Source organism: Candidatus Paceibacterota bacterium (assembly GCA_041661265.1).
In the GTDB taxonomy this organism is placed as follows: domain Bacteria; phylum Patescibacteriota; class Minisyncoccia; order JAHIHE01; family JAGLIN01; genus JBAZUT01.
Genome location: JBAZUT010000013.1, coordinates 1 through 46,234, shown reverse-complemented (window position 1 = coordinate 46,234; position 46,234 = coordinate 1). Strand labels below are relative to the sequence as shown.

Sequence of the window (46,234 nt, the reverse complement as noted above, 5' to 3'; positions counted from 1 at the left end):
GTGTCACTTTCTATATTTATCATATGCAATCATTATACAACATGCCTATCGCAAGTGGTACGGGCGGCAATTCATCCCTGTGGGTCTTTAAGGACACCACAGGGAGTTCTTGCCGGAAGTCTTAAAATTTAAAATTACCAAATGTCAACGCTCTCCTCCTCATATCCCTCATCCCGATAGCCGTCATCGGTTGCATCCCGGAGATAACTATATCCCTGATTCTTCATTTCGACAAGGTGCTCGGGTATGTCGGTGATGAAACGGGAAGGATTGTTGATCTGTGTCGAACCGTATATCCTGCGCACCCTGGCATAGACAAGATAGACCCTGCTTTTCGCCCTGGTTATGCCGACATAGCAAAGCCGGCGTTCCTCTTCCATCTCCGCCGGGTCATCAATGCTCCTGGAGTGGGGAAGAAGCCCTTCTTCCATCCCGATCATAAAAACCGTATCATATTCAAGTCCTTTTGCCGAGTGGAGCGTCATCAAAGTGACGGATTTTTCCTCGTCTTTCACATTATCAAGATCCGTCGCGAGCGACACTTCCTCCAAAAACATCCTGATCCCGTCCTTCCAGGGAAATTCATTGTATTTTCCAAGAGCGGTATAAAGCTCTTTCACATTTTCCCATCTCACTTCGCCTTCTTCCGTCCCATCGCAGACATATTTCTGATATTCCGCTTCTTTTATCACTAAATCTAGAAATTCCAAAGTTTTTGTCTTCTCGTTCTTCGCCTCCATCTTCCTGACGGACCGTGCAAAATCCTTCAGCGCTTCCATCTTGTTTTTCGTTATCCCGGCGCCCGAAAAGCTCTCGATCGTTTCAATAAAGCTTTTCCCGCTTTTCCTCGCTTCCATCGCAATTTTGGCTAAAGTGGCTTTTCCGGCGCCCCGCTGAGGAATATTCACGATTCGTTCAAAGCTCATCACATCGAACGGGTTCTGGATAAACCTGAGATAGGCGACAACGTCCTTTATTTCTTTTCGAAGGTAGAACTTGATGCCTCCGACTATTCTATACGGCACGTTATATTTCAGGAATGCTTCTTCAATGGACCGCGATTGGGCATTGGTCCTGTAAAGTATGGCTATATCGCTGAGCTCAACCTTATTTCCATAGCTTCCATTGTATAGCTTTGCGATCTCGCCGATCACAAAGTCCGCCTCGCCCTTCTCATCAGCCGCCTCATAGGCCACAACCTGGCTTCCTCCGCCTCTTTCCGTCCAAAGTTTCTTGTCCTTCCGGTTGATGTTCTTTGAAATGACGCCGTATGCCGCATCAAGAATGAGCTGGGTCGAGCGATAGTTCTGCTCGAGCTTCACGACTTTCGCATCGGGATAGTTCTTCTCAAACTCCAGAATATTGGCGATGTCCGCACCTCTCCACCTATAGATGCTCTGCCAGTCATCTCCGACAACGCAGATGTTCCCGTGAGCCCGGCCCAAAAGATCGATCAGCCTGTATTGGGCGAAGTTCGTGTCCTGATATTCATCCACCATGATATATTTGAAGACCGACTGATATCTCTTCAGAATTTCCGGTTTGGTCTCGAAAAGAATTATTGTTTTCATGATGAGGTCGTCGAAATCAAAAGCGCTGCTCGCGTGTAAGCGGTCCTGATAGATGGCATAGATCTTTGAGAGGTTCTCGCTTATGTAGTCCTCGGCCATATTTTCGCACTCTGAAGGCTTTTTTAGCTCATTTTTCGCGCTGGATATCCAGTTCCGGGCAAAGTTCGGATTCATTTGTTCTTTGCTTATATTCAGCTCTTTCATAGCCGTTTTCACGAGCGCCAGCTGATCATCCTCGTCGAAAATGACAAAATCTTTCTTGAATCCCAGACTTTCAGCCTCGGCCCGGAGTATCCTTACGCAAACGCTATGGAAAGTCCCGATCGTGGGAACGGGCGAAAAAAGCAGGGGCGTATTGAAGCTGAATCTCGGGTATTCGATCTTGAGCATAGGCCTGATCCTGTCCTGCATCTCCCGCGCCGCCTTGTTGGTGAAGGTCACGGCCAGAATATTCCCCGGTTTGGTTATTCCTTTTGCAATGAGATATGCCACGCGATGCGTCAAAACCCTCGTTTTCCCGGATCCCGGCCCGGCAATAACCAAAACCGGACCTTCCGTTGAAGTGATGGCCTCAAGCTGACGAGAATTTAGGTCTCTGAGCAAGTCATTCATAGTTATTCTTTCCTTTAAGTAAATTATTGGATCATAACGGTCAGCTTCCTTTCAAAAGCAACTGTCAGATGCCTCTGACTAAGAGACTAAGAACCTAAAAAGCTGACAAATGTTACAACTTATTCTATCACAATGATCCAAAAAAACAAAAATGGGATAACTTTCCGACGCACGATTTTCTTCTATTTATCAACTTGACATGATCTCCTATATTTTATATAATATAGATGTGACACTAAATTCTATTGACACCAGAACATTCTCATGGTAAATTGGTTAATGTGAGTAACTGGTTAATTTCTAAGCTTTTTGCCGATTGACCCGAGAAAGCCATTCAGCATGGAACTTCAGGATGCAAATTGGGGTTATAAAGCATTAAGTTTGCAGGAAATACACGAATTAATGTTTCTATCAACAACCTAGAGCAGAATGAAAAAACCCTTCAGATTAGCCAAAAAGAAGGTGTTTGGATCATAAGGCCTATTTATAAGCTGCTGTCTTTCTGTAGAAGCCATATTACTGTCGCATCAGTAATTTTTTTGTTGTCTTCTGTTGTTGTCACAAATATCTATACAAACGATAGCGACCTGCAGAACGAAAGCATGCTTTTCAGGTTCCTTGACGGAAAAGGAGGCTCTGATGACAGTGGAAGCATAGTGGTCAAAAGCCTTGAGGTTAATGCCGAGGATCAATCCAGCTTTGTTTCCATGGCAAAGATCGCCAGCGCCGACCCTAATTTTCTGGTAAATATGACCAATTCTACGACCGACCAAGCCGACTTGGATTCAAATACCCTTGCCGTATTGGTCGACGATGAAGAAGATCCCGCTGAAGCCTTGGGAGATCCGATCCCAATTATCCAGGGAAACTATGTTATGGCTCCGGCAAGCTTTTATGACGAATCACAGGCCAATCTCAAATATGGAATTTTCAAGTACACCGTCCAATCGGGAGACACTCCAAGTTCGATCGCAACTTCTTTCGGCGTTTCGACATACACCGTCCTTTGGGCGAACAATATGAAGGTTGGAGACTATATAAGGCCCGGACAGGACCTTGAGATCCTGCCCGTAACCGGCGTGAAACACATAGTAAAAAAAGGTGATACGGTTGAGAAGGTCGCAAACCTATATAAAGCAGATAAGGACGAGGTCATTGCTTTCAACTCTCTTCCCGCAGACGGAATATTCCCCGAAGGATCCGAAGGGAAAATGCTTATAGTTCCGAATGGCGAGACCGCAGCCCCCTTGAAGCCAAGAGTAGTCGCTCCACCGAGGGACTCGAATGAGAGAAAAGTGGTTTCTACGGCAAAATCATCCTCGACATTCAAGAACCCTTTGGGAAGCCACAGATTCGTCTTTGGACAGTGCACGTATTATGTCGCAAGCAAGGTTTATGTTCCATGGAGCGGACATGCGAAATCATGGCTGACAAATGCCCGAGCATTCGGATATGAAACCGGAAAGACCCCGGTCGTAGGCTCGATCATGGTGACGACCGAGAACAAGTGGTATGGCCACGTGGCTTTGGTTGAAGGCGTAAATGGCGACAAGGTGACCATCTCCGAAATGAACTATGTTGGCTGGAACAGAACCAGCGTCCGAGTCCTCGACATCAACAGCCGGGTCATTAGAGGCTATATTTATATGAAATAAAGTCCCCTCTCGAGAGGGGGTTGGGGGTGTGTTATTAGAGTTCTATTGCTATTCGGCCATAAAGGCTGTTTTTTTGTACATGCCGATAGCCCCCTCCTTTGACAAAGGAGAGTTGGGGTGGATTTTGTAATTTATTAATTGCCCTCACCCGGAAATCCCCCTTAATCCCCCTTTTGCAAAGGGGGAAATAGTTATACAATTCAATCAATCACATTATTTACATTTCCCCTCAATAAAAAAATCCCAAGAAGACTCTTGGAATATACAAACCGTATTAAATTCTATTCTTCACTCCAGAAATAATGAGAATTCCTGCTGATACAATTCTCTAACGTTTTTATGTGTTTATTATAATTTAGAGATTTTGGATTAGCGAGAAACTGAAGGGGACAGTATGGATAAATCCCAGTGTGACCGTAACCGATCTCTACTATTACCTCATCTTCTGTGAAAGCTTTTCCTGAATTTCTCCGTAAAAAATCAATATTCTTATCATCCCATTCTTTTTGAATTTTTGTCCATTTTTCACGATTTTTCGATTCCTCTTCTTTTCGTTGCCCAAGGTCTACTGGCATTTTTGTATTCCTCCAAAGTTTTCTTTGTCTCAAATGTAACACGAAATGCGGCAATGTCAAGGATTTGCATTTCAATATAGCGCAATCCTTTTTTTCTGTCACTCTGAGCTTGTCGAAGAGTCCCGTCATATAAGGCATTCTTTTCTTCCACGGGATCCTTTTCCGCCAATCGGCGGATCAGGATGACATTTTCGGACAGTCTGATCCACGTAATAGACTGACCTAAAAAAATGGATCCCGCATTCCTCCTAATGCGCCTGCCGGCAGGGACAGGCAAGTGCGGGATGACAAAGTGAGTATTTTCATGAAATTGCCGTTCTGTAATTCCCTGCACGTTGAATGCTACCCGTAGTGACAAGTCGCGACTTGTCACTACCTTCATACATAATGTTATTCAACGACTTAATGCATAAATGTTATAAGTTATGAGTCATAAGTTATATGTTATTTAACGTCTTGCGCTTTTTGGGATTTCTGATAAGCTATAGAGGTAAAATAAAACTGCAAAATGAAAAAATAAACATCATTAGTTGCTGAGATTTGACACAAATTATCAAATTTTTCCTATTTTACTTTTTCATTTTTAGTTTTCAATTTTTCATTTTCCCAGGGCTCGTAGCTCAGTTGGTTAGAGCGTTACCTCGACACGGTAAAGGTCAGAAGTTCGACTCTTCTCGGGCCCACAAGATTAACTCACGGCATGATAATAATAATAAAACACCCGCATAGGGCGTTTTTTTTAAATCACAAACCACACAATAAACAAATTACAAACAATTTCCAAAGCATTACACTTTATAGTATTATCCCCGAACCAAATCCTGTCATTCTGAATGAAGCAAAGCGAAATGAAGAATCCCGCATTTAAACCAATAAATCCATAAATTCGGGATTAGCGCTCTTAATCAGATCTATCTTTTTCTTTCTTGTCCATCCTTTAATTTTCTTTTCGGCGGCAATTGCTTCTCCTGGAGAATTAAATTCTTCACAATACACTAATTTATCAACATTATATTTTTCTGTAAAACCTTTAACTAATTTGTTTTTATGTTCGAACATTCTTCGATTTATGTTATTTGTAATGCCGGTATATAAAACTGTATTTCTGCTGTTCGAAGCTATATAAACATAGTATTTATTCATACTATATTGTCTTGAGGTATTGTAAAAGCAAATATCCCTTCTATGCAATACTTGTCACTCTGAGCCCGCTCGCCTCGCTGTCAACCTTCGGCGAAGCGGGTCGAAGAGTCCCGTTACATAAGGCGCTATTTTTTTCTACTGGGATTCTTCACTTCGCTCCGCTCTGTTCAGAATGACAATGAGTCCATTTTTTTTGAACGTGATATCCATATTTAAATACGGGATCATCCATTTGTGCTTTGTTTGGAGTTTGTAATTTGGAATTTGTGCTTTTATGTGGGATTATCCCGGAAACACCTCTTTCACAAGAGCGATCACCAGAACGCCGAAGAACAGCGCCAGGGATTGCACGATCATCTTTGCGCTTTTTCTCTCTTTGTGGATCTCGGGGATAAGGTCTGCAGTCGCAATATACACAAAACCTCCGCCTGCGATCGCAAGAATGAATGGTATGGATCCCTTGATCGATGAAGCAAAAATAAAAGTTGCCAGAACTCCCAAAATTGCAGTCAGGGATGAAACAAAATTGAAAAATATCGCCTTTCTCCTCTTCATGCCACCGTGTATCAGAATGGCATATTCTCCGATCTCCTGCGGAATTTCATGCGCCATAATGGCAATCGTCGTGATGATCCCGATCTCTATGCCGGAAAAGAATGCCGCCGCAATGAGCGCGCCATCAATGAAATTGTGGAATACGTCGCCGATTATGTTGAGATATGTTTCCGGATGATAGTGTTTTTCACATTCATCATCATGGCAATGATGCCAGTGTATATATCTCTCAAGAACAAAAAAGATCAGCATTCCGATCAGCACATATGAAAACACTCCCGTTCCTCCGGTTTCAACCGCCTCGGGAAGGACATCGAAAAACGCGGCTCCGAGAAGCGATCCCGCGGCAAAGGAAACCATTGTAGGAATAATACTATTCAAAGTTTTGTCATTGACAAACAAGGTGAAAATTCCGATAAGCGAAATTACGCTTACCGCCGAAACTGCTATGATCGCATAGATTGGTTCATTCATTTTTTTGCGTTAGATTATCTATATTGTATATTTATTGCTGATTATTTGCAATGCATCGCATCCGTTAGACTGCGCATGAATTATGATATATAATCATAATAGTTTATATATTAGAACTTCGCGCTTGATCGTCATTTCGACTGAAGCGAGACGAGATACGAGCGAGCGAAATGGAGAAATCGCTCTAATGTGGATATCGCTTTATATTCCTCTTTGTAGCCGAAAGAGGGATCTCTCGACTTCGTCTTGTCGCTTTCGCTTCAATACCTTGCTCGAGATGACACCTAAGTCCTATATGCATTTATATGGAAGCAAACAGGATAATCAAAATTACTGAGATACAATCCGATCAGAGGATCGACAAATTCCTTGCAGAACAATATCCTGGCAAATCCCGCGTTTTTTGGAAAAACCGCATCGAAAACGGCTGTGTTTTTGTGAATGGAAAAACCGCAAAACCGACATATAAACTTAAGACTGGCAACGAAATTTCTATTGCACCGGAAATTGAATCGGAAACGTCTCCGGCCGCAAAACAGAAATACGAAACGCCGAAAATAAATATCATCTATGAGGACAGCAACGTCGTCGTTCTCGACAAGCCTGCCGGGATCCCGGTTCATGAAGCCTCGTCATACAAGGGGGCGACGGTCGTCGATTTTCTGGTTGAACATTTTCCCGGAATCAAAGATATCGGAGAAGACAAGACCAGGCCGGGCATAGTCCACAGGCTGGACAAAGACACTTCCGGAGTCCTGATCTCTGCAAAGAACAATGATGCTTTTCAATTCCTGAAAAACCAATTCAAGAACAGGCTCGTCCAAAAAACATATACCGCGCTTGTTTATGGAAGCGTTCCGGATGACCATGGCGCCATAGACCTTTCGATCGGAAGATCCAGATCAAACCCGAAAATGCAAACTGCCATCGACTCGAAAAAGAAGACGGACATAAAAGCCAGAGAAGCACTGACAATTTATAACGTAAAGAAAAGATTCAAGGATTACACTCTCCTTGAAGCGATCCCGAAAACCGGCAGAATGCACCAGATAAGAGTTCATCTCAAAGCTCTTGGCTTCCCGATAGCAGGGGATAAGAAATATTTCTCGAAGAAATATGCCAAAATCGAGCCAAAACCCGAGAGACAATTCCTTCATGCCGGCAAACTGGAGATCGAACTTCCCGCTCTGGGAAAAAAGACGTTTACCTCCGAAATTCCTGAAGATCTTGCGGAATTCCTTGATAAAATCTCATGAAATCCCCAATCCTTGACTAATTTATAATTTTCAAGTAACATAAAGTAGTCAAAACGCTAAATATAGCGTAATGTCTTTGAGTTAAAAAAGAGATCATTTTCATATCCAATACTCGAAGAAAAGACAATTTACTAATATCATTATTAATAATATGGCAGTTACACTACAACAGTTCAACCAAAGCCGCACCAGGACAGATATGCCGGATATCAGACCGGGACACATCGTCAAAGTCTACCAGAAGATATTCGAAACCAAGGAAGTCGGCAAGAAAATGGAAACGAAGGAAAGAATTCAGGTCTATGAAGGCCTTGTGATCGCAATGAGAGGCAGAAAAGGAATAAACGCAACTATAACGGTCAGAAAGATCTCTGACGGCGTTGGCGTCGAAAGGATCTATCCCTTGAATTCTCCTGCAATCGAAAAAATAGAACTCATCAAAACGACAAAAGCGAGAAGGGCCAAGCTTTATTATATGCGCGACAGAGTTGGAAAAGCGACTCAACCGAAAGGCGAACTGATCAAGAAGGAAGAGAAGCCCAAAGCAAAAGCTCCGATTGAAGCAAAGAAAGAAGAAAAGGCTGAAGCTCCGGCAGAAACGAAAGCGGAAGTGAAAGCTGAAGCGAAAAAGGATGAAAAAGTTGAAGCAAAGACAGAGAAGAAGGAATAAATATTACACAGTCAAAATGTAAAAGGTAGGTTTTGTTTTGCAGATATCCTAAATTTTACATTTTGATGTTTACATTTTTATTTTGAAACGCCGGGGTGGCGGAATTGGCATACGCAGCAGGTTGAGGGCCTGTGCTCGCAAGGGCGTGAGGGTTCAACTCCCTCTCTCGGCACAAAACTAACGGAAAACTAATAACAAATAACCCATAACGGAATACGAAAGCCCCTGAGCGGTTATTAGTTATGAGTTATAGGTTATAAGTTATTTTGGACGCTTAGCTCAGTTGGCTAGAGCATCTCGTTTACACCGAGAGGGTCGGGGGTTCGAATCCCTCAGCGTCCACAAAATCGACAGAAAACTCATAACTTGTAACCCATAACTGATGGAAGCCTTCAGATTTCTAAGGTGGAAGGTATATCAAGATGCCAGAGAACTTTTTCAGATTGTCATAAAAATCGTTTCCAAACTTCCAAATGGACTAAGACATGAATTAGGAAACCAGCTTACAAGATCAAGTTTCTCAATAGTTCTGAATATAGCCGAAGGCAGTGGTAAAGATTCCGACAAAGAATTAAACAGATATTTCGATATCGCAATAGGATCTACAAATGAAACTTTGGCGGGACTGGATGTTTTGCGACATAATAAAATAATATCTGAAGAAATGTTCGAGAAATTGCTGAAAAAATGCGAAAGTATTTCCAAACAATTGGGAGGATTCAAGAAATATATTAAGAAATGATTTTTGTTATCAGTAATAAGTTTTGTGTTATTAGTCAATTCTGCCGAGGTAGCTCAGTTGGTAGAGCAAAGGACTGAAAATCCTTGTGTCGGCGGTTCAAGTCCGCCTCTCGGCACAAACAAAAAAACGGCCTGTTTCAGGGCTGTTTTTTCATTATCCGTCCGCCAAGTTTGCATTATCCGTCTAGTTCAAAACTTTCGGAGAAATTTTTGAGCGGGTGATGGGATTCGCACCCACGGCCTTCTCCTTGGCAAGGAGACGTTCTACTGCTGAACTACACCCGCAATATCTACCTAGACAGAATATCACATGTATTTAATAATGCAAGGGGAAATAGACGCTAACTGGCGCATAAACTGAAGATAAGGTCACACGAGATATTTGAAAATATAGGCGATCACGGCAAACCTTAAAAGCGTTCCAACATAAGTCATAATCGAAAAAACGAGAAAATTGACCTTAAATATGCCGGCAATCGCCACAAAGGCCTCGCCAATAAAGGGGAGCCAGGCGAAAAAAAGAGCAAGGGATCCGTATTTTTTAAAGAACTTCTCTGCCTTCTCCATCTTGCTTTTCTTTATTTTAACAACCCTATCAAGCAAAACCTCTCTTCCAAAATAACTTACCAGATATATCGAGCAGAATCCCGAATAGCTTCCCAGGGATGCAACCAAAACGACAGTCAACGCATCAAAACCCTTTAAAACTAGATAAATAACGACTCCGTCGGATGTCATTGGAAAAAAAGAGGACGAGAGAAGACTGGAGATGAACAATCCTAAGTATAAATTGAGATCTGGAGGCATATAATTTTTAAAAATTCATTGATAAAAATATTAACAAGGCATTTATATTAAATTATTGCACACTTATTGAAATTTCTCAAATATTTTTGGATATTTCCTGTGCTTTTTAAATACCTTTATGCTCCCTGGCGCCCCTGTCTCACTATTGACAAAATATTATTTATATGATAGAATAAGGCGTAATTCCTATAAAGGAATTTTTTAATTGGCTAATACAATTTATGAGTAAAGGTTGGATCGCCGACCGAGTCAATTTTTCGCTTATTATAGCCATTTTGGCCATAGTAAGCATCACATTGAACTCCACCAGTCAGCAGTACGAAGTGGTAGAAGCCAAAACAAACACCAAAACAAACGACACTAGCCTTGAAAAGAAAAGTACATTAATAAATTCGCCAATATTAGCAGTTCTTGCCGACGCGAATACGATTTTGCCGGCAACAGATATAATTGTTGAAAACTCAAACACGGAGATCGTCCCGAAAGAAGAGATGGCACCCGAAGCCCTTAAGGTTGCAAAGAAGCAATGGGTCACGGTAACCGCATATTCTTCGACCGTGGACCAGACTGATTCCTCTCCCTTTTATACAGCGAGCGGAACACATGTCCACAATGGAACGATCGCGTCAAACTTCCTTAAGTTTGGCACAAAAGTCAGATTTCCTTCCGTATATCCTGACAGGATATTCATTGTTGAAGACAGAATGAATGTCAGATTTAACAGCAGAGTGGACATCTGGTTTCCAACAAGACAAGAAGCGAAAAGTTTCGGCGCAAAGCATCTGGAAATCGAAATACTGCAGTAAGACGCCGGAATATACAAAAACAACTCCTTTAGAATGGGTTGTTTTTTGTTTGCCTTCTTAATCTTTTCTGTGGAATATGTTGAGAATGAATCTGTGAAAATCGCTCAGTTCCTGAGGAGCCTGCTTGAATTTATCCTTTATGTTCTTGACCTCAAAATATACAATTGCGAAAAAGCCTGCGATAACCGTCAGTATGTTCACAAGCCTGAAGATCAGACTGAAAGTGAATCCATTGCCCCCTCCAAGCGTCAGAAGGTCGAATATGAAAGTTATGGAAGCCTCCATACTTCCCAGCGATCCGGGGATCGGAACAAAGCTTGCCAGTGTTATGATGGCAAATATGGAGATGGAACTGAAAACCGTCACTTCTGCCCCCAAATACATTGCAAGCACCCACACCACCACAAGATAGGCAGCCACTTCCGCAACCGCAAGCATAAACACCTGGAATAGCGCCTCTCTCTTATTTCTGAAAAAATCGGAAATTATCCTTTCGGTGTTATTTATGCTCTTTTCCTTGTTTCTTATATACCGGATCTTATTCAGCCTGAAAGTGTTTATTATAAACATGAAAAAGCCTTCCTGGCCCGGAGTTTTGGAGATCACTCTATTATAAAATATATGAAGAACGATTATGCCTATGATAATTATCGCCCAAAATCCATAAGTTATGCCCCTCGGAAGTGAAAAATGGTCCGCTAAAAACAAAAATCCTATTATCATCAATAGGAGAAGCGAGAAGAAATAGATCGTCTGGTCTATGACCGCGGTCGCAAGCGACTTTTCCCAGCTCAGTCCTGCGCTTTCCTTCAACATATAGACCCTTATCGGCTCTCCGCCCACCATAACAGACGGAGTTATATAACTCATGGTAAAACCCGCGAGCTTGGCTATCATTACTTTTGAAAAATCTATCTTGCAATTTTCCTGCGCCTCGATCACGATCTTCCATCGCAAAGTGGAAATCAATATAGCTGCCACAAAGTTGGCGAGGAAAACAATTATGATCGAAGAGGTTGGAAAGAAAGACAGAGATTCCAATATACTTCCAATTCCCGCTTGCTTTATTGAAAAAACAAACAGTATCAAGCCTAAAGACAATGAAACTATGTAGAACGTCGATTTTCGCATCAGCTTATAACTTATAACTCATAACCTGTAACTTGTAACAGAATTGAACTTTTGTTATAAGTTTTGGGTTATCAGCTATCAGATGTTTGCTTAATAAGTATCAGATTAGGATTTTCTCAATAGAGCCATTATCTCTCTGGCATAAAATCTGAATCTTAAGCTTCCTGTATGTTTCGCTAAACGTCCAAAATAACTCATTGACTAATAACAAAATCCCGTCATTAGTTATCAGTTATAGATTAGTAGTTAATTTTGTGCCGGGGGAGGGAATCGAACCCTCATGACCTTGCGATCGACAGATTTTAAGTCTGTTGCGTCTACCAGTTCCGCCACCTCGGCCAAATAAACTTATAACTCATAACTAATGACCTGTGACGCGATAGAAATTTTTTGAATTTTCTCCGGTTTTCAGTTATATGTTATGAGTTTTAAGTTAATTCTTGGAGGCCAGAATGGGAATTGCACCCATGAATAACGGTTTTGCAGACCGTTGCCTTACTGCTTGGCTATCTGGCCATTTCTATGCGCTTCCTGCGATGCTTTTAACATATTATAAGTTAACATAAAATATAGGCGCGGTCAATAAACCGCTTCTACTGTATGTTTGAATTTTGAATTTCCAATTTTTCCCTCCGAGACGAATCAGCCTTGGGCTGAGAATCAACAAATAATTCTTTATGTTTTAAAATTAATTCATTGAGTCATTCATTAGAAATTAGAAATTAGAAATTTTTCGCCTACGTCCCCATCTCATGCTTCTCTATGGCGGATTCTCCTTTATCTTTCGATCTATCGGCATTTTCCGAATCGATAAGTTTCAGGATCTTCGGTATCTTTTTGAAATCCTTCTCAAGATCTTCAATGAGAGACCTTCTATAAAGCGCGGCCGCCGGGTGATACACGGGAAAATAAACCCGCCCACGGTACCTTTTCGGTTTTCCATGATCCTGCGATATCCGGAGTCCGGGAAGGAATCTGTCCATAGAATGCCTTCCGAGAAGAACCAGCATCTTGGGATCGATCAATTTCACCTGCTCGTCCAGCCAGTTCCTGCATGCCTCGACCTCTTCGGGAAGGGGATCGCGATTCTGAGGAGGACGGCATTTCACCACATTTGCGATGAAGACATCCTCTCTCTTGAGCCCGATCGATCCTATCATCTTATCCAGCAGTTTTCCCGCAGCCCCGACAAAAGGACGCCCGAGCTCATCTTCTTTCTGGCCCGGCCCCTCGCCGATGAACATGATCTCAGCCTTCAGGCTCCCTTCTCCCGGAACAACATGAGTTCTGGTCTTTGAAAGTGAACATTTCTCGCATTTCAACAATTGTTCTTCTAATTCTTTGATCATATTTAAACGTAACTATAAACTCAAATTTCCAATTTTGAATTTTGATTCAATTTATCAATGTCCTAATTCACAATTGATAATTGTTTTATTGAAAATTAATGAAAATTGAAAATTGTTAATTGAAAATTATCCCTACCATCTTATCCCCACATCCAATCCGTCTTTCGCTTTTCCTATAAGCGCCGATTCGGACTGTAATTTATAATCGCCAAGCATGGTATCGGCATAAAGAGGATCTTCTGAAATATTATTCTCATCCAAAACACACTCCCCAAAACACAAAAAGTCATTTTTGTTGTTCCATATGTCGTTATAACCTATCAGGACGTTTCGACTGTTTTCATCCGCAATAATTCCCGCGCAAAGTTCGCAGATCCCGTTATCGGTTATAATGTTGTTTGAGATCTCACAGGATGATCCGCTTATATTGATCCCGTAGGTCGCTCCAAGATATGTCTTGTAGTGATTATTGTAGCTGATATCATTATGTTCTATGTCGGCATGAGAATTATAAAGATCTATTCCGATCTTGTTGTCGGTGATCAGATTGTCTATAATGACCGGCTTGGTCTTTGACTCTTCCGGAGGAGCAACCCGCTCGTTGTCCTGCCCGGAATCCAAAACCGCCCTGTCATCCTCCCGGACTGCGTCATCTGTTTCATCAGAAACGACATCCCCGGTCTCCTTCTCTTCAATAAAATTATAAACCTGTACGCCCTTGCTCGAATTCCTGATGATGTTTTTCTGGATCACCGGACGGGATTCTCCGCTAATATAGACTCCAAACTCGTTCTCGGTGATAAAATTGTCATGGATCCAGGGAGATGAATTTTCGATGGAAATGCCGCTCAGGCTTTTCCCGGCATTCTTTATCGTAAAACCGGACAGATATGTCCTCGGATCGCGAACGCTTTTGAATGTAACGGTATTTCCGAGATTATTTCCGTCGATGACGGTCGTTTGCGCCCCCGCGCCCTCCAGGCTCACTCCGTTCTTCATAATGATATTTTCCCCATATTCTCCCTCGGCCACCCTGACAATGTCTCCCCGGTTCGCACTATTGATAGCATCCTGGATCTTCTTATGATCGGCCGGCACGTTTAGCGTTCTGGCCTCCACTTTTTTATATCCGATCATATCCTTCACCCATTTGGTCGCTCCGGCATCTCTGTTTTCGCCATCCACATTGTTTATACCTGCATCGCTATCGATATCTTCAACGACAACAGCGTTTGTGGCAGGAGACACCTTCACTACATCCTCGTCTGTACCGGAGCTTTTTACAGCCACGCTTTCCAAAACGGGGCTGTTTTCTTTTGTCTTTGTGGCAGGACCATCGCTTTTTCCATATGCGAAAAAAGACGCAGCAATAATCACCGGAAACAAAATTATTATTGCATATTTTGCTTTTTTACTGTGAAAGATTTCATTCATGTAATTTTTATCTCAGTTTTTTTATTATGCTCCTTAATTTCCCGATATCCTCTTTCTCTTTGCCATTTGGCGTTTCAATTATAAGATCCATATTCTTGAGCCGTGCATCGTTCAAGATCGCTTCAAATCCGGCTAGTCCAATTTTACCACTTCCGATGTTGTCATGTCTATCGACATGGGAACCGAAATCCGCCAATGAATCGTTGCAATGGATCAACCCCAGCCTTTCCAGTCCGATCATATTGTCAAAGCGGTCAAAAGTTTTTTTCACGGCCTTCTCATTCCTGAGATCATATCCCGAAGCAAAAGCATGAGCCGTATCAAAGCATACGCCCAATTTATTTTTCCTGACCTCTTTTTCCGTTTCTTTTATAAAATTCGAGATCTCTTCAAAACTGTCTCCCATGATCTCGCCGGCACCGGCCGTAATTTCTAGCAGAAGCACCGCTTTGAATTTTGTTTCCTTTTTTGAGGCAGGGGAATGCCGGAATATTTTTACCAGTCCCTGGACAAGTTTCTTGTCCGCCTCAGCCTTTCCAAGCTCTCTGGCGGAACCCAGATGCGTAACGACCGCCTCCGCGCCGATCAGATCCGCAACCTCAAGCTCTTTTCTGATGGCAGATATGGACCCATAATAGATCCGATTGTCCGTTGACGCTAGATTGATATAGTACGGCGTGTGTATGTAGCATCCTTTCAGCTTATATTTCTTGCGCTCTTTTTTGAATTCATCAGCTTTCTCCTTTGAGATGTCTGCCGCCTTCCCTCCGTGAGGAGATCTCGAAAACATTTGAAAACACTCACAGCCAATAGTGTGAGCTCTTTTGGGAGCTTTCCCGATCCCTCCCTCGATGGATATATGCGCTCCAAAATTCATGTCAGCAATTTACTTTGCAATATTTTTTAACAAGTTTGTGCACTTTTTTTGCCATCTCGTCCTTATTCTTTTCCTTGTCGGCGATCTCCATCAGCTCCCTGAAAAACGCGTCCGACTTAGGATAGCTGCCGTTATGGCTTACCATATATTCCAGATGACTGAGCTTGTATGTCCTGACTTTCTTATAGGGAACCTTAGTCGGCTTTGAATTGTAATACAGACAGAGCTTATAGCACCAGAATTCGAAAATATTCCGGTCAAGAAGTCCTTTGCTGAAAAAAAGATATTCATTCGTCATCAGATTCCAGAATCGGAAATACCATGTCGCCACCTTTTTGGATGTAATGCATTCCTCAGACTCCAATATTATACGGTCATATTCCTTGGTGAAGGAATTAAGAACATTGATCGCGTTCGCTTTTTGCCCCACCTCGATGGACTTCGCCGCTTTCCTGATTTGAAAATACGAGAAGAATACTCCCAAAATTATTGATATGCTGGTTATCATATCGATAAGCTCGCTAAGCTCTCTGTTCATTTTGTTTTATGATCTATTGATTATTGGCTATAGGATCTTTTTTTGTTTCCAGGATCATTTTGGTTATCTTTTCAATGCTCTCCTTGATCTGGCCGTCCATCTCAAATCCGGATGCCAGCTTGTGGCCTCCGCCGCCCAGACTTTTCGCTATCCTTGATACATCTATGCCTTTATATTCCTCGCTTCGAAGACTGCCCTTCAGTTTGTTTTCGCCATATTCCGTCAGAAACAGCGAGAACTTGGAATCGCTTATGGTGTTTATGGTGCTCACGAGCCCCGAAAGTTCCTCCTGGCTGACATTGTTTTCTTCAAGGTCTTTCTTTGATAGATACGAAACCGCCATGCCTGTCTCCTTATCGGTCTCGATCCGGCTCAGGGCCTTTCCCCAAAGTTTTATGGCCGGCATTGTCCTGTTCTTGAATATCTGCTTGGCTATTTTTTCGGACCTTGCGCCTTTTTTCATCAGTTCCGCGGCAACCTTCAGTGTCTTCTCGTCGGTATTGCTGTGCTGGAAGCTTCCCGTATCGGCGAATATTCCGGTGAAAATGCAGTTCGCAATATCTTTCGTTATCTCGATCTTCAGTTCTTTCAGAAGGCAGTAGATCATTACAGCCGTTGAAGATGCCGTGGGATCTATCACTTTATGGCAATTTCCTATGCACTCATTATTTTCCGATCTCGGGTGATGGTCAATGATGAGAAGTTTTTTGTAACCTTCGAAAACTTTGCCGGACTCCTTTATTCCGGTCCGGTTCAGATTGTCACAATCAAGCAGCACGATCAGGTCATATTCCTTTGGCTCGATGCTGTTTTTTATCATCGATAACTCCGGAAGGAAACCGAATACTTTCGGAACCGGGTCCTGGGAAAAGCAGGTTATCGTCTTTCCAGGAATATTAAGCGCGATCCCTAATCCCAAAACAGACCCAATAGCATCCCCGTCGGGATTCTTATGGGCCATAATCAAAATATCCTTGCTTTCCTTTATTATTTTTGCCGCTTCATTCATCCTTGAGTTGATTACGATCTAAGAGCCGGACGAACGCGCCGTCAGGTTCTCAAGCCGCGATCACTCTTCCTTGCTTTTTCTGATGAGCCTTTCTATTTTCTCGACATATTCCGCGCTTTCATCAACCCTGAACCTGATCTTCGGAACTGGTTTCATGGAGAGTTTCTTGTTTATGATCTGCTGCATCGCATATATATTTTCATTCAGAGCCTCCAGCGCCGCTTCCCTGTTGCCTGAAGGATAAACGCTGATGATAATATCGGCATATCGAAGATCGACGGACACTTTAGCCGCCACAACCGTGACAAGAGTTCCGGCCGGAAAGTTTATGTCTTCCAGCATGATCTCGGCAACCTCTTGTTTTATCAGTTCATTCACTCTTATGATCCTTGCTTTCATAGATAGATGGTATGATATTATAGTTTTCCTTTTCTTTTTTCTTCTTTATAAGCTTTCAGAACGTCTCCGATCTCAACCAGCACATTTCCTTCATATGTGATTCCCGCATTGTTTCCGGCCTTAACTTCATCTGCCACTTTCTTGTTATACTGGAGCTCCTTTGCCACTCCTTTTCCGATCATTTCTCCTTTACGGAAGACTTCCAGCATGGATGCTTTCTCGATCTTTCCGTTCTCAACTTTTGCGCCAAAGATTATATTGGCGATTTTTGCCGACTTCTTCCCGGACTTGAACATCGCAATGACCTTGAGATTTCCGAGGTCCGTCCTGACGGTCTCCGGTTCGAGAAGTGATGCCAGTTCTTCTTTTGCATCATTTACCAACTCGTAGATTATATTATATATCCTGATCTTAACTTTTTCTTTTTCCGCGAATTTTTTAATATCGGAACTTACATTTATATTGAATCCCGCAATTACCGCCTTTGAAGAACGCGCCAGTTTGATATCGGTCTCGGTTATATTCCCGACTCCAGCCTTCAGCATCTGAATTATGGCATTTTCATTTCCAACCGTTTCGAGTATTCCCGTAATGGCCTCAAGCGAGCCTTTCGTGTCCGCTTTGATTATCAGATTGAGCTTCTTTACCTGGTTGGATTCGATCTTCTCTTTCATCTTTGCGCTCGTGACAGGCCTCGATTCCATTTCTCCTTTGTTCTTTTCCAGGAATTCTTTCACTTTTTTCTCTGCAATAAATCTGCTTTCTTCGGCCATAAGAAGCGATCCCGCCCTTGGAACTCCGTTCAGGCCGATAACCGTGACCGGCGCCGAAGGCAGAGCCTTTGTGATCTTTTTTCCGGCAAAATTGGAGATCTTTTTGATCCTTCCCCACGCGCCGCCTGCGGTCACATAATCTCCTTCTTTCAATGTCCCGTTCTGGATCAGGACCTTTGCGACAGGCCCGATCTTCGGATCAAGGTTCGATTCAAAAACAAATCCCTCCGCCACGGAATTCGGATTTGCTTTCAGCTCTTCCATATCCGCACTGAGTATGATCATATCCAAAAGCTGATCTATTCCTTCTCCGGTCTTTGCGGAAATGTTGACGCAAACCGTCTTTCCTCCCCAATCCTCGCTAAGCAGGTCTATCTCCGCAAGCTGTTTCTTCACCCTGTCTATATTGGCTTCCGATTTGTCGGTCTTGTTCATCGCAATGATGATCGGAACCCCCACGCTTTTTGCAAAATCGATGGCCTCGATGGTCTGCGGTTTGACTCCGTCATCCGCCGCAACGACAATGACCGCAATATCGGTTATATACGCACCCCTCTGGCGCATAGCATGAAATGCCTCATGTCCCGGGGTATCGAGAAAGGTTATCAGTTCTCCTTTTTTCTTCACCTGATATGCGCTGAAATGCTGGGTGATCCCGCCGAACTCGCTGCTTGCAACGTTAGTCTCGAGGATCTTGTCAAGCAAAGTTGTTTTTCCATGATCAACATGACCCATGACAACAACGACGGGCGGCCTCTTTTTTCCTCCCTTTCCGGTTTCCGTCTTGAGTCGCTGCCTTCTTTTGTCCATCTCCGATCTTGCTCTTGCAAGTTCGAAATTGAAATCGTCGGCAATAATAGATGCCGTGTCGAAATCAAGAACCTCGTTTATATTCGCAAATATCTTATTCCTGATCAGCACCGTAATGAGCTCGGTGGGCTTTATGTTCATTTTCAAAGCAAGATCCTTCACTGTTATATTTTCAGGGATCTCAAGAATGGTTTTTTCTTTTTTTTCGTCAAGTTCGGTTTCTTCTTGTTTGATCATTATGGGATTTTATTTGATTTAAGCCTCCAAACTCTCTTATCCGACGTTAGTGCCATTATCACCTTACCGGCAAGATATCAACGACAGACCTGCCGGCAAACCACTTTCTGAAATAACTGAACGAGTAGAATTAAGCTATGTCGGTACTGGCTAATTTAACCGCTTCCTCTTCTTCTTTACTGAGCCTGTATTCGGACTTTCCGTCTTTCAACGCCTTCGAATACACCCTGACGCCATCTCTCGCATAAAGACTAAGTATGATAACACCGCTAAGATGCTTGTCAAGCAGAGCTATCGCAAAGCTCTGGTTTCCTCCGACCTCGGCAAACGGATTGAATCTGACCACTCCCACTTTTTGTATACACAAATCCAGCTTTTTCTTCATGTCGGCATTTTCAATAAACATCTTCTCCATACTCACCTTCGCCTCATTCGCATTCTTTATCTGATTGAATATTATCTCTTCCAGGTCCTTTGCTTCCTTGCTCTCAAAAAAGACCCTGCTGCGCTTCTTTATCTGTGAAAGATTCCTTTGCAGATATATATTCCAGGCCAGAATTACCGCTGAAAACGCCACCAGTCCAGCAACTATGACCCCCTGATTCTCCTTTAGACTATCGATTATTCCTGACATTTATTTTGATTAAAATTTACTTTGGCATAAACAAAAAAAGCTGCCAATTAACTACAACAATAATAACCTTATTGCAGCTTAAAGTCAACCTAAAAAGCGCCTCGGATATGTTTGCTTTGGCCTTTTTCTTCGAAACCCGGCTTCATAGAGCATGCAATGCCCAAAACAAGCCAGAACATGACCGCAAGATCGTTCTTCCAATAGGTCGTATCGATCAGGCCATGGATGAGGACATAGACCATGAGCAGTTTTGAGATATCGGACCTGTTGTCTTTTCCGAAGAACCAAGACAAGAGAAGCAAAAAACCCGCGAAACCGACCAATCCTGTCTGAAGGTAGAAATCCAGAAATATATTATGGGGCTGGGAAACAGCCCACTCCAGATAGGGATCTTTGAACCTGCTTTTTATCGAAAGATATTTCTCCTGGAAGGTGCCGGGCCCGATCCCGACGACCGGACTTTCTTTTATCATTTCCCAGGATGCTTCCCAGATCATAAGCCGGGAATGAAACGATGATCTCCCTCCTGAATTCTCGATTTGAACCATTTTCCCATATACCAAAAAAACACCAAAGGACAGAATGGCCAGAAATACCAGCACATAGCCTGATCTTTTCTTTGCCCGGACCTCTGCAAAAAAGCGTTTGCCGAACATGCAAAACAGACTTGCCGATATTCCCAACAGCGATCCGAACGAATGGGTCAGATATAATGAAATTGATATGACTATTATGGCCAAAGGAGCTAAGCTCCCGATCAGGAGCTTAGCTCCTTTTTCAATGTCTTTTGAAAAACTGCTTTCTTTTTTCAGAAAGAACCAAATTGCGATCAGCAGCGACGGAGCGAGATACATCGCCAAATGGTTCGGCGAAAGATAAAACGCCTTTACTCTTCCGTCAAACGTGAGGTTTCCGGCCAAATAATAACCGATTCCCGCGACCGCGACCGTAAATCCCGACAATGTCCAGCTGAGTAATACTTTTTTTATGTCTTTTTCATTTCTGATACACGATACAAAAATCAAAAAAACAAGAAGCGGATCGAAAAACCATCCCTTCACGATCCCCAGACTGGTCCGAAGATCATCCGAGAAAGCGGCAGATATCAAAAGCCCCGAAAAAAGCAGGACGATGCCATAGGACAACCTTTGTTCGTTTTGTACTAGAGAGGTCATCCGGCCGAAACGGTTTTCTTTTTTGGTTTCGCCCAGAACCCAGACAAGAAAAAGAACATATATCATGGCCTCCAGAAGCGTTGACGGGATGCCGAAAACGGAAAAACGCACCAGATATAGTGGCATGGAAAAAATAACGAGATATAGGCCGTATCGGATATCAAATATGCTTGACTTGCTAAATTTCAAAATTGACATAATTGTTACTATATTTGTTTCAACCGATGGATAATCGCTAATTTAAAATGTAAATATCAAAAATAAAAATAATCGACATTTTTTAATTTTGAATTGTCATTTTACATTTTGATTTTTGCATTTTGCATTTATAGTTGCTGCTACTGCCAAAATCACCATTAATATTGATAGCACCGTCGGAGAATAGATCGCGGTGTCAAAAAAACTATGAGTCAAGAACCAGACCAGGGAACCGACGAGACCGAACGAAAGAGCTCTTTCGCCTATATTGTCAGCATATTTACCCGCCCGGTATAGTCCGTATATCGAAGCGCCAAACAACATGATCCACGCAAAAAGAGCGAAAATTCCCATTTCCGCGCCTATATCCAGATAAGTATTATGCGCATAGATAGGAGTCCTGTAGTCCGCAGTCGGCTTAAGCTCATAAGAATAGTTCCCGATCCCGACTCCGAAAAACAAGTTGTCCGCGAACATTTCATAGCCCTGTCCCCAATTCTTCATTCTTTCGCTATTCGACCCCTCGCCAAGATCGAACGAAGAAACAAAGCGCGCAACAAAGGACTGTCCGTTCGTTGCGCCAAAGAGCGTAAGTATCGCAAAAAAAGAGCCAATTATGAACTTTTTTTTGACGCCGAAATATTTCCAGCCGAGAATAATGAGAATTCCCAGTCCCGCAACCATGCCGATATATCCCCCTCTTGAAAATGTCAGCGCTTCAGACAGGATCATTATAAAAATAATAATACCGACAATGGTTCTGCTGCGGAGGATCAGGCTTCCGCCATCGCCGCAGTCTTTGCCATAAAATAGTCCGAACGAAATGAGTATCGGCAGGATCAGCCCCATATAGAATGAGAACATGTGAGGATCCGGAAAAAGCGAGAACACCCGGAGCAGAGTCGCTCCGCTCACATTCACCAGCCAGCTCGGATTTGAAACGACTTCAGCTCCGAACTCGTTGCCATAAAAAATGGGTGCTATAGTTTCCGACCAGAATTCCATGACCGGATCTATTCCCAGGATGAACTGCGCCGCAAATTGGGCAAGTCCGATAAGAGATATCAGGAAGGCTCCCAAAAAAAGCGCGTCCAAGACCTTGTAAACAAATCTCTTGCCGTCAAAAGAGGAAATCACAAAATATAGGGGAAAAATGGAAAGAAATACGAGTATTTTCCTGGCAGCTCTCTCGTCTTCAAATGCCCAAAGCATTGAGAACCCGGCAACAAATAGAAACAAGGAAAGGAAAACTATCTGCAAGCTGAAATTGATATTGACCTTCTTTTGAGCAAGACCTTTGATGAGCCAGACAGCGAGAAGGATCAGAATGAAGACCCTTCCCGACGCAAGATCTATCCCGCTTGAAATATTGAGCGCAACCTGGAAGGGGAGATAAAAAATCAAAAAAAGAAGGGCTGTATCAAAATATCTATAGACACAAACAGCGGACATGAGCAGTCCGATCAAGATGAGAACCGAAAAACTGTGAAGCGAGATCAGATATCCAGCCGCAATTGAAACTAATAATATGCCCAAACTATATTTCATTTTTGAAAAAATAAGATCCATAATCAATGCTTCTTCTAGGTTACGAAATCGCCCCTGCCATCCCGAACTTGTTTCGAGATCCACCATGTTTTAAGTATAAATATATTTTTATGTAACAGACGAAGATTCTGAAACAAGTTCAGAATGACAGTTTTCTTGCATTCCGTTATTTGAAGCAATTTACAATTATTATGGATTATTATTCGATTTGAGGCAAATAAAAAAGGATGGCCTAGCTGTTGTTTCCGCATCCTTGTATAATTATTTTCCTCAGTTCACCGCCCTGAAGATTCACACAATCTCCCGCTCTGAAACCCAGTTCTTCTTTTGAACTATTAAAGATTTCTGCATGGGGAATAACCGCCTTTGTCGATGGACTCCACTCAATTAGGGCCGTTACATATTTATCATCTAACTTTATCGTGCCTTCTAATAAATATATCTTTCCTGGAACCGGCTTCTCAAAATACGGCCCTTGTACTGGAATATTGTATAAAAGAACCAAAGACACGATTATGATTATTATTCCTAGAACTATTTTAGAGCCTCCTTTTTCTTTAGTCCCTAAAGCCAAAACTCCTCCAACGATAACTGCAAGTCCCGCCATAAGCGTTAGAATGAACGCTATTGCTGGTATTAATGTTTCCATGTTTTCCTCCTATATTTTCAATATACGCTGCTAACAATAATATTTTTTTGTCGACAAGATAAGTCTATTTAGCAGTTGAAACGATCTACAAACAAATTACAGATCAATTGAATGGCTAAATAACAGTACATTATAGCGCATATAATCGAAACGTCAAGGTTCAACGTCTCATTATCAAAAACTACGCCTCTCTTCTTAATATTTTCTTTATCTCCTCATGGGATATCCCGCCGATAAGATAGATTCCGGGAACATACACCAAGCCGCCTATTATAACAAGATAAAATATGTTGAGATAGCTGAATGCATAAAGGAAAACAGCCATAACCAGAGAAACGGCCAGAGCCTTGTATAGCGCCTTAAAAGAAGGAAGATAGCCGATCGATCTATAAATTACAACAAGCATCAACGACGTCACCAAAAATTCCGTTGCGACCGTCGTGTAGGCTGCGCCAAAATATGAATATTTAGGAATGAAAGCCAGGTTTCCTGCGACGTTGAAGACCGATCCCGCAAGATATATCTGGGCAAGCCTGTTCTGCTTATTCGCTACGATTATTATATTGGAGAAAAGCGCTCCGAGAAAAATAAATCCCAATGCGATCATCAATATTCCAAGGATCGCAGGAGAATCTTTGAATCCCGTAGGCGCCAAAAGTCTGATTATTTTTTCACTCGTCATTATAACTCCGAATACTATCGGAATCACCGCGATGATGAGAAAATCCAGCGTTCTCTGGGCGATCGACTTGAATTTTTCCCTGTCTGAAAAAACATATTTGCTCATAATGGGCATCGTAAGCCCGACGATCATGGCCGGAAAAAATATCAGGTTTTCCATTACCTTGAAAGAAAGTCCGTAGACCCCGACCGCCTCGCTTTCTTTCATGATCGAAAGGAAGATCGTGTTCAGTTTGAAATATATCAGGACCAAAATAGCCGCAACCGCAAGGGGAATCGATTCTTTGAGAAGTTTTTTCCAAAAAGAAAAGTCAAAACTTGGACGTATCCTCACATATTTCGATGCATACCACAGGACAAGGATCAGGTTTGCCAGCGACCCAAAAGCTATCGCTGACACAATATAGAGAAATCCGTAATCATATTTCACGAAATACCAGACGAAGGAAAGCTGCACGATCCGGCCCCCGATCTCAGCCAGGGCAAGCTTGTCCACGCGAAGATGTTTCTGAAAAAGCCCTGTCAGGACCTGAAGATTCGAAAGAAGCCAATAACCAACTGCCGCTATGGCGATCCCCGCCTTGGTTTCATCGGAGTAGGGGAATGGAAGCGAGAAAAAATAGGCCGAACCCAAAATAAACAATCCCGCAACCGTCCTCAGGGTAAATGCATTGCTGATGATCCTTCCTTCATCCGCTCCGGGCCTTGAAATATCCCGCGCCACGATCGAATAAAGCCCCAAGTCCGCCAGCACGGAAAAGATATAAACGAAGGTCAGAACGATCGTGTAATCGCCGAAACCCTTCTCCTGGAGATACGCGGCCACTAGCCTGATAATTACTAAAGCAAGGGCCATTTCGACAACGCGGGCCCCTGCTGAAAAAAAAGCATTATATATTATTTTTTGCGTCAGATTAAGACGATCTAATTTCATTATATGGAATTTATCTTGCAAAATAGCTGATACGCGGACTATTCCTTGTTTTCCACATACTTGATTATTATCCTTCTCGTCAGATTCTCCCCGACACTTTCCGTCGTAAGATTCTTTCTGTTCGCGATCTCCATGTGTATCACTTTTCTCTCATAGGAAGACATCGGCCTCAAGGCCACGGAATTTTTGCTGAACATGACCTGATTCGCAATGGTCTCGGCAAGCTTTACCAGGGATTCTCTTTTCTGCTTCTTATAATTATTGACGTCAATATTGAATTTTATTTCTTCCTCGGTCAGATCCGGTTTGCTTTTGCTGAGTATGTTCCTTTTCACGATCACCCCGGTGAGATGCTGGATGCATTGCAGATTGGCGCCATATTGCCCGATCAGGAGGTTCGGATCTTCGGTTTCGAGATTAATGGTGAATATCTCCTTCCCATCACCCATCTCTTCGATCCTCTCTTCGCTGATCTTTGCGCCGACTCCCATTGCCGCAAGCAAGTTATTGACGGTTTCTTTCACATTTCCCTGGATTGTTTCTTCCATATGTATATATTAATCTTATTAGCTATTAATATTTTCAGCCTTGTTCTGTTTTTTCATTATAAGGTATTGCTGAATAATTGCAAATGCCGTGGTCACAGCCCAATAGAGAGCCAATCCGGAAGGAAAACTCTGTGCGAACATAAAGGTCATGACGGGCATAATGTAGATCATCTGCTTATTCATGATCTTGGCGAAATCTTGCGTCTGGTCTGCTGCAGTTTTTTCCTTATTTTTTTCCTTGTTTTCCGCCTTGTCTTCCTTTGTTCCCATAAGCATCTTGGTCTGATAATACTGTAATATCCCGGCAATAAAAGCCAAATACACATTTGGAACGGATAGATTTACAAAATTCAAAGAAATAGGGTTCAGATGTGTGGGATTGTAGACATAGCCCTGATAAAGCATTGAAAGGCTCGCATCTTGGAATCCATTCATAAAAACCTGGTAAAGAGCTATCAAAATGGGAAGTTGAATGAGAAGAGGCAAACATCCCGAAAGGGGATTGATCTTGTTCTTCTGATAAAGCTCCATCAGTTTTTTCGCCTGTGTTTCTTTGTCTTCTTTATACTTCTGCTGAATTTCCTTGATCTTAGGCTGTATCTCCTGGAGCTGTCTCTGGCTCTTAATGGACCTGCTGTTCGTTCCATATAAAAGAAGCCTTACGAATAATGTCAACAGTACTATTGCCACGCCTATATCATGTCCGGGGATGACATTATAGAACCAAACAAGAAGATTGAATAAAGGCCTATATATGATCTCATTGTAAATATATGCTAACATTCTTTTTGTTTTTTAATTTTTAATTTATGCCTTTTAGCTCCGAAATATGGCCTAAAAACCATAAATCAAAAATCATCTGACCGGATCAAATCCTCCCTTTGAATATGGATGGCACCTTAGGATCCTCCTGGCGCCAAGATACCCCCCCCTTAGCAATCCGTGTTTCTCAATAGCCTCATATGCAAACTCGCTGCAGGTAGGAGAAAACCTGCAAACCGCCGGTTTTCCATATCTTAAAAAAGAAAAGAAACCATGGTCAAGAGACAAGGTTTTTTGGTAGATCTTTATTGAATTTAACACGATCTTTTTCAACACAATATATAAATACTAATTTTATTCCTTGTATAATCCAGACTTTCTTAACAGTTTTTCCACAGCCCCATTTATCTCCCCGGATTCCTTTTCCAGAATGCTGTTTTTTGCTATGAACAGGCAGTCATATCCTTCTTTCAGCTTATCCTGCAAAGACCTGGCTGCCTCCCTCAACAATCTTTTTATCCTGTTCCTTTTTGCAGCTACGCCGGATATCTTATTGCTTACAATAAAGCCGAATCTCGTTACTCCCAGTTCATTTCTCATAGCTTTCATCAAAAGACAATGCTCGGAAAAATAAACTCCTTCTTTTGATATCCTGTCAAAATCTTTCTGCTTTCTTAGTCTGAATTTTTTATCTAGCATTTAATTAGAAGAATAATTTCTCAAATCCTCTTGGCAGCTAAAACATTATACAGTGAGTTTTTTCCTGCCTTTTCTTCTTCTTGCGGCCAGAACTTTCCTTCCGCCTGCGGTTTGCATTCTTGATCTGAAACCATGCTTTCGCAATCTTTTCTTCTTCTTGGGCTGATATGTTCTTTTCATATTGTTTAATTCTGATTATTATTTAATTTAAACTATGTTTAGTATAGTATGCTTTGCAAAGCTAGTCAATAACTGAGCCAAAAATGATTAATCACGCATTGCCGAACAGCAGATTGGGTCTTGCCAAATAGCATTCCGCCATTCCCGATTTCAGAAAGATACGCTTCAATAATCACATTACTTGGCAAAAAATCAACGACTACTTTTTGAACAATAACGCCTCCGTATTGACTTATTGTATCATTTGTTTCATATTATTTGATTACATTGTCCATTGCACTTATAAATTCACAAACACCGCGCATTGCCATATCGGATATACGATAAAAAACCACTCCTACTAAATACCGGAAGCTTCTCCCTGGCCCCCACCCAGTTTATACACACCATTGCCACATAATAGGATTTTATCAATAATATAGCCTAAAATAGCTTGTTTATGGCGTTTTTATCCGTATTTTATATCTAAATAACCTTATCCATACATGCTAATTATCCTCAAAATCTTTTCAATAACTATACTCTTCCTGAATAATCCACAGTCTCCCCACACTATCCACATCTTATAAACACCCTGCTCTTGTCTAAGCCATTGTTATGTTGTGGATAAGTGTGCTATAATTTGCCTAGTGCCGTAATAACCTTGATTTAAAACAAAAATCACTGAAGGATCTGACTATACTTTGTTTTATTAACGAGATCGGACTGGCAAAATCAGGTTATAAATGGAGCCATCAGTATTTTTTTGCCGTAAACCAATCATATAATACAATGACAAATGAACAGTTGTGGCAAGCCGTCCTTGGCGAATTGGAGCTTTTTATAAGCAAAGCCAACTTCATCACCTGGTTCAAAAACACGTCAATAATGTCCAGAACCGAAGACGAAATGGTTATAAGCGTACCCAATGGATTCACCAAGGAATGGCTCGAAAATAAATATCACAAGTTTATTTTAAAAGCTGTCACCAGTATTTGTCCCAATATCCGAAAGATCACCTACAAGATCGGGGGCACGCCAAATGCGCCTGGACGAAAGATGGGGGAGTCTGATGCGCCCAGACAGACCGATGAACCGATGGCATATCCCAAAAACGAGAACAATGGCAATTCGGTGCTTAATCCGAAATATACATTTGAAAACTTCATTGTCGGTTCTCATAATGAGCTCGCTCATGCTGCCTGCATGTCTGTCAGCAAGAATCCCGGGATGGTTTATAACCCTCTTTTTATTTACGGGGGAGTGGGGCTCGGCAAGACCCACCTCTTGCAATCCATAGGAAATGAGGTTCTGAAAAAAACACCGGAAAAAAAGATCAAATATGCATCAAGTGAAAAATTCACGAACGAGCTTGTTGAAGCCATCTCCGGAAAGAACACAAAACCTTTCAAAGAGATGTACAGGAAGATCGATGTCCTCATCATAGACGATATCCAGTTCTTGGCCGGCAAAGAAAAAACCCAGGAGGAGTTTTTCCATACTTTCAACACTCTCTACGAAAACAATAAGCAGATCGTCCTTTCAAGCGACAGGCCTCCGAAAGCAATTCCCGCCCTGGAAGAAAGACTGAGATCCCGATTCGAAGGCGGAATGATAGCTGACGTCGGCTTTCCGGACTATGAGACCAGACTTGCGATACTGAAAGCGAAGATCAAGGAAAAGAATTTTGATATGCCGGAAGATTCAATAAACTACATAGCCCTGCACATACAGAAGAATATCCGCGAGCTGCAGGGGGCCTTGAACAGAGTGATGGCGATATGCGAGCTTGATAACAGCCATCCCGACCTGAAGAAAACTACAAATATTCTCGCGAATATCATCTCTCAGCCGATAAAGAAAGCAACAACTCCCAAAGATATCATGAAAACGGTATCGGATTTCTACGGCATAACGGCAGAGGATCTTATTAACAAGAATAGAAAAAAAGAGATCGTAAAACCCAGGCAAGTCGCGATGTATCTTATGAGAACGGAAATAAAGACATCTTTTCCGTCCATTGGAGGCTGGCTGGGCGGACGCGATCACACTACGGCAATGCATGCTTATGACAAAATTTCCAAAGAGATCGAATCTGATAAGGTGATCGAACAGGAGATCAATCTGATAATAGAAAGAATTTATAATGGATAATTTTGGTACTTCTGTGGATAGTCTTGCCGATATCCTGTTGATAAGCGCTTAACAACTCTATAATAGACTGTGGTAAACAGACATGATAATGTTGATAAGAACGGACAATCTACAAAATAATAAATATCGGATATCAAATATTTCACTTATCCCGATTCCACCCACCTACTTCTGAATAGCTTATACACACCTTAACCAAACGAAAAACATTTAATACAAAACCCTTAACGCACATTTCCACAGTTTTCCTCCTTACTACATCTATAACTTATTTAATTAAACTATTATATATAATTAATCATAATAGAAATTCATATGAAACTAACCTGCACGCAAGAAAACTTAAATAAAGCTCTGAATATAGTCGGCAAGGTTGTAAATAAAAACACCACCCTCCCGATATTGAATAATATCCTTTTAAAAACAGAAAAAAAGGGATTGAAATTGAGCTCAACAAATCTGGAATTGGGAGTCAGCCATTGGATCGGTGGAAAAGTGGAAGAAGAAGGGGAAATTACCATTCCAACCAAATTGTTTGCAAATTTTATATCAAATCTTCCGAGCGGAAATGTTGAAATAAGGCTTCGGGAAGATATGCTTAGTGTGAAATGCAACGGATACAAAACGAATATAAAGGGTATGAGCGCAAAAGAATATCCATTGATGCCAAAGATCGACGCCGAACCGATATTTAAGATCGCGAGTCTGGAATTCAAGAATGCTCTTGGCCAGGTTTTGCCTGCCGTTTCAAGCAGTGAATCAAGAATGGAACTTACGGGCGTGCTTATGGATATATCTGAGATAAAAAAGGGAAAGATCGTGCTGGTCGCAACCGATAGCTACAGGCTTGCGGAAAGAACAATAATTTTAGACAAGAAAGATGTAAGCGATGATGCATTAAAAACTCTTGGAGACGTGGGTTCGGTTATAATTCCCAAGAATACGATTCAAGAACTGGCGAGGGATCTGGATGACGAAGAAGAGGTTTTAGAGGTGATGATATCCGAAAAGCAGATCCTTTTCAATTTTGGGCGGTCAAGCATGATATCAAGACTGATCGAAGGAAAATATCCTGATTATAAACAAGTTATACCCGAAACATATCTTGTTAAAACTGAGGTTAATACTAAAGAGCTTCTGAATGCGATCCGTGTGGCAAGCTTGTTCGCAAACACTTCGAGTAATAGCATTGAACTTAAAATATCAACCACGGCCGATAATGTGGAAGTCAGCGCGGAAACCAGTGAAGTGGGAAGCAATACGACAAGGATCGCTTCTGAAATAAACTTCAATCCTTCCAGGGAGGGCAAGGAAAAAAGAGCAGAGCAAGATAAAGTTCAAGGCGGAGACAATTTTAGCGTAGTCTATAATTACAGATATCTTTTGGACGGGCTTAACAGTATAAATGGAGAAAAGGCGGACCTGAAGATCAATGGTGAAAGCGCCCCGACCGTTCTAAGCTCGCCCGGAAAAGAGAGTTTTATTTATGTAATTATGCCGATAAGATCCTAGTTGTACCATATTATGCTTTCAACGATAAACAGCGGTTTAAAAAGATCAATAAACAAAGCTGGCATTGTAAGGCAAGTCGATGCGGCAAGAGCCTGTGAAGCATGGCAGGAGGTGATAAGTGGAATGTTTACAAAGGAAGTTGCGGAAAGATCCCATGCCTTGAGGTGCAAAAACGGAGTCATGACCGTTGCGGTTCTCAGCTCTGTTTTTGCTCAGGAGTTCAAGTTTAAGGAGGATGAAATAATCAACGCGATCAACAAAAAAATGGGCGCAGATGTCGTGAATAAACTGAGGTATGAGATGTAAGCAGCCATTATTAAGAATCTCCAGGATCAACAGTTCAAAGACTTATTGTATGGCTATATCAATATTGGATAGGTGAGTGACGCGTGATATGATTGTTCTATAAATAATGCTATTTCTATGACCCATACCGATAATTTAAAAAAAAGAATATCGTACACTTTGCTTTGCATGCTGTTCGGTTTCAGTCTGGGTGTGATCTTTCTATCTTCGGTCATTAATCTCGGGGATGCCGGATCAAGATTGAAGAATGCCGCAAGTATCGGAAGAGAAGGAAGCGTCCTGAGCGACAGCAAGAACGAAGAAGACTGCGTCATAACTGATAATCAGGCTATCCGGGACAACAGTGAGAATGACACTCTTTTCATAGGCTGTAATGGGTTTTTTTAGAGCAGGTTCGTGGCAGATTTCACTCCACTTTAATGAGCCGATATGCTTGAAATCAAAGATCTTCATGTTAAATATAAGAATACCGGAAAGATAGCTCTTCGCGGTATTTCTTTTTCTGTCAAAAAAGGAGAAATGGTGGCGATACTCGGGCCGTCGGGATCTGGAAAGACCACTCTGCTTAATATTATTTCCGGCCTGCTGGAGAAAAATAAGGAGATCGAAGTTCAAGGATCGATCCTTGTCAGTTCGGCAGGAGGCCGTTCCGACATAAAGACGGTTTTTCAGGAGCCGACTCTCCTTCCCTGGAGAACCGTAGCTAAAAATATTTCTTATGGTCTGGAGATCAAAAAAACTCCGAAACAAGTGATAATAGAAAAAACAAATAAGGCCATGAAAATAGTGAGGCTTGAAGAGTTCAAAAGCTACTATCCGCATCAGCTTTCAATTGGAATGAAACAGAGGGTCAATTTTGCGAGAGCCCTTGTCTGCAATCCCGGAATAATCTTGCTGGATGAGCCCTTTTCCGCGCTGGACATAAAGACGAAAAAGGAGATACAGGATGAATTTCTGAAGATTATGAAAGCCAATGATATCACGAGCATTTTTGTTACTCATGATCCGAACGAGGCATTTCTTTTAGCGGACAAAGTAGTTGTCCTGACAAAAAGCCCGGGATCAATGAAGACTATAATAGATAACCCGGGTAAAAGGGGACTGCTGAACATGAAGGATTGTGCCGGATTATATGAAGAATAACCGATACAGGTGCCGGATTCAACCTACAAGATGCAGATCACAAACAAAATAAAAAACGCGCCGTTTGGGAAATGTTATCCGTCTGTAATTTATCTGTTGGGAGCAGTGATTTAAACAGATCTAGTGACTTGCATATCCATTATTATGATCTATGAACATACTCTCTTGGCTTAAAAAAAATTATATAAGTTTCATATCCATCCTGGTTTTTTTTGTTTTGTGGGAAGCCATAGCAAGGTTTAATTTCATTAATCCGCTTTTTATAAGCAGTCCGTCGAAGATCTATAAATCAGGAAGCATGCTTGTTTTGTCAGGGGAGATATTTCCGCATGTTTGGATAAGCCTGAAAGCGTTTTTTGCGGGCTTTCTTGCCGGTATTGTTCTGGGGGTCTTGGGAGGATTGGCGATAGGATACAATAAATATTTATATAAGATCTTCCTTCCGTACGTTCTTGCTCTCAATTCTCTTCCGACGATCGCGATCATTCCGCTAGTGATCATCTGGTTTGGGATCGGGATAGAGGCAAAAATAATCATAGTGCTTTTAATGGTCATAAAGCCTATACTTATAAATACGATAAATGCGGTCATCAACACTGACAGAAATATAATAAAAATGGCAAAGTCATTCGGAGCTTCTCATTATCAAATACTGAGCAGTATTGTGTTTTTCAGCGCGCTGCCTTTCATTTTTTCCAGCTTGCAGATGGCGATAGGTAGGGGTATTACGGGGCTTGTCGTGGGGGAGATGTTCGGCTATGGGAAAGGGCTTGGCTTCCTTGTGTCTTTCTATGGCAACACTTTCCAGACGCCAAGGCTGATGTTTGTGGTGACAATCCTGCTTGTCATAAGTTTGACCATGAGCAGGGCCGTTCATGCCTTAGAGGGGCAAATAATAAAATGGAAAAATTAATTCACTAAATAAAAAGATATAAAAATTATGTCAAAGATAAAATTGATATTGGTGTCAATATTCGTAATCGCAGGGGTATTGGGAATATATGCGTTTATGAGCAAAGGCGGAGATATTTCCACGGGAAAAGATAAAAGTTTAAATAATCTTTCCGGCGGGTCAATTGATAAAGAGTACCGAAATCTGAAACTGGTCTATTCCGAAGAAGTTGAGGAGGTTGCATTTTTGCTGGATTTCATAAATGAGAAGGGGATATTCAATAAGCACGGTCTTAATGTCGAACAGGTTCCGACAGGGAAAGCGACCGATGCTCTCGCTGCGGGCGAGGCTGATGTGCAGATCTCAGGACCCACGGGTCCCTTGTCGATCTTTTTGGGAGGAGGAGAGTTGAAACTTCTTGCCGATGTTTTTAACAAGTTCAACAATTTCGGGGTCTCGCGTTTCCCAGAAGAAAAGAGGAGCGAGATCAAAAAAGTGGCCATAAAATCTTTCGGAAAAGAACCCCAGATCGCCATGATAGTCGCCCTGAAAAGCCTCGGGATCGATACCGATAAGGTAGAATTCGTCGCAGTCCCGGCAATATCGGCAAGGCTTGATATGATGGAAAAAGGAAATATCGATTTCATGAATATACAGTCCCAAAAAACCATGCTGGAGATCGGAGACAGGGCGAATAGATATTACGTGATTGATCCGCCCGAAATGCAAAAGGGAACATATTCTTCGCATGTGTCGATCATGACGAACAAAAACGCCCTGGATAATAAGTCCGGGGAGCTGAAGGATTTTGTGCTGTCAGTCCAAGAAGCGCTGAGTGCCATGTCAGATAATCCCGAGGAGACGAAAAGCTTCATTCAAAGTAAATACGGTTTTTCACAGGATATTTCAAAGGGATTTTGTGACCGGCTCTGGAAGGCGCTCGAAAACACTCAGTTCATTCCGGATCCGGGCCAGAACAGGAGCCTTTCCGACCTGATAAAAAAAGAATTCAAAATAACCGATTCTGAGGCGAATGCCGACGACTTCATCTATCCCGATTTTGCAAGGGAAGCGGTCAGTTCAGGTGCGAAATGATGTTCTTGGTCTTTTCCGAATTTTCCGGCCAGGCATCGACAAAAATGATCTCCAGCGGATAAAAAATATCCTGATCGGCCAGCTGCTTCAGCGTCCTGTACGCTCCGAGCTGCAGACCGGAGCTGATCATATCTTCCAGTTCTTTTTTGAGCCGGTCAAGATCAGAGCGGTTCCTGAAGTTGTTTTTTAATTTGAGATGAAGCTGCAGTTTCGGTTTGATCTTGCCTGCAGAAGGCTCTTCAAATACGTGCATCTGGAATTGGGGATCGACATATTCCTTTGCGGTATCGGTCGCATTGGCTATGAGTTCCGCGTATAGCGTTACACCCGAGAACTTTAAGACGTCGAAATTCATCCTGCCTCCGAGAGTGAGCAGAAATTTTTCTCCGCAGGCGCATCTCAGATCCGATATCGACCCGATGTCATTCGTTTTGTAGCGGATCAGCGGAAATGCTTTGACCTCTAGGTCGGTGTGGATCAGCTCGCCGCTTTCTCCAAAGCCCAGAATATTTCCCTCCGTGCCGGCAACCTCTGCCATCTTGTTCCTGGCCGGATGGAACACATAAGGCCTTTCATCCCTTGCCAGATGTTCGCACCGATATCCTCTCGACCCTCCCGTTTCCGAAGTTGAGAATCCGAAATCGATCAAGGATTCCGGGAAGATCGATTTGAAATACTGTAATTTTTGAGCGGAGCAGAATTCCGCGCCGAGATGTATCCATTTTATATTCTTTGTTTTGAATCCCGTATCGGCAAGATGTTTTATGAAAAAATAAAGTTTTGTGGGCGTGGTTATGATAGCTTCAATTTGCAGTTCTCTGGCCAGTTTTGCGGTCATCGGCAGATTGTTCGCATCCCCCGGCACGATGACAATGTTCTTTCTCGGCATAGTGAGGTGTTTTATGAAAGCGGGCGAAAGAGGGGAATGGATCGCGAGCACGCGCCGGACTCCCATCGACGATATTTTTGATTCATTGAAATCCATATTTTCATAGCCGAAGGAGCAGTGGGGGACTATTGCCGGGATCTTATTGTTCGTTGTTCCGCTTGAAGAGGAGAAATATTTTATCTCGTCCGCGGCGACAAAAGTTCTTTTTTCCACGGGTATGGCCAAAAACTCATCTTTTTTCAAGAGTGGTATTTTCAGGAAATCGTCATATGATCCAATCTCTTTTATCTCCAGTCCTTCGTATTTTTTCCTGTAAAAATCCGAATAAGTATTTTCCAGGACGAATTTCAATACCCTGTTTATTTTTGCTATAATGTCTTTGTTGAATGTCGTCGCTTTTTCCATAATATGGCGTATATGGCTGTAAAAAAAATAATAATCTATTCTGTTTTGATCATAGTAATTATATCATCGGCTTTGTTTTTATCAAACAGAACATTTCCGGGAGGTACATCGAAGCCTGTCGGAATGTTTCCGGGAGAAGGCGATGTGACGAAAAGCGGTGCGGCAGATAACGGACGCGTTCCTTATTATGCGGATCTCGTCATCGAAGGAATAAATCTCGATAATGATGATTCGTCATATTCCGTGAGGCAAGGAGAATTTTTTCAAAACGGGATCGGGCTGGATCCGGATGAGAACAAAGAAAAAACGGATCGTATCCTGAGGCTCGCCCTTTTCTACCAATGGGCGAAAGAAGATCCGCTCATGGCAAGTTCGACTTTGGATGCGGAAAAGATCGGCCTTTCCGTTAATTCGCTGAAAGCGCATCAGGACGAGTTCATTAAAACATTCGGATACGATGCCGATATTTTCGCGGTCGGTTTTTTCGGAAAATATATTGATTCGTCAATCGCGTATCGTGATCTTTCAAAAAACATATCTGAAAAAAATGCCCGGATCCTTTTGGGCAAGATGGAAGATGCGGACAATGCATATAATAAGGATGAAGAAAATTTAAGCGGGGCGGTTGAGGACCTGAAGAAAAACGGTTTGGGCGAAAAGAGGCTTGTGTTTTTGACCGGCGACACATATACCACGGCGGATATAGTGCTCCGGGACCTCGAAAAGATAAAAGAAAATTCCGCCAGGATCGAAGCCGAAATTGAATTAAGAAAAGAATGCTTGCTTGGCTCTCCGGCTGATTGCATCAGGCCGATGGAAAATTTTGGGGAACCGGAAGCTATGGCGGCGGACAATATTGAACCGGAAATCTTGCCGAAAAAAATCTTGAATCTCCGGGACGATGTCGATTACTCCGGCCCATACGAAGTGAATTCTTCTTGTTGGAAGAGTCCGGCGGGAAGCAGACAGTATCTATATGTTTCGCAGGAATGTGCGGATGCCGATGGTTATTGCCTGGAGTCGTCAAATCTTGGGACCAATATTTATTTCGAAAAAGTTGAAAAGGGGAACCTGCGTTTTGAAAAATATATCAGAGAGCAGGGAGTTCTGCTTATTCCTCAGTCCGCGACGAACCCCTATGAGTGCATGAACCTTGAATTTCAGCCCAGGCTCGCAACGATAAACTATTTCTATAAAAAATATAAGGATAAACGTTTTTATGAAGGGATGAAAGCGGGCGATATCTTCCGGGAATTATCTTCCGAAGCAAAAGGAATAATAGAAAAAGGCGTTGAAGCGGAACAGAAGTTTTTCGATGTAAAATATCCCTCTGAATACGAATTGGAATACTTGGGAAACTATTATGGCTACACTTACTCATATTTTTCTAAAAACAAAATAAATGCCGGGAAGGATGACCTTCTAGAAAGGCATTCGATCATCAAAGAAAAAATGGCTGACATTGATCTTGTGGTGAACAAGATATTGAACATATTTTCGGGATATCGGAAAAAGGCCGGTCCCGATAACCCCCCCCTAAAGGCGTATATATATTTCGTGAGAAGCAATTACTCGATCTTTTTTCTGAATTTTTCTTCCGGAGTCTGGAGAAGCGATGGAGGTCTTGGGTATTTGAACATCAAGGATGATTTGATCGGCAAAGGGGAAGTTCTGCCGGTGTTTGTGATCGACCGCAATGATGCCATCAGGGCATATGGAGAAGAAAAAGTGCAGGAATGGCTGGATGTGTATAATAAAAATGTTCAAAAAAGATATGGAACATATGATTGGAACTTGGATGCGCTGAAGAATATGAGCAATTGAGTTCGTTCTTATACGCTTCCTTGAATTTATGTTGCGTTTGGGATGCATATATTGTATAATAAGTCCAATGGATCTCAACTGAAAACGTAAAGCAAGTTTTTGGGGCAGTATTATATTATTGCCCGTAATGTCGTGAGCGGCTCCAGTGTTGTTTACCGGTATAAAAATACAAAAATGAAACTGCTGGTTTTATATGAAAAAATAGAACTGCTTATAGGAAAAATAAAAAAAGAAATTGTCCAAAGGGGAACGAAAGGCAATTTCATATCCAAGTATTTTGTTTTACTCGAATTATATATTTTGGAAGGCATGAGACTTGTCGTAAGGCTGGTATGCCTTCTTTTTGGAGACAGCGCCGAAAACTTCCTCATTTTTTCAAGGCTTGGGAGGGAGTCTGTGATATTATGCAACAATTCCTTCTGCCAGTATAAAAAAATGGAAAGGAAGATCAGATTCCTTTCCAGGACAGCTTTTATTCTTGTTGCGGTATCGACCATAGTTTCGACCGCGATCCTCTATTTTATACTTCCCGGGAAACCCACTTCATTCGGTATGACATTCACATGGACTCAGACCGATTGGTCCGAGGGTCCGGATCTCGGGACCAATGCTCAGCACCCCGACAATTCGACTGCAAGCTGCGATGTCAACAATCCGGCCGATCCGGACTGCTGGAAAAAATACAACGATAATCCCAAGGGAGCGAATATAGTTACCGGATATAGCGCTGATGGAGGATCTGCGGGCGAAGTGAAACTTTCAAAAATATCTTCTTCGTGGACCCAAACCGATGATGGTTCGACGAATACGGGATTCAATAACGCCGGAGCGTCTACATCGAGCGTGCTGGTGAGCGGGAGCGGGGATAGCGCCTATGTCCAACTGGATGTTCTGCGTCCTGCCGCGCCCGCTACGACCAATCTTATCGATCTTTCGGTTCAGGCGGATTGCACTGCTGCGGGCGGAGGAACGGTTTCCGGAGGGAAATGTCCCATAACTTTCGCTTCCGGAACCTATACGGTGCCTTTTGATAAGAACGCAGATGGCGTTTATGAAGATGGATATTATAATGTGAGCACTTTTACGGTCAATTCCGGAGCGACTCTCAACGTCAGGGCCTATAACGGTACGAGCGGAGGAAAATTCGTTCTTATTGCAGATACGGTCACGGTTAATTCTGGAGGTACGATTAGCGGGAATGCCAAAGGGTATCTGGGTGGAGCGGGAGGGCGCACATGGAATGGCGGGGGAAATGGTTGGTCTTCGTCTTTAGGAGAAGCTGGCAGTTCGGGCACAAATTCAGGATCATACGGAACACCGGGCGGAACCGCTGGAGCAGCTGGAACCGGTGGCGGATACTCAGCAGGCGCGGGAGGGAGCAGTGTTGGCTCACGTCGCGGAACAACAAGTGGCATGGATATTGATATGGGAGGAGGCGGAGCGGGAGGCGGAGGACCAGCCTATGTAAGTGCTTACGGAACGGACGGTCAACTAGGCGGAGCAGGCGGAGGAATGGTGTATTTATATTCTTCCGGGAATATTACGATAAGTGGAAGTGTGACTTCTAATGGAGGAGCGGGTGGAGCAGGCGGCAATGGCGGAGCTGGCGGTTCAGGAACAGCAGGGGGCGGCGGAGGCGCAGGTGCGGCCGGAGGAGGAATACTTCTTAATGGTGATTTAGTGACTGTTGGCGGTTCCTTATCAACAAACGGCGGCGCAGGCGGCGCAGGCGGCGCATTAGGATCTGGTTCTTATGGTCCTCCCACAAACGGATCTTCCGGACAATCGGGCGGCGCAGGCAGAATAAAACTTTTCTATAATACTAAAAGTGTCACTGGTACATTATCCGCAACGGGTCAGGGCGTGGCCTATAGCGGATGCGACAGCGGAACCATCAATTGCGTTAAAGCTATAAGTTCACCAGATGATATCAGCACGACTGGAGCGACGGATCTTTCCAGTCCGGCAAATTGCGTTGCGTCAGCTCTGGGGGGAGGTACGACCACGGCATCGATCAATGGAAGCAATAAATGTGACTGGACTCCGGGGAATGGAGCAGTTATTTCGGGTAAATATTATAATATAGGCACTTTTACCGTGGCTGCGCTTACGACTGTGAACATTGCTCCATATGATCCATCGACAGCACCCAACGCCGGAAGGCTTGAGATCCATGCCACGACTGTGGATATTCTTGGAACTTTGAATGGCGTCGGAAAGGGATATCTTGGAGGACAGACCCCGGCAAGCAGCGGAACATTCAATGGTTCATATGGATCTTCCGGAGGGCCGGGAGCGACTGCGGGAGGAAGCTGCGGCGGAAGCAATGCCGGAGGTTCGAGTGTGGGCACGGCGGGAGTGGATATCCGCGGAACTGATACCGGCACGGATGTTGATATGGGCGGCGGATCCGGCGGAGGAGGGAACGGAGGAGGGACAGGACAGGCGGGCAATCCCGGGGGAGCGGCGGTATATCTTTATGCGTCCGGCACGAACACGGTGAGCGGAACCATAAACGTGACCGGGGGAGTCGGAGGCGCCGGAGGATCGAGCACGTGCGGTTGTGCTAAGACATGTTCTGGAACTGATGCCGGAGGCCAGGGCGCTGGCGCGGCCGGAGGCGGAGTTTTGGTTAATGGAAATAACGTTGTCGTTAGTGGAACGCTCAACGCTAATGGCGGAGCCGGAAGCAATCTGGGAGGAAGCGGCAGGATAAAAATATTGAGCTTTGGGGGCAATATAAATACGACCGGTGCGACATTGTCCGCGGTCGGATATAATTCAAACTATTCCGGCTGTGCGACAGGCACTATCTATTGCCAGTCGGCGACATATAGTTATGTCACAGCTGGAACGTTCACGTCCCAGATTTTCGATACCGGGCAAAAGACCGCCACTTCAGGCGGATGGGGGACGATCACCTGGACCAATAACGGCGTTCAAACTTTAAATATTCAGGCCCGGTCTTGCGATGATGCAAGCTGCAGTGCCACTGGAAGCGTTGATGAATCGGCAACAAAAGTATGGGATACGAATTGTTCGAATATCACAAAAGGCGCGGCGCTTTCCACGGGAGGATGCATTACGAACAGCGACAGATATATTCAGTACCGCGCGTCATTGGGATCGTCTGTAGGCACTATAACTCCCACCCTTTCAGATATAACAGTTTCATATAACTATTTTCCATCTTCACAGAATCTTACTTCTTCGCCTTTCAATTCGATCGATGCGGGAAATGTGATCGCGGTGATCTCGTGGGTGCAGGATGCCGCTTTGCCCGCCGGAACATCTTTGAAATTCAAAATGCAGACATCTCCGACCGGAAGCGTATGGAGCGATTGGAAAGGACCAAGCAACACGACGGGAGCGGAAGATAATTTCTATTACACCACGGCTATTGACAGGGATTCTTATTGCCTCGACAGCGGAGGAACCATTACATGCACCGTACCCGCAGGACATGACTTCAAGACCGGAGCCAACGATACGTGGTTCCAATATAAGCTCTGGCTTAATTCGGACGGAGCCGATACTCCCACTCTGAGCAGCGTTTCCGTAAGCTATGTGGTGAATGCCACTCCCCAGGTCGCAAATGTAGTTGCGAGCCAGGGGTCAAGTGGCATAATCTCCGCATCGTATGATATGTCAGACACTGATTCCGAGAGTCTTAACGTGTCTATTTTTGCCGATTTCGGCATAACTTTGAATGAAGATCCTCTCACGAACATAGACACCAATGCTATAACTATTGCCGGGACCAATGTCTCCGCTCTTCCGACCTCGTGCTCTCCGGCGTGCAGAATACAGATCGAGAATGAAGAGATATCATATACTTCAAGGGCCGGAAACAATCTGGGCGGTACGATAACCAGGGGCGTCAATAGCACTTCGGCGAATAACCATCCAATAAGTTCTACAGTTTGGCTGAAGGCGACATCCGCGAACACTACGGGCGATCTGGGAAGTCAGACCGCAGTGTGGGATAGCGTTGATCAGAGAAACGAAAAGAGCGGAACTGTCACATGGACCGTGAAGTCCGACTATAACGGCCTTGTGTGCCTGGCGCCGTCGTGCACCGGCAGGATCAGATTTGTGGCCAATGACGGAAATATCGCCAATCAGGTCAGCAATGAAACCGGAGCGACTGCAACGCTTGATCTTGATACCAAAGACCCTATTCCCGCCGCATCCAATCCCATCATCATCGATGCTTCGGCCGGCCTTGCTTCTTCGGTCCTCACCATAACTGCAACCGATGATTCTGTTCTTGAGATGCTCGTGTCCAACACTCAGTCTGAAGTGGACAGTGAAACCATCTCCTGGGTTTCTTTTCCGAATAACACCGGCACTCCATATAGCTACAACTGGTCTTTTGTGACCGATCCTGACACAGTCTATGTCAAATTCAAGGATGCGAAAGGCAATAAATCATCAACTATCAACAAGGCGACCATTCCCATTCTCGAATCTTTCATGATCCAGGATACTTCCAACGTGATCCTTGATGCGAGCGGCAATTCTGCCAACGAGTTCCGCAGTTTCATAGCCTGGAAGACCTCGGCTATCGCCAATTTTACAAGCTACACCCTGGAAAGTTCGTCTGACGCCGTCGCATACACTCCACTCAATGTTCAGACAACCCAGTCCACCAACTACTATGCCCATCAGCCCCTAACTTTCAATCAGGATTACTATTACCAGGTCTATCAGCAGGATTCCATAGGAAACAAATCACCCAGGACATCCGCCAAGCATGGAAGGGCGAACGGCACCCAGGATTTTGATGAGGGAGGAGGGGGTGTTCCCGGAGGCGTGGACGGAGTTGATCCTGTCATTACCCATGACTATACGACCCAGATCACAAGCGTCACATCGACCGGCGCCACCATTTCCTGGTCAACTGATGAAGCCGCTGATTCTTTCATAGCCTATTCGACCGATCTTACATATTCCACAGAGCAGGGATCTTCATCCCTGGAGCTCGGAACTCCTCCCATAGCTCACAGCGTAAGCCTCATAGGTCTTGCCGAGAATACGACCTATCACTACAAGATAACCTCAAGAGATGCCGCGGGAAATGTCGGCTCTTCCCAGGATGATGTCAATTACATTTTCACGACCACGACCGACAGCCAGGGCCCCGTCATCACTTTCAATCAAGGCGCGAACCTCACCTACACCGACTCCACTGCCGCTATCACCTGGACTACGGATGAGATATCGACATCAAGGATAGACTATGGAACCAACACGAACTACAACGACACCAATTCTCCCTCCACTGATGCCAGCTATAATATGGATCACTCCATAACCCTGGCCAATCTTCTTCCCGAAACCACTTACTATTTCAAAATAACCTCAGTGGATAATTCAATAAGCAATAACTCTTCATATCTGGATAATTCAGGTTCCGGATATTCCTTCACCACTCTTGCTTCCCAAGACGTAACCCCGCCTTTGATATCTGTCGTATCCTCCGGAACTCCCGCATACAACACTGCCACCATCACCTGGACGACCGATGAAAACTCCGGTTCTCTCGTAGATTTCGGAACAAGTACATCCTATGGCACCACTCAGGGAAACAGCGCTGATTCGACCACAAGCCACACTGTAACGTTGGTGGGCCTCATCCCCAGCACCCCGTACTACTTCCAGGTTAAATCCATGGATGCATCGGGGAACATGAGAACAGAGGATAATACCGGAGCCGGATATACCTTCACCACTGACGTCGCTCCCGATCCTGGAGACACAACACCTCCTGCGATATCTGCAGTATCGAATAATCCGTACGTAACCGCTACCACCGCAACACTCACCTGGACCACGGATGAAGCTTCGGATTCAGTTGCGGGTTTCAGCTTAGACACTTCATTTACAACCGAACAAGGATCAGCCACGACCACCACCAGCCACAGTGTGATCTTGGTCAACCTTGCTCCGAGCACTACCTACTATTTCCAGGTGAAATCAAGGGATGTGAACGGAAACCTGGGGCGCGATAACAACTCCGGCGCAGGATACACCTTCACCACTCTTCCCGGAGGCGATGCTCTCGATCCCATAATCTCAACAGTGAGCATAACCAACATAACTTCATCTACAGTCAAAGTCACCTGGACCACCAATGAGAACTCCAATTCCCTCATAGACTATTCCAAAACTTCGGGAGTGTTCACATCCACCCAGGGAAAATACCAGGACAATACCACTTCGCACACCATCACCCTGGTCGGTCTTGATGCCAGCACGAATTACTATCTCCAGGCAAGATCCGCTGATCCATCAGGAAACGAAGGAAGGGATTCCAATGGGGGAACGGGATATACTTTCACCACCCTGGCCGGAGCAGACTCAACGCCTCCGGTGATAACATTGGTATCTTCCGGATCTCTTTCATATTCCAGCGCCACCATCGCTTGGACCACGGATGAAGTCTCTAATTCTCTTGTGGATTTCGGAACAGACACCAATTATGGAACCACCCAGGGCAATAGCGCCGATGCGGGCACATCTCACAGCGTCACCCTTACCGGACTGGCTCCGAGCACCATGTATTATTACAGAGTAAAATCCATTGATTCCAATGGTAATCTTGGTTTCAGCGACAACTCCGGCTCAGGCCACACCTTCACCACTTCCCCGGGGCTCGATCCCGGAGACACCACTCCTCCTGCCATCACTTTCAATTCGGGCACTGACATTTCAAGCATAACCGCGAACGGCGCCACCATATCATGGACAACGGATGAACTGTCCGACTCCATAGTGGGATACAGCCTTGATACTTCGTTTACTACCGAGAAAGGATCGGCTTCCCTTACTTTAAGCCACAATGTCACCCTGACCAATCTTGCTCCCAATACCGCTTACAAGCTGCGCCTTAAATCAAGAGATAACTCGGGAAACCTTGCCAGTGAAAGCAATTCCGGAGCAGGCTACTCTTTTACCACTCTCGCAGGAGGGGACACTATCAGTCCTGTCATATCCGGCATAGACATCCCTTCGAATGGCATAACCTCAAGCTCTGCCACCGTGAACTGGACCACGGATGAAAATACCAATTCTCTCATAGACTATTCCAAAACTTCGGGAGTGTTCACTTCTACTCAGGGGAAATACCAGGATAGCGCCATAGCCCATTCCGTAATACTTTCAGGACTTGAAACTGATACTGCATACTATATCCAGATAAGATCAGCCGATACGGCCGGGAACGAGACTACCGATGATAATGCGGGCGTAGGCTATACTTTCACGACCCTATCCGGAGCAGACTCAACCCCTCCCGTGATAACTCTGGTCAATTCCGGATCGCTTTCATATTCCAGCGCCGCCATTACCTGGACCACAGACGAGGTTTCCAACTCTCTCGTGGACTTCGGTTTGAATACCTCCTATGGCACCACCCAGGGCAATAGCGCGGATGCAGGCACTTCTCACAGCGTCACCCTTACCGGACTGGCTCCGAGCACCATCTACTATTACAGAGTGAAGTCCATCGATTCCAACGGGAACCTGGGATTTAGCGATAACTCCGGCTCGGGCCACACCTTCACCACCTCCCCGGGGCTCGATCCCGGAGACACCACTCCGCCGATCATCACTTTCAACTCCGGCTCTGACGTTACGGGAGTGACCGCGAACGGCGCCACTATAACCTGGACCACCAATGAACTTTCCGATTCCATAGTCGGCTACAGCCTCGATACTTCGTTTACTACCGAGAAAGGATCGGCTTCCCTTGCCACGAACCATTCGGTAACTCTGACCAATCTTGCTCCCAACACCTCCTATAAGTTGCGCCTTAAATCCAGGGACGGTTCCGGGAATCTTACCACTGACAGCAATTCGGGAGCGGGACACGCTTTCACCACTTCTACTGGAGGGGACACCATCAAGCCTGTCATATCGAATGTCGCTGCAGCAAGCACGACCGATACCACCGCCACTATCACCTGGACCACCAACGAGAATTCCAATTCTCTTGCCGATCACGGAACAATCCTCGGAACATATTCCGGAAGCGGAGGCAATCCCACTGACAGCGTCACATCCCATTCCATAGTCCTTAAGGGACTGACCCCCGCTACGCTATACTATTTCCGCGTCCGCTCATCCGATTCCAACGGAAATGAAGCTGTGGATGCGGGAGGAGCTTCGGGATATTCCTTCACCACTCAGGCCGCAGCCGCAGCCTGTCCCACTGTCTCCTGCGGAGGAGGATCCAGTATTACCCTGGACACCAACCCCCCTATCATATCCGGCATCAAAATTACAGATGTTACTGCGACCTCAGCGATAGTAACTTGGGAAACTAATGAGAACGGTTATTCACTGGTCAAATATGGGGAAAATATTGAATATGGGAAAATTGATGGCTCTTATGAAGATAACGTCAAATCTCACAAAGTAAATCTGTTAGGTTTGGTCGCCGATAGTACGTATAATTACAAGGTAGCTACAGCCGATTCCTCCGGCAATCTCGCCCAGAGCGACAACCTCACTTTCAAGACCCTGGCCATAGAGGATCTCACCCCCGAAGAACAGAAGACGGAAGAAGAGAAGCAGGGAGACCTGGCACAAGAGATCCAAA

The 46,234-nt window shown here is 43.8% G+C and carries 37 protein-coding genes, 7 tRNA genes and 1 pseudogene; 18 read left to right on the top strand and 27 right to left on the bottom strand.

Features of this window, described 5'->3' with window-relative positions:
- Positions 1-134 precede the first annotated feature (134 nt).
- Positions 135-2,183, bottom strand: coding sequence for a UvrD-helicase domain-containing protein (locus WC788_08020; protein MFA6097539.1), 2,049 nt, complete (start codon positions 2,181-2,183; stop codon positions 135-137).
- A gap of 602 nt (positions 2,184-2,785) precedes the next feature.
- On the opposite strand from WC788_08020, the gene WC788_08015 reads away from it, so the two are divergent.
- The gene (locus WC788_08015) at positions 2,786-3,838 is read left to right on the top strand and encodes a LysM peptidoglycan-binding domain-containing protein (GenBank protein ID MFA6097538.1); all 1,053 of its coding nucleotides are present in this window, start codon (positions 2,786-2,788) and stop codon (positions 3,836-3,838) included.
- Positions 3,839-4,119: 281 nt separating this feature from the next.
- On the opposite strand, the gene WC788_08010 is transcribed toward WC788_08015, so the two are convergent.
- Positions 4,120-4,413 carry a hypothetical protein gene (locus WC788_08010; protein MFA6097537.1) on the bottom strand — a complete coding sequence of 98 codons (294 nt, stop codon included), beginning with the start codon at positions 4,411-4,413 and terminating at the stop codon, positions 4,120-4,122.
- Positions 4,414-5,022: 609 nt separating this feature from the next.
- Between WC788_08010 and WC788_08005 the strand changes: the two genes are divergently transcribed.
- A tRNA-Val gene (locus WC788_08005) sits at positions 5,023-5,096 on the top strand.
- Between the two features lie 181 nt (positions 5,097-5,277).
- On the opposite strand, the gene WC788_08000 is transcribed toward WC788_08005, so the two are convergent.
- Both WC788_08000 and WC788_07995 read right to left on the bottom strand, forming a co-directional pair.
- The gene (locus tag WC788_08000) at positions 5,278-5,556 is read right to left on the bottom strand and encodes a GIY-YIG nuclease family protein (GenBank protein MFA6097536.1); all 279 of its coding nucleotides are present in this window, start codon (positions 5,554-5,556) and stop codon (positions 5,278-5,280) included.
- A gap of 282 nt (positions 5,557-5,838) precedes the next feature.
- Positions 5,839-6,585 (bottom strand): ZIP family metal transporter, encoded by a 747-nt coding sequence (locus WC788_07995; GenBank protein MFA6097535.1) that lies wholly within the window; start codon positions 6,583-6,585, stop codon positions 5,839-5,841.
- Positions 6,586-6,890: 305 nt separating this feature from the next.
- Here WC788_07995 and WC788_07990 point away from each other — a divergent pair, with 305 nt between their 5' ends.
- The 6 genes and pseudogenes from WC788_07990 to WC788_07965 all read left to right on the top strand — a co-directional run bounded on the left by WC788_07990 (position 6,891) and on the right by WC788_07965 (position 9,368).
- Positions 6,891-7,841 (top strand): RluA family pseudouridine synthase, encoded by a 951-nt coding sequence (locus WC788_07990; GenBank protein ID MFA6097534.1) that lies wholly within the window; start codon positions 6,891-6,893, stop codon positions 7,839-7,841.
- A gap of 151 nt (positions 7,842-7,992) precedes the next feature.
- A pseudogene (gene rplS / locus WC788_07985) lies at positions 7,993-8,370 on the top strand (50S ribosomal protein L19).
- 230 nt (positions 8,371-8,600) lie between these two features.
- Positions 8,601-8,683 (top strand) — tRNA-Leu (locus WC788_07980).
- Positions 8,684-8,779: 96 nt separating this feature from the next.
- Positions 8,780-8,853 (top strand) — tRNA-Val (locus WC788_07975).
- Positions 8,854-8,893: 40 nt separating this feature from the next.
- Positions 8,894-9,253 (top strand): four helix bundle protein, encoded by a 360-nt coding sequence (locus tag WC788_07970; GenBank protein MFA6097533.1) that lies wholly within the window; start codon positions 8,894-8,896, stop codon positions 9,251-9,253.
- Between the two features lie 42 nt (positions 9,254-9,295).
- Positions 9,296-9,368, top strand: a tRNA-Phe gene (locus WC788_07965).
- Between the two features lie 97 nt (positions 9,369-9,465).
- Here WC788_07965 and WC788_07960 read toward each other — a convergent pair.
- A tRNA-Gly gene (locus WC788_07960) sits at positions 9,466-9,537 on the bottom strand.
- 84 nt (positions 9,538-9,621) lie between these two features.
- Complete coding sequence (locus tag WC788_07955; protein ID MFA6097532.1) at positions 9,622-10,059, bottom strand: VTT domain-containing protein; 438 nt, start codon at positions 10,057-10,059, stop codon at positions 9,622-9,624.
- Between the two features lie 221 nt (positions 10,060-10,280).
- On the opposite strand from WC788_07955, the gene WC788_07950 reads away from it, so the two are divergent.
- A complete protein-coding gene (locus WC788_07950; GenBank protein ID MFA6097531.1) occupies positions 10,281-10,865 on the top strand; it encodes a hypothetical protein in 585 nt (194 codons plus the stop codon).
- A gap of 57 nt (positions 10,866-10,922) precedes the next feature.
- On the opposite strand, the gene WC788_07945 is transcribed toward WC788_07950, so the two are convergent.
- From WC788_07945 to rpmH, 20 genes are all read right to left on the bottom strand, one after another.
- Positions 10,923-11,918, bottom strand: a complete 996-nt coding sequence (locus WC788_07945) for a lysylphosphatidylglycerol synthase transmembrane domain-containing protein (protein ID MFA6097530.1) — start codon at positions 11,916-11,918, stop codon at positions 10,923-10,925.
- 333 nt (positions 11,919-12,251) lie between these two features.
- Positions 12,252-12,335 (bottom strand) — tRNA-Leu (locus WC788_07940).
- Positions 12,336-12,437: 102 nt separating this feature from the next.
- A tRNA-Cys gene (locus WC788_07935) sits at positions 12,438-12,512 on the bottom strand.
- A gap of 221 nt (positions 12,513-12,733) precedes the next feature.
- The gene (locus WC788_07930) at positions 12,734-13,345 is read right to left on the bottom strand and encodes a uracil-DNA glycosylase (GenBank protein MFA6097529.1); all 612 of its coding nucleotides are present in this window, start codon (positions 13,343-13,345) and stop codon (positions 12,734-12,736) included.
- 132 nt (positions 13,346-13,477) lie between these two features.
- Entirely contained in the window at positions 13,478-14,779 is a 1,302-nt protein-coding gene (locus WC788_07925; GenBank protein MFA6097528.1) for a hypothetical protein, read from the bottom strand.
- Between the two features lie 7 nt (positions 14,780-14,786).
- The gene (locus WC788_07920; GenBank protein ID MFA6097527.1) at positions 14,787-15,656 is read right to left on the bottom strand and encodes a deoxyribonuclease IV; all 870 of its coding nucleotides are present in this window, start codon (positions 15,654-15,656) and stop codon (positions 14,787-14,789) included.
- A 1-nt stretch (position 15,657) separates the two neighbouring features.
- Entirely contained in the window at positions 15,658-16,194 is a 537-nt protein-coding gene (locus WC788_07915) for a hypothetical protein (GenBank protein ID MFA6097526.1), read from the bottom strand.
- A 13-nt stretch (positions 16,195-16,207) separates the two neighbouring features.
- The gene (locus WC788_07910; protein ID MFA6097525.1) at positions 16,208-17,203 is read right to left on the bottom strand and encodes a bifunctional oligoribonuclease/PAP phosphatase NrnA; all 996 of its coding nucleotides are present in this window, start codon (positions 17,201-17,203) and stop codon (positions 16,208-16,210) included.
- A gap of 60 nt (positions 17,204-17,263) precedes the next feature.
- Positions 17,264-17,602, bottom strand: a complete 339-nt coding sequence (rbfA, locus tag WC788_07905; protein ID MFA6097524.1) for a 30S ribosome-binding factor RbfA — start codon at positions 17,600-17,602, stop codon at positions 17,264-17,266.
- 17 nt (positions 17,603-17,619) lie between these two features.
- A complete protein-coding gene (gene infB / locus WC788_07900; protein ID MFA6097523.1) occupies positions 17,620-19,422 on the bottom strand; it encodes a translation initiation factor IF-2 in 1,803 nt (600 codons plus the stop codon).
- Positions 19,423-19,552: 130 nt separating this feature from the next.
- Positions 19,553-20,056, bottom strand: coding sequence for a DUF4446 family protein (locus tag WC788_07895; protein MFA6097522.1), 504 nt, complete (start codon positions 20,054-20,056; stop codon positions 19,553-19,555).
- A gap of 89 nt (positions 20,057-20,145) precedes the next feature.
- On the bottom strand, positions 20,146-21,429 hold the full coding sequence (locus WC788_07890) for an O-antigen ligase family protein (GenBank protein ID MFA6097521.1): 1,284 nt from the start codon (positions 21,427-21,429) through the stop codon (positions 20,146-20,148).
- Positions 21,430-21,525: 96 nt separating this feature from the next.
- Positions 21,526-23,064 (bottom strand): O-antigen ligase family protein, encoded by a 1,539-nt coding sequence (locus WC788_07885; protein ID MFA6097520.1) that lies wholly within the window; start codon positions 23,062-23,064, stop codon positions 21,526-21,528.
- Between the two features lie 145 nt (positions 23,065-23,209).
- On the bottom strand, positions 23,210-23,626 hold the full coding sequence (locus tag WC788_07880) for a hypothetical protein (protein MFA6097519.1): 417 nt from the start codon (positions 23,624-23,626) through the stop codon (positions 23,210-23,212).
- Between the two features lie 181 nt (positions 23,627-23,807).
- Positions 23,808-25,241 (bottom strand): flippase, encoded by a 1,434-nt coding sequence (locus tag WC788_07875; GenBank protein ID MFA6097518.1) that lies wholly within the window; start codon positions 25,239-25,241, stop codon positions 23,808-23,810.
- 38 nt (positions 25,242-25,279) lie between these two features.
- Positions 25,280-25,789 (bottom strand): R3H domain-containing nucleic acid-binding protein, encoded by a 510-nt coding sequence (locus WC788_07870; GenBank protein MFA6097517.1) that lies wholly within the window; start codon positions 25,787-25,789, stop codon positions 25,280-25,282.
- An 18-nt stretch (positions 25,790-25,807) separates the two neighbouring features.
- A complete protein-coding gene (yidC, locus tag WC788_07865) occupies positions 25,808-26,572 on the bottom strand; it encodes a membrane protein insertase YidC (protein ID MFA6097516.1) in 765 nt (254 codons plus the stop codon).
- A gap of 72 nt (positions 26,573-26,644) precedes the next feature.
- On the bottom strand, positions 26,645-26,887 hold the full coding sequence (yidD, locus tag WC788_07860) for a membrane protein insertion efficiency factor YidD (GenBank protein ID MFA6097515.1): 243 nt from the start codon (positions 26,885-26,887) through the stop codon (positions 26,645-26,647).
- Between the two features lie 18 nt (positions 26,888-26,905).
- Positions 26,906-27,250, bottom strand: a complete 345-nt coding sequence (rnpA, locus tag WC788_07855; protein MFA6097514.1) for a ribonuclease P protein component — start codon at positions 27,248-27,250, stop codon at positions 26,906-26,908.
- A 45-nt stretch (positions 27,251-27,295) separates the two neighbouring features.
- Positions 27,296-27,430 (bottom strand): 50S ribosomal protein L34, encoded by a 135-nt coding sequence (gene rpmH, locus WC788_07850; GenBank protein MFA6097513.1) that lies wholly within the window; start codon positions 27,428-27,430, stop codon positions 27,296-27,298.
- Between the two features lie 771 nt (positions 27,431-28,201).
- On the opposite strand from rpmH, the gene dnaA reads away from it, so the two are divergent.
- From dnaA to WC788_07815, 7 genes are all read left to right on the top strand, one after another.
- A complete protein-coding gene (gene dnaA / locus WC788_07845; GenBank protein MFA6097512.1) occupies positions 28,202-29,563 on the top strand; it encodes a chromosomal replication initiator protein DnaA in 1,362 nt (453 codons plus the stop codon).
- Positions 29,564-29,878: 315 nt separating this feature from the next.
- Positions 29,879-31,075 carry a DNA polymerase III subunit beta gene (gene dnaN / locus WC788_07840; GenBank protein MFA6097511.1) on the top strand — a complete coding sequence of 399 codons (1,197 nt, stop codon included), beginning with the start codon at positions 29,879-29,881 and terminating at the stop codon, positions 31,073-31,075.
- 12 nt (positions 31,076-31,087) lie between these two features.
- Positions 31,088-31,381 (top strand): DUF721 domain-containing protein, encoded by a 294-nt coding sequence (locus WC788_07835; GenBank protein MFA6097510.1) that lies wholly within the window; start codon positions 31,088-31,090, stop codon positions 31,379-31,381.
- 168 nt (positions 31,382-31,549) lie between these two features.
- The gene (locus WC788_07830) at positions 31,550-31,768 is read left to right on the top strand and encodes a hypothetical protein (protein MFA6097509.1); all 219 of its coding nucleotides are present in this window, start codon (positions 31,550-31,552) and stop codon (positions 31,766-31,768) included.
- A 42-nt stretch (positions 31,769-31,810) separates the two neighbouring features.
- On the top strand, positions 31,811-32,524 hold the full coding sequence (locus WC788_07825; protein ID MFA6097508.1) for an ATP-binding cassette domain-containing protein: 714 nt from the start codon (positions 31,811-31,813) through the stop codon (positions 32,522-32,524).
- A gap of 151 nt (positions 32,525-32,675) precedes the next feature.
- Positions 32,676-33,437: an ABC transporter permease gene (locus tag WC788_07820; protein MFA6097507.1), complete on the top strand. Its 762-nt coding sequence runs from the start codon at positions 32,676-32,678 to the stop codon at positions 33,435-33,437.
- Between the two features lie 27 nt (positions 33,438-33,464).
- Positions 33,465-34,511, top strand: coding sequence for an ABC transporter substrate-binding protein (locus WC788_07815; GenBank protein ID MFA6097506.1), 1,047 nt, complete (start codon positions 33,465-33,467; stop codon positions 34,509-34,511).
- Here the strand turns inward: WC788_07815 and WC788_07810 are convergent.
- Positions 34,492-35,805, bottom strand: a complete 1,314-nt coding sequence (locus tag WC788_07810; protein MFA6097505.1) for a hypothetical protein — start codon at positions 35,803-35,805, stop codon at positions 34,492-34,494. The genes WC788_07815 and WC788_07810 overlap by 20 nt on opposite strands.
- Before the next feature lie 45 nt (positions 35,806-35,850).
- Between WC788_07810 and WC788_07805 the strand changes: the two genes are divergently transcribed.
- Together WC788_07805 and WC788_07800 are read left to right on the top strand one after the other, a co-directional pair.
- Positions 35,851-37,629 (top strand): hypothetical protein, encoded by a 1,779-nt coding sequence (locus WC788_07805; GenBank protein ID MFA6097504.1) that lies wholly within the window; start codon positions 35,851-35,853, stop codon positions 37,627-37,629.
- Between the two features lie 174 nt (positions 37,630-37,803).
- Positions 37,804-46,234 (top strand): fibronectin type III domain-containing protein (locus tag WC788_07800; GenBank protein ID MFA6097503.1); only part of this gene is annotated, 8,431 nt, incomplete at its 3' end.

What these genes read in the sequence shown, in the direction of transcription:
- WC788_08010 (MFA6097537.1), bottom strand. Translation starts at nt 4,413, where the DNA reads ATGCCAGTAGACCTTGGGCAACGAAAAGAAGAGGAATCGAAAAATCGT.
- WC788_08015 (MFA6097538.1), top strand. Translation starts at nt 2,786, where the DNA reads ATGCTTTTCAGGTTCCTTGACGGAAAAGGAGGCTCTGATGACAGTGGA.
- rnpA (MFA6097514.1), bottom strand. Translation starts at nt 27,250, where the DNA reads ATGCTAGATAAAAAATTCAGACTAAGAAAGCAGAAAGATTTTGACAGG.
- WC788_07880 (MFA6097519.1), bottom strand. Translation starts at nt 23,626, where the DNA reads ATGGAAACATTAATACCAGCAATAGCGTTCATTCTAACGCTTATGGCG.
- WC788_07925 (MFA6097528.1), bottom strand. Translation starts at nt 14,779, where the DNA reads ATGAATGAAATCTTTCACAGTAAAAAAGCAAAATATGCAATAATAATT.
- rbfA (MFA6097524.1), bottom strand. Translation starts at nt 17,602, where the DNA reads ATGAAAGCAAGGATCATAAGAGTGAATGAACTGATAAAACAAGAGGTT.
- infB (MFA6097523.1), bottom strand. Translation starts at nt 19,422, where the DNA reads ATGATCAAACAAGAAGAAACCGAACTTGACGAAAAAAAAGAAAAAACC.
- WC788_08020 (MFA6097539.1), bottom strand. Translation starts at nt 2,183, where the DNA reads ATGAATGACTTGCTCAGAGACCTAAATTCTCGTCAGCTTGAGGCCATC.
- WC788_07820 (MFA6097507.1), top strand. Translation starts at nt 32,676, where the DNA reads ATGAACATACTCTCTTGGCTTAAAAAAAATTATATAAGTTTCATATCC.
- WC788_07830 (MFA6097509.1), top strand. Translation starts at nt 31,550, where the DNA reads ATGCTGTTCGGTTTCAGTCTGGGTGTGATCTTTCTATCTTCGGTCATT.
- WC788_07895 (MFA6097522.1), bottom strand. Translation starts at nt 20,056, where the DNA reads ATGTCAGGAATAATCGATAGTCTAAAGGAGAATCAGGGGGTCATAGTT.
- WC788_07995 (MFA6097535.1), bottom strand. Translation starts at nt 6,585, where the DNA reads ATGAATGAACCAATCTATGCGATCATAGCAGTTTCGGCGGTAAGCGTA.
- WC788_07870 (MFA6097517.1), bottom strand. Translation starts at nt 25,789, where the DNA reads ATGGAAGAAACAATCCAGGGAAATGTGAAAGAAACCGTCAATAACTTG.
- WC788_07815 (MFA6097506.1), top strand. Translation starts at nt 33,465, where the DNA reads ATGTCAAAGATAAAATTGATATTGGTGTCAATATTCGTAATCGCAGGG.
- WC788_07970 (MFA6097533.1), top strand. Translation starts at nt 8,894, where the DNA reads ATGGAAGCCTTCAGATTTCTAAGGTGGAAGGTATATCAAGATGCCAGA.
- WC788_07890 (MFA6097521.1), bottom strand. Translation starts at nt 21,429, where the DNA reads ATGTCAATTTTGAAATTTAGCAAGTCAAGCATATTTGATATCCGATAC.
- WC788_07930 (MFA6097529.1), bottom strand. Translation starts at nt 13,345, where the DNA reads ATGATCAAAGAATTAGAAGAACAATTGTTGAAATGCGAGAAATGTTCA.
- WC788_07990 (MFA6097534.1), top strand. Translation starts at nt 6,891, where the DNA reads ATGGAAGCAAACAGGATAATCAAAATTACTGAGATACAATCCGATCAG.
- WC788_07810 (MFA6097505.1), bottom strand. Translation starts at nt 35,805, where the DNA reads ATGGAAAAAGCGACGACATTCAACAAAGACATTATAGCAAAAATAAAC.
- dnaA (MFA6097512.1), top strand. Translation starts at nt 28,202, where the DNA reads ATGACAAATGAACAGTTGTGGCAAGCCGTCCTTGGCGAATTGGAGCTT.
- WC788_07950 (MFA6097531.1), top strand. Translation starts at nt 10,281, where the DNA reads ATGAGTAAAGGTTGGATCGCCGACCGAGTCAATTTTTCGCTTATTATA.
- WC788_07910 (MFA6097525.1), bottom strand. Translation starts at nt 17,203, where the DNA reads ATGAATGAAGCGGCAAAAATAATAAAGGAAAGCAAGGATATTTTGATT.
- WC788_07885 (MFA6097520.1), bottom strand. Translation starts at nt 23,064, where the DNA reads ATGGTGGATCTCGAAACAAGTTCGGGATGGCAGGGGCGATTTCGTAAC.
- WC788_07955 (MFA6097532.1), bottom strand. Translation starts at nt 10,059, where the DNA reads ATGCCTCCAGATCTCAATTTATACTTAGGATTGTTCATCTCCAGTCTT.
- WC788_07875 (MFA6097518.1), bottom strand. Translation starts at nt 25,241, where the DNA reads ATGAAATTAGATCGTCTTAATCTGACGCAAAAAATAATATATAATGCT.
- dnaN (MFA6097511.1), top strand. Translation starts at nt 29,879, where the DNA reads ATGAAACTAACCTGCACGCAAGAAAACTTAAATAAAGCTCTGAATATA.
- WC788_07835 (MFA6097510.1), top strand. Translation starts at nt 31,088, where the DNA reads ATGCTTTCAACGATAAACAGCGGTTTAAAAAGATCAATAAACAAAGCT.
- rpmH (MFA6097513.1), bottom strand. Translation starts at nt 27,430, where the DNA reads ATGAAAAGAACATATCAGCCCAAGAAGAAGAAAAGATTGCGAAAGCAT.
- WC788_08000 (MFA6097536.1), bottom strand. Translation starts at nt 5,556, where the DNA reads ATGAATAAATACTATGTTTATATAGCTTCGAACAGCAGAAATACAGTT.
- yidC (MFA6097516.1), bottom strand. Translation starts at nt 26,572, where the DNA reads ATGTTAGCATATATTTACAATGAGATCATATATAGGCCTTTATTCAAT.
- WC788_07920 (MFA6097527.1), bottom strand. Translation starts at nt 15,656, where the DNA reads ATGAATTTTGGAGCGCATATATCCATCGAGGGAGGGATCGGGAAAGCT.
- WC788_07915 (MFA6097526.1), bottom strand. Translation starts at nt 16,194, where the DNA reads ATGAACAGAGAGCTTAGCGAGCTTATCGATATGATAACCAGCATATCA.
- WC788_07825 (MFA6097508.1), top strand. Translation starts at nt 31,811, where the DNA reads ATGCTTGAAATCAAAGATCTTCATGTTAAATATAAGAATACCGGAAAG.